The organism is Mycobacterium sp. NGS69 (genome assembly GCF_059812165.1).
The window spans coordinates 1-57,671 of the sequence record NZ_JCALCD010000017.1 but is presented as its reverse complement, the minus strand read 5'-3'; the positions used below and the strand labels follow the sequence as shown (position 1 = coordinate 57,671).

The 57,671-nt window shown below is 68.3% G+C and carries 45 protein-coding genes and 4 pseudogenes (1 of these 49 running past the window's edge); 26 read left to right on the top strand and 23 right to left on the bottom strand.

All coding sequences use genetic code 11. From position 1 onward, the window contains the following. Nucleotides 1-449, top strand: partial view of a dephospho-CoA kinase gene (gene coaE, locus AC5Y2S_RS28765; RefSeq protein WP_499960013.1) — the 3' end only. It extends 730 nt beyond the left edge of the window; only the last 449 of its 1,179 coding nucleotides appear in the window; its start codon lies off the left edge, out of view; the stop codon is at nucleotides 447-449. A 163-nt stretch (nucleotides 450-612) separates the two neighbouring features. Here the strand turns inward: coaE and AC5Y2S_RS28760 are convergent, their stop codons facing one another. The 6 genes and pseudogenes from AC5Y2S_RS28760 to AC5Y2S_RS28735 all read right to left on the bottom strand — a co-directional run bounded on the left by AC5Y2S_RS28760 (nucleotide 613) and on the right by AC5Y2S_RS28735 (nucleotide 4,182). Next, nucleotides 613-1,029 carry a hypothetical protein gene (locus tag AC5Y2S_RS28760; RefSeq protein ID WP_499960019.1) on the bottom strand — a complete coding sequence of 139 codons (417 nt, stop codon included), beginning with the start codon at nucleotides 1,027-1,029 and terminating at the stop codon, nucleotides 613-615. A 33-nt stretch (nucleotides 1,030-1,062) separates the two neighbouring features. Further along, nucleotides 1,063-1,389: pseudogene (locus tag AC5Y2S_RS28755) on the bottom strand (DNA-formamidopyrimidine glycosylase family protein); the annotation flags it as partial. Then, nucleotides 1,382-2,272, bottom strand: a complete 891-nt coding sequence (ligD, locus tag AC5Y2S_RS28750; protein ID WP_499960011.1) for a non-homologous end-joining DNA ligase — start codon at nucleotides 2,270-2,272, stop codon at nucleotides 1,382-1,384. The pseudogene AC5Y2S_RS28755 and the gene ligD (AC5Y2S_RS28750), both read right to left, overlap by 8 nt. Continuing rightward, on the bottom strand, nucleotides 2,272-3,270 hold the full coding sequence (gene ligD, locus AC5Y2S_RS28745; RefSeq protein ID WP_499960009.1) for a non-homologous end-joining DNA ligase: 999 nt from the start codon (nucleotides 3,268-3,270) through the stop codon (nucleotides 2,272-2,274). The genes ligD (AC5Y2S_RS28750) and ligD (AC5Y2S_RS28745) overlap by 1 nt, the downstream gene beginning before the upstream one ends. Beyond that, nucleotides 3,267-3,704, bottom strand: coding sequence for a DNA polymerase ligase N-terminal domain-containing protein (locus AC5Y2S_RS28740; RefSeq protein WP_499960007.1), 438 nt, complete (start codon nucleotides 3,702-3,704; stop codon nucleotides 3,267-3,269). Before AC5Y2S_RS28740 ends, ligD (AC5Y2S_RS28745) begins: the two co-directional genes overlap by 4 nt. A gap of 37 nt (nucleotides 3,705-3,741) precedes the next feature. Then, entirely contained in the window at nucleotides 3,742-4,182 is a 441-nt protein-coding gene (locus tag AC5Y2S_RS28735) for a ribonuclease FAU-1 family protein (protein ID WP_499960006.1), read from the bottom strand. 150 nt (nucleotides 4,183-4,332) lie between these two features. Between AC5Y2S_RS28735 and AC5Y2S_RS28730 the strand changes: the two genes are divergently transcribed. Then, on the top strand, nucleotides 4,333-5,079 hold the full coding sequence (locus AC5Y2S_RS28730; protein WP_499960004.1) for an SDR family oxidoreductase: 747 nt from the start codon (nucleotides 4,333-4,335) through the stop codon (nucleotides 5,077-5,079). Between the two features lie 12 nt (nucleotides 5,080-5,091). On the opposite strand, the gene AC5Y2S_RS28725 is transcribed toward AC5Y2S_RS28730, so the two are convergent. Then, nucleotides 5,092-7,776 (bottom strand): ATP-binding cassette domain-containing protein, encoded by a 2,685-nt coding sequence (locus tag AC5Y2S_RS28725; protein ID WP_499960002.1) that lies wholly within the window; start codon nucleotides 7,774-7,776, stop codon nucleotides 5,092-5,094. Nucleotides 7,777-7,949: 173 nt separating this feature from the next. On the opposite strand from AC5Y2S_RS28725, the gene AC5Y2S_RS28720 reads away from it, so the two are divergent. From AC5Y2S_RS28720 to AC5Y2S_RS28710, 3 genes are all read left to right on the top strand, one after another. Then, nucleotides 7,950-9,980, top strand: coding sequence for a serine/threonine-protein kinase (locus tag AC5Y2S_RS28720; protein WP_499960001.1), 2,031 nt, complete (start codon nucleotides 7,950-7,952; stop codon nucleotides 9,978-9,980). Between the two features lie 119 nt (nucleotides 9,981-10,099). Further along, nucleotides 10,100-12,268, top strand: a complete 2,169-nt coding sequence (gene uvrB, locus AC5Y2S_RS28715; protein WP_499959999.1) for an excinuclease ABC subunit UvrB — start codon at nucleotides 10,100-10,102, stop codon at nucleotides 12,266-12,268. Further along, nucleotides 12,265-13,662 (top strand): MFS transporter, encoded by a 1,398-nt coding sequence (locus tag AC5Y2S_RS28710; RefSeq protein WP_499959997.1) that lies wholly within the window; start codon nucleotides 12,265-12,267, stop codon nucleotides 13,660-13,662. The genes uvrB and AC5Y2S_RS28710 overlap by 4 nt, the downstream gene beginning before the upstream one ends. 1 nt (nucleotide 13,663) lies before the next feature. On the opposite strand, the gene AC5Y2S_RS28705 is transcribed toward AC5Y2S_RS28710, so the two are convergent. Further along, nucleotides 13,664-14,383 carry an MgtC/SapB family protein gene (locus AC5Y2S_RS28705; RefSeq protein WP_499959996.1) on the bottom strand — a complete coding sequence of 240 codons (720 nt, stop codon included), beginning with the start codon at nucleotides 14,381-14,383 and terminating at the stop codon, nucleotides 13,664-13,666. 39 nt (nucleotides 14,384-14,422) lie between these two features. Continuing rightward, nucleotides 14,423-16,006, bottom strand: a complete 1,584-nt coding sequence (locus AC5Y2S_RS28700) for a mannosyltransferase (protein WP_499959994.1) — start codon at nucleotides 16,004-16,006, stop codon at nucleotides 14,423-14,425. Nucleotides 16,007-16,313: 307 nt separating this feature from the next. On the opposite strand from AC5Y2S_RS28700, the gene AC5Y2S_RS28695 reads away from it, so the two are divergent. After that, on the top strand, nucleotides 16,314-16,754 hold the full coding sequence (locus AC5Y2S_RS28695; RefSeq protein ID WP_068107190.1) for a universal stress protein: 441 nt from the start codon (nucleotides 16,314-16,316) through the stop codon (nucleotides 16,752-16,754). Nucleotides 16,755-16,776: 22 nt separating this feature from the next. On the opposite strand, the pseudogene AC5Y2S_RS28690 reads toward AC5Y2S_RS28695, so the two are convergent. The 3 genes and pseudogenes from AC5Y2S_RS28690 to AC5Y2S_RS28680 form a co-directional block, all read right to left on the bottom strand. Beyond that, nucleotides 16,777-16,923 (bottom strand): annotated as a pseudogene (locus tag AC5Y2S_RS28690) (hydrolase); the annotation flags it as partial. A gap of 23 nt (nucleotides 16,924-16,946) precedes the next feature. Next, nucleotides 16,947-18,437: pseudogene (locus AC5Y2S_RS28685) on the bottom strand (PE family protein); the annotation flags it as partial. A gap of 142 nt (nucleotides 18,438-18,579) precedes the next feature. Continuing rightward, nucleotides 18,580-19,266: an MBL fold metallo-hydrolase gene (locus AC5Y2S_RS28680; protein ID WP_499959992.1), complete on the bottom strand. Its 687-nt coding sequence runs from the start codon at nucleotides 19,264-19,266 to the stop codon at nucleotides 18,580-18,582. A gap of 120 nt (nucleotides 19,267-19,386) precedes the next feature. On the opposite strand from AC5Y2S_RS28680, the gene uvrA reads away from it, so the two are divergent. Further along, entirely contained in the window at nucleotides 19,387-22,290 is a 2,904-nt protein-coding gene (gene uvrA / locus AC5Y2S_RS28675; protein ID WP_499959990.1) for an excinuclease ABC subunit UvrA, read from the top strand. A 54-nt stretch (nucleotides 22,291-22,344) separates the two neighbouring features. Here uvrA and AC5Y2S_RS28670 read toward each other — a convergent pair whose 3' ends face one another. The 3 genes from AC5Y2S_RS28670 to AC5Y2S_RS28660 are packed head-to-tail and all read right to left on the bottom strand — an operon-like array spanning nucleotide 22,345 to nucleotide 24,214. Beyond that, nucleotides 22,345-23,535, bottom strand: coding sequence for a winged helix DNA-binding domain-containing protein (locus AC5Y2S_RS28670; RefSeq protein WP_499959988.1), 1,191 nt, complete (start codon nucleotides 23,533-23,535; stop codon nucleotides 22,345-22,347). 1 nt (nucleotide 23,536) lies between these two features. Beyond that, on the bottom strand, nucleotides 23,537-23,776 hold the full coding sequence (locus AC5Y2S_RS28665; protein WP_499959986.1) for a PspA/IM30 family protein: 240 nt from the start codon (nucleotides 23,774-23,776) through the stop codon (nucleotides 23,537-23,539). A 9-nt stretch (nucleotides 23,777-23,785) separates the two neighbouring features. Next, the gene (locus tag AC5Y2S_RS28660) at nucleotides 23,786-24,214 is read right to left on the bottom strand and encodes a DUF6653 family protein (protein ID WP_499959984.1); all 429 of its coding nucleotides are present in this window, start codon (nucleotides 24,212-24,214) and stop codon (nucleotides 23,786-23,788) included. Nucleotides 24,215-24,833: 619 nt separating this feature from the next. Between AC5Y2S_RS28660 and AC5Y2S_RS28655 the strand changes: the two genes are divergently transcribed. The 3 genes from AC5Y2S_RS28655 (at nucleotide 24,834) to AC5Y2S_RS28645 (ending at nucleotide 27,754) form a co-directional block, all read left to right on the top strand. Then, nucleotides 24,834-25,550 (top strand): hypothetical protein, encoded by a 717-nt coding sequence (locus tag AC5Y2S_RS28655; protein WP_499959982.1) that lies wholly within the window; start codon nucleotides 24,834-24,836, stop codon nucleotides 25,548-25,550. Nucleotides 25,551-25,715: 165 nt separating this feature from the next. Next, entirely contained in the window at nucleotides 25,716-27,089 is a 1,374-nt protein-coding gene (locus AC5Y2S_RS28650; RefSeq protein WP_499959980.1) for a cytochrome P450, read from the top strand. Between the two features lie 65 nt (nucleotides 27,090-27,154). Beyond that, complete coding sequence (locus AC5Y2S_RS28645; protein WP_499959978.1) at nucleotides 27,155-27,754, top strand: class I SAM-dependent methyltransferase; 600 nt, start codon at nucleotides 27,155-27,157, stop codon at nucleotides 27,752-27,754. Here the strand turns inward: AC5Y2S_RS28645 and AC5Y2S_RS28640 are convergent. From AC5Y2S_RS28640 to lysX, 5 genes are all read right to left on the bottom strand, one after another. Next, a complete protein-coding gene (locus tag AC5Y2S_RS28640) occupies nucleotides 27,751-29,613 on the bottom strand; it encodes a putative bifunctional diguanylate cyclase/phosphodiesterase (protein ID WP_499959975.1) in 1,863 nt (620 codons plus the stop codon). The genes AC5Y2S_RS28645 and AC5Y2S_RS28640 overlap by 4 nt on opposite strands. Nucleotides 29,614-29,680: 67 nt before the next feature. Further along, nucleotides 29,681-31,807 (bottom strand): Rv1355c family protein, encoded by a 2,127-nt coding sequence (locus tag AC5Y2S_RS28635; RefSeq protein WP_499959972.1) that lies wholly within the window; start codon nucleotides 31,805-31,807, stop codon nucleotides 29,681-29,683. Between the two features lie 102 nt (nucleotides 31,808-31,909). Next, nucleotides 31,910-32,572 (bottom strand): TetR/AcrR family transcriptional regulator, encoded by a 663-nt coding sequence (locus AC5Y2S_RS28630; RefSeq protein ID WP_499959968.1) that lies wholly within the window; start codon nucleotides 32,570-32,572, stop codon nucleotides 31,910-31,912. Between the two features lie 52 nt (nucleotides 32,573-32,624). Next, nucleotides 32,625-34,043: an alpha/beta hydrolase gene (locus tag AC5Y2S_RS28625; protein ID WP_499960018.1), complete on the bottom strand. Its 1,419-nt coding sequence runs from the start codon at nucleotides 34,041-34,043 to the stop codon at nucleotides 32,625-32,627. A gap of 142 nt (nucleotides 34,044-34,185) precedes the next feature. Next, nucleotides 34,186-37,524, bottom strand: coding sequence for a bifunctional lysylphosphatidylglycerol synthetase/lysine--tRNA ligase LysX (gene lysX / locus AC5Y2S_RS28620; protein ID WP_499959967.1), 3,339 nt, complete (start codon nucleotides 37,522-37,524; stop codon nucleotides 34,186-34,188). 414 nt (nucleotides 37,525-37,938) lie between these two features. Between lysX and infC the strand changes: the two genes are divergently transcribed. The 5 genes from infC (at nucleotide 37,939) to AC5Y2S_RS28595 (ending at nucleotide 40,903) form a co-directional block, all read left to right on the top strand. Beyond that, nucleotides 37,939-38,544 carry a translation initiation factor IF-3 gene (gene infC, locus AC5Y2S_RS28615; RefSeq protein ID WP_499960017.1) on the top strand — a complete coding sequence of 202 codons (606 nt, stop codon included), beginning with the start codon at nucleotides 37,939-37,941 and terminating at the stop codon, nucleotides 38,542-38,544. Between the two features lie 73 nt (nucleotides 38,545-38,617). Continuing rightward, nucleotides 38,618-38,812: a 50S ribosomal protein L35 gene (gene rpmI / locus AC5Y2S_RS28610; RefSeq protein WP_067012098.1), complete on the top strand. Its 195-nt coding sequence runs from the start codon at nucleotides 38,618-38,620 to the stop codon at nucleotides 38,810-38,812. A 55-nt stretch (nucleotides 38,813-38,867) separates the two neighbouring features. Next, nucleotides 38,868-39,263: a 50S ribosomal protein L20 gene (gene rplT / locus AC5Y2S_RS28605; RefSeq protein ID WP_067012100.1), complete on the top strand. Its 396-nt coding sequence runs from the start codon at nucleotides 38,868-38,870 to the stop codon at nucleotides 39,261-39,263. Nucleotides 39,264-39,272: 9 nt separating this feature from the next. After that, nucleotides 39,273-40,058: a TrmH family RNA methyltransferase gene (locus AC5Y2S_RS28600; RefSeq protein ID WP_499959966.1), complete on the top strand. Its 786-nt coding sequence runs from the start codon at nucleotides 39,273-39,275 to the stop codon at nucleotides 40,056-40,058. Nucleotides 40,059-40,228: 170 nt separating this feature from the next. Further along, the gene (locus AC5Y2S_RS28595; RefSeq protein WP_499959965.1) at nucleotides 40,229-40,903 is read left to right on the top strand and encodes a PE family protein; all 675 of its coding nucleotides are present in this window, start codon (nucleotides 40,229-40,231) and stop codon (nucleotides 40,901-40,903) included. A 4-nt stretch (nucleotides 40,904-40,907) separates the two neighbouring features. Here the strand turns inward: AC5Y2S_RS28595 and AC5Y2S_RS28590 are convergent, their stop codons facing one another. Beyond that, nucleotides 40,908-41,954 carry an oxygenase MpaB family protein gene (locus AC5Y2S_RS28590; protein WP_499901896.1) on the bottom strand — a complete coding sequence of 349 codons (1,047 nt, stop codon included), beginning with the start codon at nucleotides 41,952-41,954 and terminating at the stop codon, nucleotides 40,908-40,910. A gap of 252 nt (nucleotides 41,955-42,206) precedes the next feature. On the opposite strand from AC5Y2S_RS28590, the gene AC5Y2S_RS28585 reads away from it, so the two are divergent. The 10 genes and pseudogenes from AC5Y2S_RS28585 to AC5Y2S_RS28540 all read left to right on the top strand — a co-directional run. Next, nucleotides 42,207-43,109: a PE family protein gene (locus AC5Y2S_RS28585; protein WP_499959964.1), complete on the top strand. Its 903-nt coding sequence runs from the start codon at nucleotides 42,207-42,209 to the stop codon at nucleotides 43,107-43,109. A 282-nt stretch (nucleotides 43,110-43,391) separates the two neighbouring features. Next, nucleotides 43,392-44,168, top strand: a complete 777-nt coding sequence (locus tag AC5Y2S_RS28580; RefSeq protein WP_499960016.1) for an adenylate/guanylate cyclase domain-containing protein — start codon at nucleotides 43,392-43,394, stop codon at nucleotides 44,166-44,168. An 18-nt stretch (nucleotides 44,169-44,186) separates the two neighbouring features. After that, nucleotides 44,187-44,996 carry a rhomboid-like protein gene (locus tag AC5Y2S_RS28575; RefSeq protein WP_499959963.1) on the top strand — a complete coding sequence of 270 codons (810 nt, stop codon included), beginning with the start codon at nucleotides 44,187-44,189 and terminating at the stop codon, nucleotides 44,994-44,996. 124 nt (nucleotides 44,997-45,120) lie between these two features. Continuing rightward, complete coding sequence (pheS, locus tag AC5Y2S_RS28570; protein ID WP_499959962.1) at nucleotides 45,121-46,164, top strand: phenylalanine--tRNA ligase subunit alpha; 1,044 nt, start codon at nucleotides 45,121-45,123, stop codon at nucleotides 46,162-46,164. Further along, nucleotides 46,164-48,650 (top strand): phenylalanine--tRNA ligase subunit beta, encoded by a 2,487-nt coding sequence (gene pheT / locus AC5Y2S_RS28565; RefSeq protein ID WP_499959961.1) that lies wholly within the window; start codon nucleotides 46,164-46,166, stop codon nucleotides 48,648-48,650. The genes pheS and pheT overlap by 1 nt, the downstream gene beginning before the upstream one ends. A gap of 136 nt (nucleotides 48,651-48,786) precedes the next feature. Next, the gene (locus AC5Y2S_RS28560) at nucleotides 48,787-50,178 is read left to right on the top strand and encodes a PE family protein (protein ID WP_499959960.1); all 1,392 of its coding nucleotides are present in this window, start codon (nucleotides 48,787-48,789) and stop codon (nucleotides 50,176-50,178) included. 295 nt (nucleotides 50,179-50,473) lie between these two features. Beyond that, nucleotides 50,474-51,991, top strand: coding sequence for a PE family protein (locus AC5Y2S_RS28555; RefSeq protein WP_499959958.1), 1,518 nt, complete (start codon nucleotides 50,474-50,476; stop codon nucleotides 51,989-51,991). Between the two features lie 309 nt (nucleotides 51,992-52,300). Next, entirely contained in the window at nucleotides 52,301-53,836 is a 1,536-nt protein-coding gene (locus AC5Y2S_RS28550) for a PE family protein (RefSeq protein WP_499959956.1), read from the top strand. Between the two features lie 276 nt (nucleotides 53,837-54,112). Then, complete coding sequence (locus AC5Y2S_RS28545; protein ID WP_499959954.1) at nucleotides 54,113-55,144, top strand: PE family protein; 1,032 nt, start codon at nucleotides 54,113-54,115, stop codon at nucleotides 55,142-55,144. A 121-nt stretch (nucleotides 55,145-55,265) separates the two neighbouring features. Next, nucleotides 55,266-55,319, top strand: a pseudogene (locus tag AC5Y2S_RS28540) (hypothetical protein); the annotation flags it as partial. Nucleotides 55,320-55,363: 44 nt separating this feature from the next. Here the strand turns inward: AC5Y2S_RS28540 and AC5Y2S_RS28535 are convergent. Both AC5Y2S_RS28535 and AC5Y2S_RS28530 read right to left on the bottom strand, forming a co-directional pair. Further along, nucleotides 55,364-55,597: a hypothetical protein gene (locus AC5Y2S_RS28535; protein WP_499960022.1), complete on the bottom strand. Its 234-nt coding sequence runs from the start codon at nucleotides 55,595-55,597 to the stop codon at nucleotides 55,364-55,366. 152 nt (nucleotides 55,598-55,749) lie between these two features. Further along, the gene (locus tag AC5Y2S_RS28530) at nucleotides 55,750-56,151 is read right to left on the bottom strand and encodes a hypothetical protein (RefSeq protein WP_499960021.1); all 402 of its coding nucleotides are present in this window, start codon (nucleotides 56,149-56,151) and stop codon (nucleotides 55,750-55,752) included. Nucleotides 56,152-56,773: 622 nt separating this feature from the next. Here AC5Y2S_RS28530 and AC5Y2S_RS28525 point away from each other — a divergent pair. Next, nucleotides 56,774-57,671: PE family protein (locus AC5Y2S_RS28525; RefSeq protein ID WP_499959952.1), on the top strand; the 898-nt coding region annotated here is incomplete at its 3' end.

Sequence of the window (57,671 nt, the reverse complement as noted above, 5' to 3'; positions counted from 1 at the left end):
ACATCGGCTCCACCGCGCTGCCCGCCTTGGACGCCAAGGACGTCATCGACATCCAGATCACCGTCGAATCGCTCGCCGTCGCCGACGAGCTCGCCGAGCCGTTATTGTCGGCCGGCTACCCGCGCATCGAGGCCATTACCGAGGACGTAGCCCACACCGACGACACGACCTTGTGGCACAAGCGTATTCACGCCTCCGCCGACCCCGGCCGGCCGACGAACGTGCACCTCCGGGTGAACGGCTGGCCCAACCAGCAATTCGCGCTGCTGTTCGTAGCCTGGCTGCGGGCCGACGTCGGCGCGCGCGCCGACTACCTGGCCGTCAAGCTGAAGGCCGAACAGGCAGCGCGCGGTGACATCTCCACCTACGCCGACGCCAAGGAACCATGGTTTGCCGACGCCTACCGGCGGGCCTGGAAGTGGGCCGACTCAACCGGATGGCGGCCCTAGCACCAACTTTCACAACAGCCCCACGAGCCTCCGGGGGTGGTGGTACTCGTCGTGTCCACCTCATAGCGACAAATCCGCCTGCCGATCCGGTTGTCGCTATGAGGTGGACACAACGGGTAATGGTTCGGCGGAGAGGCTTGTGTGGCGGATGTGATTCCCGCGGTTAGGCGGGCAAGGGCGCGCCGCACTGCAGCATGCCGTTCTTGGGATCGGAATTGCCGGGCGTTGGTCTGACGAACTGATCGAGCTGCGTGAAAACGTTGTCGTCCACGTCGATCTCGCAGTGCACATTCGCCGAATACGGGAAGTGCAGCACAACCCGCAGGCCGGCCTGCTGGGGATCCGGCAGCACCGTGTTGGCCTCGAACGCGTTGCCTGGCATCGACGGGAGGTTGGCCGTGTTCGTCTGGCCGCCGTTGATCACGAAAATGGCCTGGCTGCCGGTGGTCAGCGCATCGATCCGGGCGCGGTAGGTGATGTTGTGCAGGTCCGCCTTCGCGGTTGCCGGGCTTAGCTGGGACCCGGCCGCGATGACGGTCAAGGCGGTGATCGCCATCCACCTGTGGTTGCTGGGGCTCATAACAGCCGAGATTACCCGGGCTGGCAGCGCGGGCACCACAGCGACGTCCTCGTCGTCGTCGGCCGCCACACTCCGCGCAGCTTGCGCAAGTCGGCGTAGCGCGGCTCGCCGCGATCCAGCGCGGTGCCCGGTCATCCCGCTGTGCACCAGCAGCGTCGGGCCGTCCGTCGGCAGCATCAACCACTTGCCGTGCCGGCGTGGGCAATCGAAGCGGCGGCCGTCGAGCCGCCGGCCGAGCGCCGTGGCGGTGACGTTTCGCAGGATGCCCGGATCGCGGACGTGCACGCCCCGGATCCGCCGGCCGGGCAGCGCGTCGGCCAGCTCGCGCCGAAAGCCCTCCACGTCGGGCGGTTCAGGCACGGAGCTTTGCCACCCGCTGCGCCGGCCCCGTCAGCGCGCGGGCGTGCCGGTGCATGCCGGCCCACGGATCGCCCTGTCCGGCAAGCCGTTTGGGAACGTCACGAACGGTGAATCGGTCCGCTCGCAGGCCGCGGGTCTCCAGCTCGTCCCACTCCAGCGGGGTCGCCACCGGCGCACCCACCCGGGCCCGGACAGAATACGGCGCAACCGCGGTCTGCGCGTAGGCATTTCGCATGATGTCCAGATACACCCGGTTGCCGCGCTTGTCCTTGCGGGCTTCGACGGTGCGGTGGGCTTCGTCGTCGGCCACCACCACCTCGGCGACCTCGCGGGCGAATTGGCGGGCGGTGTCGAAATCGGTGTCGGCGCGCAGCGGCACCACGACGTGCAGCCCGCGAGACCCGGTGGTCTGCAGATAGCGGGCCAGCCCGAGGTCGTCTAAAACGCCGGCCACCGCGTGGGCCGTCGCCCGCACCACGGCGAAGTCGGTGTCGGAGGGGTCGAGGTCGAACACCAGCCGGTCGGGCTTGTGCAGCCGGTCCCGCCGCGACTGCCACACGTGCAGCGTCACGCAGTTCTGGTTGGCCAGCCAGCGCAGCGCCTCCGGACGCTCCGCCACGGGATGGACCACGGTGCCGCCTTCTTTGGCGACTTCGACACGGCCCATCCAGTCGGGCAGCGAATCGGCGAAATCCTGCTGCACCCAGCCCTGTTCGCCGATGCCGCGCGGGAACCGCTGCACGGTGAGCGCCCGGTCCCGCAGGTGCGGCAGCATCGTGTCGGCCACCTCGCCGTAGTAGGCGACCAGCTCGCCCTTGGTGATCCCGTCCTTGGGGAACATCACCCGGTCGGGGTGGGTGACCTCCACCTCGACGCGCGGCATCAGCGGGTCTCCCGCACGACATCGCCCGGGTCCTTGTCGGTGCGCAGCCCCTGGTAACGCGGGTGGCGCAGCTTGCCGTCACGGGTCCACTCGGTGAACCCGATCTGGGCGACCAACTCCGGGCGCACCCAGTGGGCGCCGTTCTCGCGCACCAGGCCCCGGGTGAACGGCGGTTTGTCCTGCTCCAGTGGCGACAGCCGCTCGTGCAGGCTGCGCAGCGTGGGTTCGTCGAACCCTGTCCCCACCTTGCCGGCGTAGACCAGGTCGCGGCCGTCGTTATAGCCCAGCAGCAGCGCGCCCAGCTCGATGCGGCTGCCTTTGGGGCTGGTGTAGCCGCCGACGACGAACTCCTGGTCGCGGACGCATTTGAACTTCAACCAGTTCTTCGACCGACCGCCTTCGTACGTGGCGTCGGCCCGCTTGGCGATCACCCCCTCGTCACCGCGCCGACACGCCGCCTCATAGGCGCCGATCCCGTCCTGGACCCGGTGGACCGTGAAACGCAGCGGGTCACCGAACTCAATGGCCTTGCGCAGCAGCTTCTTTCGCCACAACTGCGGTACGCCGGTGGTCGACTTGCCGTCGAGGTGCAGCAGGTCGAACACGTAGTAGAAGACGCGGACGGGTGACGCACGGGCCACCTCCGGGTCGGTGATGCCCAGCCGGCCCTGCAGCCTCGCGAAGCTGGTGCGCCGGCCCACGAACGCCACCACCTCGCCGTCGACGACGAACCGCGTGGTGCGCTGGGCGCCGAGCGCGTCGACGATCTCCGGATAGGTTCCGTTGAGGGGCTGCCGATTCCTCGACAGCAGTCGCACCCGGTCGTCGTCGCGGAAGCCGAGGCAGCGCATCCCGTCGAATTTGCGTTCGAAGATCCACTGCGGATCGGAGAATCGCCGGTCGGTCAGGGTGGCCAGCGTCGGCGCCCGCCAGTCGGGCACCGGCTCGTCGTGCAGCGCCGCGCGCACCGATTCCGGCAGGGCGGCGAAGTCGGTCATGACACGTCGTCCAGCGAGCGGCCGGTCAGCGCCGGCCGGCGCAGCGTGTCGGCGTCCTCGTCGTCTTTGCGCCTGATCAGCAGCCACGTCTCCCGATCGCCGTCCCGGATCCGGGTCAGCGTGTACCAGCCGCGCAGCCATTCGCCGCACAGAAAGAACGAAAGGTGGCCGCGGTCAAGGCAATCGGCCATGTCGTAGGGGGTTGCGTTGACATAGGTGCCGCGGTCGCCGTCGACGTCGCCGTCGAGGTCATCGAGGGGCAGGTCAGCGACGCGGCGGGCTATCCGGCTGTCGTTGGGTATCGCCCAGGAGACCAGCACGCCGTCGATCTCGAGGCCAAGCTCGTAGTGGTCGCTGTCGGGTCCCCGCCGCTGGATGACGAAACGCGGGTCCCGGCCGGGCCGGCGTTTGCGTCGGTTGTCGATCAAACGCATCACGAAGTGATACCCGTGGGTCACGTGAGGAAACGAGTTATGCCTCACGCCAGGTCAGCTCCATGCCGTGGGTGGCCAGCCACCGGGAAAGGTCGTAGTCGTTGCGGGCCAGGCCGTCGATGGCGACCACGGCGCGCCGCACGGCCCGTTCGGCGACCTCCGGGGTCAACAGGCCGTGCCGCACGGCGTCCAGCAGCTCGTCGACGTCGGCCAGCTCCGCCCCGGCGCCGGTCCGGACGACGATGTCGAGGTAGTGGTCTTCCGAATGCCACACCTTCGGGCCCGGCGTGTATTCGCCGACATCGAGGTAGTAATCCTGGTCGCGTTCGTGCCCGGGATTGAAGTGAAAGACGGTGGCGCGCACGCCCAACGACGGCAGCAGCCACGATTCGAGGTAGTGGAACTGCGCTCGACCGGGGGTAGGGCGGGCGAGGTAGAGCCCCCACGGGTGCGCGACGTACTCGTCGACGGCCCGCACGATGCCCTTCGGATCGGTGTTGGTGCGGGCGACCAGGTCGAACGTCTCGTGCTTCGGCGGATGGATTGACCCACTCTAGTTGCCGGGGCCGTTGAGAGGCATCACCATGTCGAAGTGAGTACGGCCAAGCTGGCCATTGGGAGGGGCACAGTGAGCGACCTCAGCGGAAAGACAGCTCTCGTCACCGGTGGGAATTCGGGCATCGGGTTGGCGACCGCGCAGCGGCTGGCCGACGCGGGCGCCCACGTCTTCCTGACCGGTCGCAACCAGGAAACCATCGACGCCGCGGTGGCCTCGATCGGTGACCGGGCGACGGGCATCCGCGCCGACGTGGCCAACCTCGACGACGTGGCGGCGATCGCCGACGCCATCGCATCCCGCGGGGACGGACTCGACGTGCTCTTCGCCAACGCGGGCGGCGGAGAATTCGCGGCACTGGGCGACATTTCGGTCGAACACTTCACGTCCACGTTCATGACGAACGTGGGTGGCACCTTGTTTACCGTGCAAGCCATGCTGCCGCTGCTCAACCGCGGCTCGTCGATCGTGCTGACCGGCTCGACCGCCGCCTACAACGGCACCCCGGCGTTCAGCGTGTACGCGGCGACCAAGGCGGCGATCCGCTCGTTCGGGCGGACCTGGGCGGCCGAACTCATACACCGCGGGATTCGGGTCAACACGATCGTTCCCGGCCCGGTCGAGACTCCGGGGCTGCTGGGACTGGCGCCGGCCGGACGAGAGCACGAGCTGCGCGAAGGCGAGGCGTCCAAGGTCCCGATGGGCCGCCTGGGCAGGCCCGAGGAGGTCGCCGCGGCGGTGCTTTTCCTGGCGTCGGACGAGAGCAGTTTCATGACCGGCAGCGAGTTGTTCGTCGACGGCGGTGCGGAGCAGATCTAGGTTCGACCCGGCCTAACGCCGTAACCGGATTTTCCAGCGCACGAAGGTGCCGTAGAAAACCGACAGCGCGGCCAGCATGCCCATGTCGATCAGCCAGACCTTCGAGCTGTGCTCCCAGAACCGGTCCTGGGAGAGCAGGGAATCGGGCACCAGGTGCCGCAGGTCGACCGTCGAGGCCGCCGCGGCGTAGCCCCAGCGCGCGGGCATCGCGAAGGACATCTGGTCAAGGCCGAGCCGGCCGGTCACCGGGACCATCCCGCCGCAGAGCACCAGCTGCGCCATCACCGTGACCACGAACAGCGGCATGATCTGCTCGCTGGAGCGGACCAGCGACGAAATGGCCAGCCCGAGGACGGCCGAGGCGACGCACGTCCCGGCCACGGTCAGGAACAGCTCGATGGTGGCCCCGGCGGTCGAGTGGCCGAGCAGAACGGCACCACGGGTGGGTGCGCTCTTGCCGATCACCACGATCGCGGTGACGATCGCCGACTGCAGGATCGCGAACCCGCAGAAGACCGCCGTCTTCGCGAGCAGGTAGGCCGTCGTCGACAACCCGACCGCCTGCTCGCGCTGGAAGATGGCGCGCTCGCCGACCAGGTCGCGGATCGTGAGCGCGGTACCCATGAACGCCGCGGCCGGCAGCAGCAGGGCCAGGATCTGCGCGGCTTCGTCGGGGGTCCCGGCGCCCGGGCCCGGCACGTGGAACCCGTGGTTGCCCGGCACGGTCAGCGACAGGGAACCCAGGATGAACGGCAACAGCGCGAGGAAGACGAAATAGGCGCGGTCGGCGACGACCAGCCGGACCTGCCGGCGCGCGACCGTGGAAATCTGGCGCCGCACGCTGGTGTGCACCGGCTCGCCCAGGTCGCCGGGCTCGGTTCCGGCGGGCAGCTGTTTCTGGGGGCGCTTCTGGGCCTCGGCCTGGGCCAGGAACCGGCGGTTGGCCTCCTCGGGGTCGGCGCCCACCTTGGTGAAGATCTTGGCCCAGTTGGTGGTGCCCATGGCGTCGCCGATCTGGTCGGGCGGGCCGAAGTAGGCCGTTTTGCCGCCCGGGGCCACCAACAGCAGCTGGTCGCAGATGTCCAGGTAGGACAGCATGTGCGTCACCACGATCACGACGCGACCGGCGTCGGCGAGCTGGCGCAGCATCGTCATGACCTGGTGGTCCAGCGCCGGGTCGAGGCCCGAGGTCGGCTCGTCGAGGATGAGCAGCGACGGTCCGGTCAGCAGCTCGAGCGCCACCGAGGCGCGTTTGCGCTGGCCGCCCGACAGCTTGTCCACCCGGGTGTCGGCGTGCTTGGTCAGGTCCAGCTCCTTGAGCACCTGGGCGACCACCTTGGCGCGGTCGGCCTTGCTGGTGTCGGGCGGCAGCCGCAGTTCGGCCGCGTAGCCCAGCGCCTGGTTGACCGTCAGCTGGCGGTGTACCACGTCGTCCTGCGGGACCATGCCGATCCTGCTGCGCAGCGACGCGTATTCGGCGTGGATGTCGTGGCCCTCGAAGGTCACCGAACCCGAGGTGGGGCTGGTATAGCCGGCGACTAGCCGGGCCAGCGTGCTCTTGCCGGCGCCCGAGCCCCCGATCACGGCGGTCAGCGTCCCCGGGCGCGCGGTCAGCGAGATGTCGTCGAGCAGTTGCTTGCCGTTGTCGACGACGTACTTAACGTTGCGCACCTCCAGGCCGCCGGTGCGGGCCGCGGCCGCGCCGCCCTCGACCAGGGTGCCGTCCCGGTACACCAGGTCGACGTTGCCGATGGTGACGACGTCGCCGTCGGTCAGGATCGCCGACCCGACCCGGGTGCCGTTGACGAAGGTGCCGTTGATGCTGTTGTCGCGGATCTCGGTGCCGAGCGGAGTCTGCAGCAGCGTGGCGTGATGCCGCGAGGCGAGAACGTCGTAGACGACGATGTCGCTCTCCGCCGCGCGCCCGATCGTCTTGGCGCCCGCCGTGCCCGCGGCCGCCGACATGCGCGGCGACAGCAACTTCACAAACCTGGTCGCGAGGTTGGAGACGTCGGCCGTCCTGGCGTCGACCACCGTGGACTCGGCGGGCGGCGGCGCGTCCGGCCGGACCGCCGGCTCGGCGTTGACGGTGGTCACCTGGTCGGGTGGCGGCGCGTGCAGCGGGCGCGGTGCCGGCGCCATGCCCGACGTCTGGATCCGCGGCGGCGGGGGCGGCTGCCGCGGGGGCTCCGGTTGCCGGGGCGGTGCCTTGGGTGGCATCGGGCGCGGGGGGACGGGCTGCCGGGGCTGGCTTCCGGTCTGGCCGCGTCGGGGGGCGGGCGGTGCGGTGGGGTTCGTCCGTTCCGGCAGCGCGGACCATGCCAGGGTGGGCGGGCCGGAGTCCCGCGACGGCCGGGTCGGCGGCCGTCCGGTGGCGTGGCCCTGCTGCGGCCCGACCGCGAACGTCAGCCGCGGTCCCTGCGGGTTGCCGACGTTGATGCTCTGGCCGTCGTGGATGTCGATGACCGGCATCCGGTAGCCGTTGACGTAGGTGCCGTTCAGCGAGCCGTTGTCGATCGCCAGCCAGCGGCCCTGGTCGAACCGCACGATCAGGTGCGCGCGGGAGATCCGGGGATCGGGAATCCGCAAGTCCGCGTTCGCGTCACGCCCGACGACGACCTCGTGGCCGGCCGCGAACGAGCGTTGGGACCCGTCGTGCCGGATTGTCAGGACAGGCGGGGCGGGTCGATTCACCATTCAAGTATCGGTCCGCGCTTTGAGTGCTCTCCATGGGACTCGCCTGTGATTTGGCTTTGTTTCGATTCGGCCACTCAAAGGTTGCTCATAGCTTCCTGAGATCAATCGCCCACCGAGATCCGGCATCATTCGGACGTGCGGGGAGTGAAAGCAGAGCAACGAGGGGGCAGCGATTGACGGACGAACACAAGGGCACGACCCGGCGCATCGACGCCGGGAGACGGCTGCTGAGCAACCCGCGTTCGGCCCGTGAGGCCCTGCGGGCGGGTTTGCATTCGGTTCCCTCGGCCACCGTCGCGCACCTGTTTCGCCGCATCCCGCCCGTCAACTCGACCCCCAACGCCGAGCCGCCCGTCGTGGAGTCCCACCCTGAGGCCGGCGGATCGCGCCTCGCGCTGAGCAGCGGTGCGGCGTTCGCCGGCTACACGATCCTGCGGCAGCTCGGCGCCGGCGGCATGGCGGAGGTCTACCTGGCGCTGCATCCCCGGCTGCCGCGCCGCGACGTGATCAAGGTGCTCGCCGAGGCGGTCACCGCCGATCCGGAGTTCCGCGAGCGGTTCAACCGGGAGGCCGACCTGGCGGCGACGCTCTGGCACCCGCACATCGTCGGCGTCCACGACCGCGGCGAATTCGACGGTCAGCTCTGGATTTCCATGGACTACGTCGAGGGCACCGACGCCGCCCGGCTGGTCAAGGAGCGCTACCCGGACGGGATGCCCATCGACGAGGTGTGCGCGATCCTGCAGGCGGTCGCCGGGGCGCTTGACTACGCACACGATCGCGGCCTGCTGCACCGTGACGTCAAACCCGCCAACATCCTGCTCACCCATCCCGACGACGGGGAACGCCGAATCCTGTTGGCGGACTTCGGTGTAGCGCGCCACCTCGCCAACATCAGCGGCATCACCGAGACCAACGTCGCGGTCGGCACGGTGGCTTACGCCGCCCCCGAACAACTGACCGGCTCCAACATCGACGGCCGCGCGGACCAATACGCGTTGGCCGCCACGGCATTTCACCTGCTCACCGGCGCCCCGCCGTTCCAGCACTCCAACCCGATCGCGGTGATCAGCCAGCACCTGCACGAGGATCCGCCCCGGCTCAGCGATTACCGCCCCGACTTGGCGTATCTCGACGACGTGTTCTTCACTGCCCTCGCCAAGCGTCCCGAGGAGCGCTTCGAGCGGTGCCGCGCGTTCGCCGCCGCGGTCAGCGAGCTGGTCTCCGACGAGGAGGATGACGACCAGGCCGGTGCCGCGTTGCCGCCGCGGCGGCTGTATCACCGGTTCTCGTCCCGGGCCCGGTGGGCGACCGCGTTGCTGTGCGCGGTGCTGATCGCCATCGCGGCGACCTGGTCGACGCTGTACTCGTTCCAGCCGGAGAGCCCGCCGGCGAATGTCCCGGCGTTGGCGTCGAAACCGTCCGTCCCGGCGCCCGCGAGATCCGGCGGGCCGGTGCTCAACGGCACCTACAAGTTGACCTATGACCGCAGCAAGCAGACCACCAACGGCATCCCGATCCGTCACGACGGCCCGGCCGCCAGCTGGTGGGCGTTCCGCTCGGTGTGCACCGCCAACGGGTGCGCGGCGACCGGGACCCAGCTCGACGACACCAATCATCAGGTGGCCAGCACGGTTGATGGCGGTCACACCTACTCGCTGCGCTTTATCGGTGGCTATTGGCAGGGCGGGTTCCAGCAGGAGCGGTCGGGCTGCACGCAGCCGAATGGGCAGGTCACGGCCACCCAGCAGGAAAGCGTCGCCGGGTCGTTGGCGCCGCAGGCCGACGGCACGCTGCGCGGCACGGTGACGCAAACCGCGCTGTCCGACGAATGCGGTGCTCAGGGGGCGGTGGTGCGGGTGCCGGTGGTGGCCACCCGCGTCGGCGACGCCCCGCCGTCCGTACCCGTGGCCGATCCCGCCCAGGTGATCAGCGCCTCGACCACGCCGGCCCACCCGGGAGCGCCGGTCCTGGGCGGGTCGTGCGGCGACGTCGACAAGCTCGCCTACGACCCGACCAACAGCGAGCAGGTCGTCTGCGAGGGCAACACGTGGGCCAAGGCGCCGATCACGATGGGGGTGCACGCCACCGGTAGCTCGTGCAACCGCCCGAACACCTCGGTGTTCGCCATGTCCACCTCGAGCGATGGCTACCTGCTGCAGTGCGATCCGGTCACCCGCACGTGGACGCGCCCGGGGGCCTAGCGTCTTCGGCCGCGAGCGTGCGTGTCTGTACGCCGACACGCCGCGCAGGATGTCATTCTGCGCACGCTCGCGGGAGAAGCACCAGCACACTTGTCGGTACACCGCTCTACCCTGGTGCCATGGCCTTCGCCACTGAACACCCTGTCGTCGCGCACTCGGAATACCGCCCCGCCGCCGAGGACGTGGAGGGGCTGCTGCGCGCCGGCGGCCATTTCGAGGTGGTCAGCCCGCACGCACCGGCCGGGGACCAGCCCGCGGCCATCGAGGAGCTGGAGCGCCGCATCCGGGCGGGGGAGCGCGACGTGGTCCTGCTCGGCGCCACCGGCACCGGAAAGTCGGCGACGACGGCCTGGCTCATCGAACGGCTGCAGCGCCCCACGCTGGTGATGGCGCCGAACAAGACGCTGGCGGCCCAGCTGGCCAACGAGCTGCGAGAGATGTTGCCGCACAACGCCGTCGAGTACTTCGTGTCGTACTACGACTACTACCAGCCGGAGGCGTACATCGCGCAGACCGACACCTACATCGAGAAGGACAGCTCCATCAACGACGACGTGGAGCGGCTGCGGCACTCCGCGACGTCGTCGCTGCTGTCGCGGCGCGACGTGGTGGTGGTCGCGTCGGTGTCGTGCATCTACGGCCTGGGCACGCCGCAGTCCTACCTGGACCGCTCCGTCGAACTGCAGGTCGGGACCGAGGTGCCCCGCGACGGCCTGCTGCGGCTGCTGGTCGACGTCCAGTACACCCGCAACGACCTGTCCTTCACCCGCGGATCGTTCCGGGTGCGCGGCGACACCGTGGAGATCATCCCGTCCTACGAGGAGCTGGCGGTCCGCATCGAGTTCTTCGGAGACGAGATCGAGGCGCTGTACTACCTGCACCCGCTGACCGGCGAGGTGGTCCGCCAGGTCGACTCGCTGCGGATCTTCCCCGCCACCCACTACGTGGCCGGCCCGGAGCGGATGGCCCACGCGATCTCCACCATCGAGGAGGAGCTCGCCGAGCGGCTCGCCGAGTTCGAGGCCCAGGGCAAGCTGCTGGAAGCCCAGCGCCTGCGGATGCGCACCAACTACGACATCGAGATGATGCGCCAGGTCGGGTTCTGCTCGGGCATCGAGAACTACTCCCGCCACATCGACGGGCGGGGGCCGGGCTCGCCGCCGGCGACGCTGCTCGACTACTTCCCCGAGGACTTCCTGCTCGTCATCGACGAGTCGCACGTCACCGTGCCGCAGATCGGCGGGATGTACGAGGGCGACATGTCCCGCAAGCGCAACCTGGTGGAGTACGGGTTCCGGCTGCCGTCGGCCTGCGACAACCGGCCGCTGACCTGGGAGGAGTTCGCCGACCGGATCGGGCAGACGGTGTATCTGTCGGCCACACCCGGGCCGTACGAGCTGAGCCAGACCGGCGGCGAGTTCGTCGAGCAGGTGATCCGGCCGACCGGACTGGTGGATCCCAAGGTCCTGGTCAAACCGACCAAGGGCCAGATCGACGACCTGATCGGGGAGATCCGCAAGCGCGCCGCGGCCGACGAGCGGGTGCTGGTCACGACGCTGACCAAGAAGATGGCCGAGGACCTCACCGACTACCTGCTCGAAATGGGCATCCGGGTGCGCTACCTGCACTCCGAGGTCGACACGCTGCGCCGGGTGGAGCTACTGCGCCAGCTGCGCCTCGGCGACTACGACGTGCTGGTCGGCATCAACCTGCTGCGCGAGGGCCTCGACCTGCCCGAGGTGTCGCTGGTGGCCATCCTCGACGCCGACAAGGAAGGCTTCCTGCGCTCGACGCGCAGCCTGATCCAGACGATCGGCCGTGCCGCCCGCAACGTGTCCGGCGAGGTGCACCTGTACGCCGACACCATGACCGACTCGATGAAGGAAGCCATCGACGAGACCGAACGGCGACGCGCCAAGCAGACCGCCTACAACGAGGCGAACGGCATCGACCCGCAGCCGCTGCGCAAGAAGATCGCCGACATCCTCGACCGGGTCTACGCCGAAGCCGACGACAGCGAGACCGTCGAAATCGGGTCCGGGCGCAGCATGTCCCGCGGCCGGCGCGCCCAGGGCGAGCCGGGTCGCGCGGTCAGCGCCGGTGTCTTCGAGGGCCGCGACACGTCGAACATGCCGCGCGCCGAACTGGCCGACCTGATCAAGGACCTCACCGCGCAGATGATGGCCGCCGCCCGCGATCTGCAGTTCGAGCTGGCGGCCCGGTTCCGCGACGAAATCGCCGACCTCAAAAAGGAACTGCGCGGGATGGACGCCGCCGGCCTGAAGTGACGCACCCCGACACCATCACCGGCAGCTGGCGCGAACTGCTGGGCGCCAAGTACCTGGGAACCTCGGTGGTGCTGGCCGGTGGCGTCGCGCTGTACGCCACCAACGAGTTCCTGACCATCAGCCTGCTGCCGAACACCGTCGCAGAGATCGGCGGCAGCCGCCTCTATGCGTGGGTCACCACCCTGTACCTCGTCGGGTCGGTGGTCGCGGCGACCACAGTCAATCCGATGCTGGTGCGCATCGGGGCGCGCTCGTCATTCCTGTTGGGGCTGGCCGTGTTCGGCCTGTCCAGCCTGGCGTGCGGCGCCGCCCCCAACATGGAGGTCCTGATCGCGGCGCGGACCCTGCAGGGCGTGGCCGGGGGCCTGCTGGCCGGCCTCGGCTATGCGGTCATCAACGCGGCGCTGCCCCGCTCGCTGTGGACCCGGGCCTCGGCGCTGGTGTCGGCAATGTGGGGGGTTGCGACGGTGGTCGGGCCCGCGACCGGTGGCCTGTTCGCCCAGTTCGGGTTGTGGCGGTGGGCGTTCGTCGCGATGGCCATCCTGACGGCGCTGATGGCCACGCTGGTGCCGATCGCGCTGCCCGCCGGCCACGCCGGCGCGAGCGCCGAGACACCGACGCTGCGGGTCCCGGTGTGGTCGCTGCTGCTGATCGGCGCGGCGGCCCTGGCGGTCAGCGTCGCGCAGATCCCGCACAACGTCGCCGCGACGGCCGGACTGCTCGCCGCCGCCGTCGTGCTGATGGCACTGTTCGCGGTCGTCGACCGGCGGATGGACGCGGCGGTGTTGCCGCCCAGCGTGTTCGGGCGCGGACCTCTGAAGTGGATCTACCTGGCCATGGGCCTGCTGATGGTCGGGGCGATGGTGGACACCTACGTGCCGCTGTTCGGTCAGCGGTTGGCCCATATGACGCCGCTTGCGGCCGGATTCCTGGGGGCGGCACTGGCGGTCGGCTGGACGGTCTCGGAGATCCTCAGCGCGTCGCTGGAGAGCCCGCGGGCGATCGGACGGGTGATCGCGGCCGCGCCGGTGGTGGTGGCGTCGGGCCTGGCCCTGTGTGCGCTCACCCAGTACGACAACGCGCCAGCCGGGACCGTCGCCGCCTGGACCTTGGGGTTGCTCGTCGCGGGCGTCGGGATCGGGATGGCCTGGCCCCATTTGTCCGTGCGCGCAATGGATTCCGTCGACGACCCGGCCGAAGGCGTCGCGGCGGCCGCGGCGATCAACACCGTGCAGCTGATCTCGGGGGCGTTCGGGGCCGGGGTGGCCGGCGTCGTGGTCAACGCGGCCCAGGGCGGCGACGCGATGGCGGCCCGCTGGTTGTTCGCCGTGTTCACCGCGTTGACCGGGGCCGGTGTCGTGGCCTCGTACCGCGCGGTCCGCGCCGGTCGCTGACTCAGTCCGGTTCTTCCCCGCCGCGCAGCACGGCGACCACCCCGTCCACGCCGGCGAAAACCTCTGAGGCGTTGCCCATCTTGGCGCCCGACAGCGTCATCGTCACCCTGACCTCGCCGTCGTCGATGTCGTGGGCGTCCGCGTCGAGCTCGGTGAGCTGCCAGGCGCGCTGGCCGCAGATCCGCAGCAACTCCCGAAGCACGCCGCGGCCGTTCTCGTAGATGATGGTCAGCCGGCGGGTCCCGCGAAGCCGAGCGCTGAGCTGACGCTCCACGGCGCTGAACGCGAGCGCGCTGACGAAGTGCAGCGCCACGACGGCGATGGCCAGCAGCAGCAGGCCGGCACCCACCGCCATGCCGATCGCGGCCGATTCCCAGACCGCCGCCGCGGTGGTGAGTCCGTGCACCGCGCCGCGGCGCGTGATGATGATGCCGGCGCCCAAAAACCCCACCCCGGAGACGATTTGGGCGGCGACGCGGGACGGGTCGAGCGAGACTGTCCCTTCGTGCACGATATCGAAAAACCCGAATTTACTGACCAACATGATCAACGCCGCCGACGTGCCCACTATGGTCTGCGTCCGCAGCCCCGCGCTTTTTCCCTGGATGGTTCTTTCCAGGCCGATGAACGCGGTCAACCCGAACGCCGCCAACAGTTCGATGAGGTGACGCGCGCCCTGCGCGTCACCGCCGAGCAGTGGGCCGCCCAGCAGAATCTGCATGCCCGTCAACTACCCACGGACGGCGCTTCTACGCGCCCGTCACCGGGTTGACTTCACGACCTGCGAGTAATGGAACTGCCAACGTTCGACGATGTGGAACCCGAGGTAGCTCGGGAATCGGTACGCGGGGGAGCGCCCGAAGGCGTTTCCCGGCGACAGCGACTGTCCGGCTTGGTGATCCGGCAGCGAGCCGTCCTTGTTGGTGATCGTCCAGATGGCCGGGCACTTGTTGATCTTGGCCGTCGTGAGCCACACGGCGACGTGGCCGTCCCACAGCCAGCCGACCTTGGGCCCGTAGGCGCCCCGTTCGACGTCGATCAGCGAGCGGAAGGCCGCCGGCCGGGTGGCCAACAGGGCGCGGATCGGCCCGGGCCGCCAGGGCACGGTGTTGTCCACCATCAGGCAGTCCCCGGGCGCGGCGTGCGAGCTGATCAGGTCGGCCACCTGGCTGTAGTCCCAGCCCTCCTTCGCGTAGGGCCAGCGCTGGATGAACAGGTAATTCGGCACCGCGGCCGCGGCGAACGCCAGGACCACCGCGGCGATGGGCCACGGTTTGCGGGCGAGCGTGACGATGCAGACGGCCAGGACGACGGCCACCGCCGGCGTGGTGAGGATCAGGTAGCGCGGGAAATATATCGGTTCGACGACGGCCGAGTAGACGACGACGAGCGCGGTGGGCAGGACGATCCACGCCGCGCATACGACCAGCAGGGCGCGCAGGTCGCCGGCCGGACCCCGCGCGCCCTTCAGCCACGCGACCACCGCCGCGACGACCAGCACCGCCGTGAGAATCGCGAACGGAACGCTGTGGTCGAAGTACTGCCGCAGGAAGATGTCGAAGGCGTAGTGCCAGCTGACGGGAAAGATCCAGTTCACCTGGTACACCTGGCCGTGGGCGAAAACGAGGAACGGCGTCATGGCGCCGACGGCGACGGCCGTGGCCGCCGCCCACCACATGACCGGGGACCTGCGGGACTTCCGCGGTGCCAGCAACGGCACCATCACCGCGTACACCAGCACCAACAGGATCAGGTTGAGGCTGAGCAGGATCGACAGCATCAGCGCCAGCGCGTAGCCAACCCACAATCGCGGCCGGTTGCGCCGCACGCCGGCGACCAGCAACACCGTCAGCCAGATGGCCGCGGCGGCCGCGAAGGCATACGAGCGCGCTTCCATCCCCGCCCAGGTGGTGCGCGGCAAAATGGCGAAGACCACACCCGCGCACAGCGCCGTCGCGCGCCCGGGGACGAACTGCCTGGTGAACACCGTGACGCCGGCCGCGGCCGCCCCGACCGCCAGGGCGCTGGGCGCCCGCGACCAGAACTCCGTCGGCGGAAATATCGCGAACCAACCGTGCATGAGCAGGTAATACAGCCCGTGAACAGCGTCGATGTGGCCCAGCAGCTTCCACAGCTCGGGCAAGGTCCTGCTCGCCGAGGCCGAAATGGTGGCCCCCTCGTCGAACCACAACGACGGCCTGCTGGCCCAGGACGCGCTGACGACCGCGGCGAAGGCGGCGATCGCCCACGGATCGAGCAACCGGCCGCGCGGGCGCGCCGGCACGCCCTCCTCAGCGACGCCTGAAGCGTCGGAGGCGCGCTGCTCAGCGGCGGATATGGCCATGATGATTGTCACTGTAAGGGGCGCCAAGTGAACTGGCTCGCGGCCAGCCTGACGGGTGCGGGTAGGGTGCTTGCCCGAAGTTGCGGCGCGCGCCCGCATTCCGCCAAAAGCGGGGCCAGCCAAGGCTTTCGGCGTCAGTCCTGCTCAATCGGGCTTTTGATGGTCGGGCAAATCGGTCGTCGCCGCCACCGGCCTCGGCAAATGCGGCTAACGCCACGCCACGCTGAGTCGGAAATCTTTTCTCCTTTCCATCCGGCAAACGCGATACTGTCTTGGGTTGGCTGACCAACCGAAACTGGGAGGGTAAATGAGCGCCTATCGAACCGTGGTGGTCGGGACCGACGGCTCGGATTCGTCGTTCCGCGCGGTGGACCGGGCAGCGCAGATCGCGGGGGACGACGCAAAGCTGATCATCGCGTCGGCGTACCTGCCCCAACACGAGGACACCCGGGCCGCCGACGCACTGCGGGACGAGAGCTACAAGGTGTCCGGGACCGCGCCGATTTACGCGATCCTGCAGGACGCCAAGGAGCGGGCGCATAACGCCGGCGCCAAGAACGTGGAAGACCGATCGATCGTCGGCGCGCCGGTCGACGCGCTGGTCAAGCTGGCCGAGGACGAAAAAGCCGACCTGTTGGTCGTAGGCAACGTCGGCCTGAGCACGATCGCGGGACGGCTGCTGGGCTCGGTGCCGGCCAACGTCTCGCGTCGCGCCAAGGTCGACGTGCTGATCGTGCACACGACGTAGTCCGAGGCATACCAGCCGGGAACTACCAGGCGCGCTCGCGCCATTCGCGCAGGTGCGGGCGCTCCGCTCCCAACACGGTGTCGTCGCCGTGGCAGGGGTAGATGACGGTGGGGTCGTCGTACACGTCGAACACCCGGGTGGTGACGTCGTCGAGCAGCTGAGTGAAGTCCGCGAGGGTGGCTACGGCGACCCGTTCATCCCGTTCAGGCCGAGCAGCAGCCCGCCGGCGCCGCCAGTGCCGGAGGCGCCGATAGACCCGCCCGGGCCGAGCCCGCCGTTGCCGCCGTTACCGCCGTTGCCGATCAACACGGCGTCGCCGCCATGACCGCCTTTACCGCCGCTCGTCCCAGGGGCGTCGCCGCCGGTGCCGCCGTCGCCGCCGTTGCCGATCAGTCCGGCCTTGCCTCCGGTGCCGCCGTCGCCGCCAAACACGTTGGCGCCCCCGCCGATGCCGCCCGCGCCACCGTTGCCCGCGAGGAGGCCGGCGATGCCGCCGGTCCCACCGGCCCCGCCGCTGGTGCCTCCGAACCCGCCGGTGCCCCCGCCCCCGCCGGCGCCGAAGAGCAAGCCGGCGTGGCCCCCGGTCCCACCCGAACCGCCGCCGGTGCCGCCCACCCCACCGGTGCCGCCTGCGCCGCCGTCACCGAAGAGCCCGACGGCGTTGCCGCCGGCACCGCCGGGTCCCCCGCTGGTGTTCCCGGCGCCGCCGGTGCCGCCGGTGCCGGCTGCACCGTAGAGGAACCCGGCGTCGCCGCCCTTTCCGCCGAACCCGCCGGCAGTGCCGCCTTGCCCGCCGCTGCCCCCGGCGCCGGCCGAGCCGCCGAGCAGGCCGCCGGCGCCTCCGGCGCCACCGTCGCCGCCGCTGGTGCCGCCGGTTTTGCCGCCGTCCCCGCCCGCGCCGCCGTTTCCGAACAGCCCGCCGGAACCACCGTTGCCGCCATGTCCACCGGAGATGCCCGTCGCCGAGTTGCCGCCCGTGCCGCCGGCCCCGCCGGTGCCGAACAGCCCGGCGACGCCCCCCGTCCCGCCGGCCCCGCCCGCGCCGTTGAGGAGTGAGTTCCCGCCCGTGCCGCCGGCGCCGCCGGCGCCGAATAACAGCCCGCCGGCCCCGCCGGTCCCGCCGGTCCCGCCAGTGTTATTGGACGAAAACCCGCCGACGCCGCCGGCTCCGCCGGTGCCGAACAGCCCCGCCGCCCCACCGTTGCCGCCGTTTTGCCCCGGCAGGGCGCCCCCGGCAGCACCCGACCCGCCGGCTCCGCCGTTACCGAGCAACCACCCGCCGGGTGCGCCATTTTGGCCGGTTCCGGCGACCCCGTTCGCGCCGTTGCCGATCAGCGGCCGCCCGGTCAGCGTCAGGAACGGCGCATTGATTGCGTTGAGCAGGTCCTGCAGGGGCGTCGTGGCGGCGGCCTCAGCACTCGCATACGAGCCCGCACCCGAGGTCAGGGCGCCCACAAATCCGTCATAAAACGCCGCCGCTTGCGCACTGAGCGCCTGATATTCCTGGCCTTGTGCCGAAAACAGCGCCGCGATGGTCGCCGACACCTCATCGCCGGCCGCGGCCGCCACCCCCGTCGTCTGGGTCGCCGCCGCGGCGTGGGCGGCGCTGAGCGCCGATTCGATACCGGCCAAATCCGTTGCCGCCGCAGTCATCATCTGGGGCGCCGCGATCACGAATGACATCCCGCACCTCCAAGCAAACGAGGACAACCCAAGCCGGGTTGCGGGCGACCGTGATCGGATCGTATACCCAAATCGTCCAGCATCAACATGCTTCTACGGCTGACCCTTCCGGCAGTGGTTACCGGGTTGGTAGCCCGACGGATTACCAGCCGCGTTCGCGCCATTCGCGCAGGTGGGGCCGCTCGGCGCCCAACACCGTGTCGTCCCCGTGGCCCGGGTAGATGACGGTGGAGTCGTCGTACACGTCGAACACCCGGGTGGTGACGTCGTCGAGCAGCTGGGCGAAATCTCCGGGCTGCCACGTCTTGCCGACGCCGCCGGGGAAAAGGCAGTCCCCGGTGAACAATTGGGTGACCCCGCCGGTCGCGGGCCCGTCGAGGGCCAGCGCGATCGAGCCGGGAGTGTGCCCGCGCAGGTGGATGACGTCGAAGCTCAGCTCGCCGATCCGCACGGTGTCGCCGCCCGCCAGCAAACGGTCCGGCCGGACTGGTAGCGGCTCGGAGTCGATCTCGGTGGCGGCGGTCGGGGCGCCGGTGGCCTTCGCGACGGCCTCGAGCGCCTGCCAGTGATCGAAGTGCTGATGGCTGGTCACGATCAGCGACACCTTCGGCGCGTACCGGCGGATGAGGGTGATCAGGACGTCGGCGTCGTTGGCCGCGTCGATCAGCAGGGTTTCGCCGGTCGCGGAACACGTCACCAGATACGCGTTGTTGTCCGTCGGGCCGACCGACGCCTTTAGAATCGTGGCGCCGGGTAGGGTCCGGCGGGCCGCGGTACCAGGGTCGACGTGTCCGGTGTAGTTGTCGCTTGGCTCAACCGAGACGGTCATAGCGGCCACGTTACTGGTCATACGTTGCTTGTCGGCACCGGCACATAGCATGGAATGCGCCGTGCGCATCAACGGCTACAGCACGTGAAGATTCGTTGATAGTTCCTGAAAGAAGGCAGCGTGGCTGACCGACTGATCGTCAAGGGCGCCCGCGAACACAACCTGCGTGGCGTCGACCTCGACCTGCCGCGCGACTCGTTGATCGTGTTCACCGGGCTGTCCGGGTCGGGCAAGTCGTCGCTGGCGTTCGACACCATCTTCGCCGAGGGCCAGCGCCGCTACGTCGAGTCGCTGTCGGCCTATGCCCGCCAGTTCCTTGGGCAGATGGACAAGCCGGACGTCGACTTCATCGAGGGTCTGTCCCCGGCGGTGTCCATCGACCAGAAGTCGACCAACCGCAACCCGCGGTCGACCGTCGGAACCATCACCGAGGTCTATGACTACCTGCGGCTGCTCTACGCCCGCGCGGGCACGCCGCACTGCCCGGTCTGCGGTGAGCGCATCGCCCGCCAGACGCCCCAGCAAATCGTCGACCAGGTGCTGGTGATGCCGGAGGGCACCCGGTTCCAGGTACTCGCGCCCGTGGTGCGCACCCGCAAGGGCGAGTTCGCCGACCTGTTCGAGAAGCTCAACGCGCAGGGGTACAGCCGGGTTCGGGTCGACGGCGTGGTGCATTCGCTGACCGATCCGCCGAAGCTGAAGAAGCAGGAAAAGCACGACATCGAGGTCGTGGTCGACCGGCTGACGGTCAAGGCCAGCGCCAAGCAGCGGCTCACCGACTCGGTGGAAACCGCGCTGAACCTGGCCGACGGCATCGTGGTGCTGGAATTCGTCGACCACGAGCACGACGCGCACAACCGCGAACAGCGGTTCTCCGAGAAGCTGGCCTGCCCCAACGGGCACGCGCTGGCCGTTGACGACCTGGAACCGCGGTCGTTCTCGTTCAACTCGCCCTACGGCGCCTGCCCCGAGTGCACCGGCCTGGGTATCCGCAAGGAGGTCGACCCCGACCTGGTGGTGCCCGACCCGGAGCGCACGCTGGCCGAGGGCGCGGTAGCGCCCTGGTCGACGGGGCACACCGCGGAGTACTTCACCCGGATGATGGCAGGGCTCGGCGAGGAGCTGGGCTTCGACGTCGACACGCCGTGGCGCAGGCTGCCGGCCAAGGCGCGAAAGGCCATCCTCGAGGGATCCGACCACCAGGTGCACGTGCGGTACCGCAACCGGTACGGGCGCACCCGCTCTTACTACGCCGATTTCGAGGGCGTGCTGGCATTCCTGCAACGCAAGATGGCGCAGACCGAATCCGAGCAGATGAAGGAGCGCTACGAGGGCTTCATGCGTGACGTGCCCTGCCCGGTCTGCGAGGGCACCCGGCTCAAGCCGGAGATCCTGGCCGTCACGCTGGCCGCCGGACGGCACGGCAAGAAGTCCATCGCCGAGGTGTCCGAGCTGTCGATCTCGGACTGCTCGGACTTCCTGAACGCGCTCACCCTCGGGGCGCGCGAACAGGCGATCGCCGGGCAGGTGCTCAAGGAAATCCAGTCGCGCCTCGGGTTTTTGCTCGACGTCGGGCTGGACTACCTGTCGCTGTCGCGCGCGGCGGCCACGCTGTCCGGCGGTGAGGCCCAGCGCATCCGGCTCGCCACCCAGATCGGGTCCGGCCTGGTCGGCGTGCTCTACGTGCTCGACGAGCCGTCCATCGGGCTGCACCAGCGCGACAACCGCCGGCTCATCGAAACCCTCACCCGCCTAAGGGATTTGGGCAATACGCTGATCGTCGTCGAGCACGACGAGGACACCATCGCGCACGCCGACTGGATCGTCGACATCGGCCCGAGGGCCGGCGAGCATGGCGGCCAGATCGTGCACAGCGGCACCTACAGCGAGCTGCTCGCCAACAAGGACTCGATCACCGGCGCCTACCTGTCCGGCAAGGAAAAGATCGAGATCCCCGCCATCCGGCGGCCCGTCAATCACAAGCGCCAGCTCACGGTCGTCGGCGCGCGCGAACACAACCTGCGCGGCATCGACGTGTCGTTCCCGCTCGGCGTGCTGACCGCGGTGACGGGCGTGTCGGGCTCGGGCAAGTCGACCTTGGTGAACGACATCCTGGCCGCGGTGCTGGCCAACCGGCTCAACGGCGCCCGGCAGGTCCCGGGTCGCCACACCCGGGTCACCGGGCTGGACCACCTGGACAAGCTGGTGCGGGTGGACCAGTCGCCGATCGGCCGCACGCCGCGGTCCAATCCGGCCACCTACACCGGGGTGTTCGACAAGATTCGCACCCTGTTCGCGGCCACCACGGAGGCCAAGGTCCGTGGCTATCAGCCCGGCCGATTCTCGTTCAACGTCAAGGGCGGTCGCTGCGAGGCGTGCACCGGCGACGGCACCATCAAGATCGAGATGAACTTCCTGCCCGACGTGTACGTGCCGTGCGAGGTCTGCCACGGCGCCCGCTACAACCGGGAGACCCTGGAGGTGCACTACAAGGGCAAGACGATCTCCGAAGTGCTGGACATGTCGATCGAGGAAGCCGCCGAGTTCTTCGAACCGATCAGCGGCATCCACCGGTATCTGCGCACGCTCGTCGACGTCGGGCTGGGCTATGTCCGGCTCGGCCAGCCCGCGCCGACGCTGTCCGGTGGCGAGGCGCAGCGCGTCAAGCTGGCCGCGGAATTGCAGAAGCGCTCGACCGGCCGGACCATCTACATCCTCGACGAGCCCACGACCGGGCTGCATTTCGACGACATCCGCAAGCTGCTGAGCGTCATCAACGGCCTTGTGGACAAGGGCAATACGGTCATCGTCATCGAACACAACCTGGACGTCATCAAGACGTCGGACTGGATCGTCGACATGGGCCCCGAGGGTGGCGCCGAGGGCGGAACCGTTGTCGCCGAAGGCGCCCCGGAGGACATCGCCGCGGTGCCGGAAAGCTACACGGGCAAGTTCCTGGCCGACGTCGTCGGCAGCCCCGCCCCGCCGCGGCGCTCGAGCGGGCGCCGCAAGGTCACCGCCTGAGCCGTCGCGACACTTAAACGTCGCACGCGACACGCCGAAAAGCATCGCTGCCGTTTAAGTTTCGCGGAGACCGGCGGCACCGGCCTTCGACAGCGGTGACGGGAAGCGGGGGCTGATCCGCACGCCGTCCAGCCACGCGGTCAGCGCGTCGGCGCGGCGCTGCAGGGCACGCCGCCCGTCGCGGCCGGGGTCCTCGAGGAGCTGCAGCCGCACGCGGGCGCCGTCGTCCTGATACCACCCGCCCACTACGCGGCCGTTCCACCACGCCGTGGGGCCGGCGTTGCCGTTGCGGTCGAAAACCTGGGCGCGGTGCTCGCCGAGGTACCAATCGCGCTGAAACCAGCCCATTGTGGTGACGTCCAGGCCGGGCAGCAGCGCACCCCACGGCGGCGCGTCGGGCTCCGGATCCAGGTCGTCGGGCAGCAGCCAGCCCGCACCGCCGCCGTGCAGGTCGACTTCCACCGCACCGACGTCGGCCAGGGCCTGTCGCGCCGCGGTCAGCGTGCTGCCGAACCACCACTTGATGTCGGCGACGGTCGCCGGCCCGAAGGTCGCCAGCCAGCGGCGGGTCAGCTCCGCCCGGGATTGCCGGTCCGGTGTCGGGTCGCCCAGGCCGCCGAGCCAGTGCGCGGCGGTGGCCCAGCGCGGCCGCGACGTGGTCCAGGCGCCGTCGTTCGGCCCGCGCACGATCTCGCCGCCCGCCGACAGCACCGTCAGCACGCGCGGACCCAGCGGAACCTCGCCGCCCCAACGCTTTCCGGGCGCCGGGTCGTATGTTCCGGCCAGCTCGGGTAGCGCGGCCCGCAATTCGGTGCTGCTGGCCGGGCCGTGGTCACCGAGGTGGCGCACCACCGCGGAGCATGCGGCGTCGAGCCAGCGGTCGCCGTCGGCGGCCACCCCGGCCTTGCGCACATCGGCGGCCAGCCCGCGACGTTCGTTGTCGGCGACCCGGTCGCTGGCGGCCGCCTGAATCGTCGTCAGGTCCTCGCTCATCACCAGCCACAGCGTGCGGCGCATCGCGAGATGCCTGACAGCGGAGCGCTTCTCGTACAGCTGTGCCTCGAGGTCGGCGGTCGCGAAACCCGGCGAGCGCGCCCACAGCGACAGGTAGGGCGTGGCGGGATCGGTCGCGTGCAGGCCGACCAGCCCACCGATCACCCGGGTTATCGGCGGTGTGTCGTTCGCCGCAAGGAAATGCCTGCGCGCCAGGCGGTTACGCCGCTCGTCGACGGTGAGCGCATGCACCTCAACGCTCGTCGGAGCGCATCGACTCCCGGATCTGCGCCAGCCGCTCGGCGGCGGCGCGCTGGCGCTCGTCGTATTGCTCCTCGACCGAGCGGCCCTCGGCCGTGTCGGCGTCGAGTTCCGCCGCGCCCTCTGCCGTCGCGTACCGGGATTCGATCTTTTCGCGAACGGATTCGAAAGTCGGCACGCCGGCGCTGTCGTACCCGGGGTCGGGTTGGGAGACTGTCGGTTCGTCGGGCATGCCGCAACGCTACTGCGCCTGGCGGTCCAAATAGCGCACCATCTGCTCCCAATACACCAGCGTCAGGGCCATCTGCACCGCGGTGGCGATCGCGGCGGGTCTCGCCCGACGGCGGCGGGCGGCGACGACGGCGCCCACCGCGGACGCGGACGTCACGGCGCTGACGAGCATCGCCGCGTCCCGGGGCCGACGGCTGATCCACAGTTCCTCGCCCAGCATCGCGCGGGTCGACCAGGCGCTTTCGTCCGCCGGCTTGCCGAAGACGACCGGGTTGACGGCGAACCACAGCGCGACCCACGCCGCGTGGCTCCAGCGCCGCGTCCACACGGGCAGGAACGTCAGCGGAGTGGTCGCCCAGCGCGTCCAGGCGCTCCACGGGTTGCAGTGTCGGGCGAAAATGGCACGCCGCACCCGCGCCACGGTCGGCTGGCCGGTCACCACATCGAGTCTGCCGGACGGCCGGGTTTTCGCGGCGAACCACCCGCAGTTGCTTGCTTAAAAGCGGTCAGTTACCGAGGAATCGGCTGGCGAAGGAAAGCGTCTCGTCGCTGAAATTCGGCGTCTTCGGTGCCGCCGCGCGCGGAGCCCAAATCAACGAATCCCACGAAAGCCGGCGCAAAGCGCAGGCGATTCCCACGGATGGCGGCAGCAAACCCGCGACCTCGCGGCCGTGGCCGCGCAGGGAATCCACAGGTAGAAGCCCTCACGGCCGTCCGGTTGAATCATCTGCGTGTGGAGGGGCCGGGATGCGTTAAGCGAAGGTCACCGCCGCTCGGGAAGCGGCCAGGGCCGGGGGGTGGGGCCACGATTGGCTCGCCGTGGGCCGGCGAACCGATCGCCGGGGCGCCCACCAACGAGGCCACACCGCGTCTTCGAGCGCAAACTCTCGGCTCGTTGCCGATTACTGATCGGTAACGCTAATGGTTTGGCCACGACAAACGATGCTCAAGAGAAGAAATACCGTTGGTTATTTGTCGTGCGCAATTTTTAGGAAATAATTCGAGGCGCGCCGACGAAAATAGTCCGGTTGTCATGGTTAAGAAGCGAAGGGATACCAATGGAAGCGGCTCAGCTCACCAGTGAGGCGACTGACGGCTCGTGGTTGGAACGTGGGGCGGGCTGGCGCGATCAGGCGACCGGCTGTTGGATCGCCGCGTCGACGCCGGAGGCGGAGCCCGAACTCTGGGACCAATACCTGGACGGTGCGCTTCGCAGCTATCGCCGGCATGGGCTGGAATGGGTGCTTGATCTGGACGCGGTTCGCGCCGGCGCCGACACGACGCTATTTTTCGCCGCGGTGGATCCGGCGGGTCGGGTGGTCGGCGGTACGCGCGTCGTGGGACCCCTGCGTGAGCCGGAGGACTCCCACGCGCTTGAGGAGTGGAGCGGCAGCCCAGGGCGGCCCGTGCTGCGCCATATGATCGCCAACCGGATCCCCTTCGGCGTGGTGGAGGTCAAAAGCGCCTGGACGGACTCCCGCGATTACGGCGGTCGCGCGCTGTCCAGGGTGCTGGCGCGCACCGCGCTGCCGATGATGACAATGCTGGGCGTCCAGTTCGTCATGGCAACCGCGGCGGCTCACGTGCTGGAGCAGTGGCGATCCTCCGGGGGCGTCGTGGCCTCCCGGATACCGGCGGCCGCCTATCCCAACGAGGACTACCGCACCAAAGTGATGTGGTGGGACCGGCGCACCATTGCGACGCACGCCGAACCTGAACAATTCAAGCTGATGTGCGCCGAAAACTCCGAAATTCTCGGTCGTATCTCGGCTTAGGAGAAATCGGGTCGATCCGGAGGTGTCATGCGAACCGTCACCGCCGATGGCGATCCCATTGGCGGCAATTACCGTTTGCATAACAGCGGCTCCCCGGCGATGACACGGAAATCGCGAGCGCACCTTTGAACGGCCCCTCGCGGGCCAGCCGATTAGGGTCGAGCCGTGTCTACCACTGAGCGTCCCGTGCGTGACGTCGCCGCGTTGCCGCTGGCCCCCAAAAACCCGCTTCCGTATCGCGAACGTCTCAGGGCCATCAGGGAATTTCATGTCGGCACGAACAGGCTTCGTGATGCCGGCGGACCCGTGACCCGCGTCACTCTGGGACCGAGTTGGCTGATCCCGCCGATCGTGTTGGCGACGTCCCCGCAAGGCATCCGCGACATCGTCAGCGTGCGAGACGGCTCCATCGACAAGACCAGCACGGTGGCCACCGAGCTTCGCAGGCTGCTCGGCGGGAACCTGTTCGTGTTGCCCCACAGCGAATGGTTGCCGCGCCGACGCACGCTGCAGCCGGTGTTCACCCGTCAGCGTGTCCGCCAGTTCGGCGGACACATGGCCGAGGCCGCGGAGACGGTGTGTGCCACGTGGCGGGAGGGCGCCGAGATCGACCTGGACGCGCAGTGCCGCACCCTGACCTTGCGGGCGCTGGGCCGCTCGGTTCTGGGTCTCGATCTCGACGAGCGATCCGATGCGATCGCCGAGCCACTGCGGGTGGCGACGAGCTACGCCGTGCGGCGTGCCCTGCGACCGCTGCGCGCACCGGAGTGGATGCCCACGCCGGCGCGCCGCCGCGCCCGGGCGGCGGCCCGTGCGATTCGGGAGCTTGCAGACGAGATCCTGCAACAGTGCCGCGCCGACGCGGGAAGGGAGGCGCCGCTGGTGCATGCGCTTATCGCCGCCACCGATCCGGAAACGGGTCAGTCGTTGTCGGACAACGAGATCCGCGACGAAATGATCATCTTCCTGTTCGCCGGCCACGACACGACGGCGACGACGCTGACCTACGCGCTGTGGGCGCTGGGTCGCCATCCCGACCTGCAGGGGCGCGTCGCGGCGGAAGTCGCCGGGCTTCCAGACCGCCGGCTCACCCCCGATGACGTTGCGCGGCTTGGTTTCACGGTCCAGGTTCTGCAGGAGGCGTTGCGGTTGTGCCCGCCCGGCCCGACCGGAACCCGGATGGCGACACGCGATGTCGAAGTCGCGGGTTACCGCGTAAAAGCGGGCACCATGCTGGCGTTCGGAAGAATGGCGGTACAGACCGATCCGAACCTGTGGGACGACCCGCTGCGATTCGATCCGGACCGATTCAGTCCCGACCGCGACAAGGGCCGCGACCGTTGGCAATACATGCCGTTCGGCGGGGGGCCGCGCTCATGCATCGGAGATCACTTCGCGATGCTGGAGGCCACACTTGCGTTGGCCACCATCGTTCGCCGGGTCGAAATCGAGTCTCTGGCAGATGATTTCCCGCTGGCCGTGCCCTTCACCATGGTTGCGGCGGCTCCGATCATGGCCAGGATAAGACGCCGTCAGTGACCCGCCCCGAGGATGCCGGCCGGGTCGGGTGCCGCCGCTTCCGGGCGAATGGAATCATTGCGGCTATGGCTTCTCGACACACGCGATTTCGGTTCTTCTACCGGGTCGGCTTCACGCCGTGGGAGGGACATGCGATCGGGCAGGGTCTGCGAAACCTGATCGAGGGCACCCCTGACACCCCAGGGCTGGCCCCAGGATCGGCCGTTGACCTCGGATGCGGCACCGGGGATTGCGCGATCTACCTCGCTCAACACGGCTGGAAGGTCACCGGGGTCGACTATGTCGAAAAGCCGCTCGAAAAGGCGCGCGCCAAGGCCGGAGCCGCCGACGTCTCGGTCGACTTCGCCCGCGCCGACGTCACCCAGTTGAGCCAGTCCGGGATCGGCACGGGTTTCCAGTTGATCGTCGACAACGGCTGCATCCACAACATGAGTGGCGCCGATCGTGAGGCATACGTCCGAGAGGTCAGTGCCGTGGCGGCACCCGATGCGCGGCTGTACATCGTCGCGTTCCCGCCCGGCGGGAGGTTCGGCGTGCCCGGCATCGATCACGCCGAGATGGAACGACGATTCGCCGCCGGCTGGACGCTGTTATCCGCCGGTGAGGAGCGGGAGCTCGACGACAAGACCCCGACGTACTACTACCTGTTTCAACGGCGCCCCTAGGCGCCGGCCAGCTTCCCGCGGCCGGCGTCGGAGAAGTCCATCGGAATGACCCGCCTGGCGAGGAGTGACTCCATCGCCGCGCCGTCGAGCGGGCGGGACAGCAGAAAGCCTTGCGCCCGATAGCAACCCAGGTCGAGCAACGTCCTGGCCGCAGCAACCGTCTCTACCCCTTCGGCCACAACCTCAAGCCCGAACGCGTCGGCCAGCGCCAGTGTCGACCGCACGATGGCCAAATCACCGGCGTTGGTATCGACATTGCGGACGAACCCCTTGTCGATCTTGAGCGCATCGACGGGAAGGGATTTCAGATAGGTCAGCACACTGTAACCGGTGCCGAAGTCGTCGATGGCGATCTGTACGCCGATGTCCTTCAATCCGAACAGGGTTTTGCGGGTGGCGTCGATGTCCTCGACCACGACGCTTTCCGTGATCTCCAGGCACACCATGCTGGGATCGAGGCCGAACTCCTCGAGTGTCGTCGCGACCGTGTGCACGATGCCGTCCGTGACGAGCTGCACTGGCGACACGTTGATCCGGAGCACCGCGCCGTGCCCGACGCCGCGGGATTGCCAGAGCCCAAACTGCCTGCACGCCGAACGGATCACGAGCCGGCCGAGTTTTGCGCCGAGGTTGATCGATTCCACCACCTGGATGAACGAATCGGGCATCAACAGTCCAAGAGTTGGGTGTTGCCAACGGATTAGCGCCTCGGTCCCGAGGATCTCGCCGGTGCGCATGTCGAACTCCGGCAGGTAATGGAGCACCAGGGGATCGCTGTCGCTGTCGATCATCCCTTCCAGGTGCAGCTCGATGTCATTGCGGATCGTGTCCGTCCTGGACATGTCCGGATTGAAGGTTGCCACCTTGTTGCCGCCGGAACTTTTGGCCGACCGGGTGGCCTGATCGACTCGGCGGAGCAGATCGGAAGTGGTTTCGGATCCGGGCACGCCCGCGGCGACGCCGATACTCGCGGTGCGACTGAGCAACTCGCCGTCGATTACGACGCGCTGATGAAGTCGAGTATGTAGCGATTGAGCGAACGCTTCGGCCGCTTCGACGTCCATCGATGCGGTCGGCACGACGACGAACTCGTCACCGCCGAAGCGGGCGATGACCGAGGGAACGTCGGCAGCCTCGCGCAGTAGCTCGGCGAAGGCCACGATGAACCGGTCGCCGGCCTGTTGACCGAGACGTTCGTTGATGACCTTGAAGCGGTCCAGGGCGAGGAAGATCACCGAGACCGCGCCGCCGTTTTTCTCGGCCAGCCGCTTGTCGAGGTACGCGATCAGCGCCCTGCGGTTCAGCAGTCCGGTGAGGTCGTCGTGCTCGGCAAGGTAATGGATTTGCTCTTCGGCGACGATGCGGGCCTGCAGCTGAGCGAAAAGCGCGGCGATCGCCTGCAGCGCGTTGAGCTCTTCCGGCAGCCACTCGCGGTCGCCCACCTTGCCGAAGGCGAGGGTGCCCGTCGTGACATCGCCGGACAGCAGCGGCACGGCGGCTAGGGAGACGGCACCCCACCCGGTGCCCTCGTCGATGTTGCGCTGGTAGTCCTGGTTTGCGGCCTCGGGACGCACCACCTCGGGAACCTTGAGGTTTTCGGCCCTGGTGAAGACCGAATCGGCATCGGCGAAATACACCACGCCGATCGGGTCCGGGTCGGCGTTGCGTGCCGGCCACTCGGCGACGAGGACCGTGGCACGGATCGTGTGATCGTTGTGGCGCAGGAAGCTGAAGTCCACGCCCAGGTCGCTGACCAAATTTTTGAGCACCCGTTGGCTGATCGCGGCGGAGTCCCCCCCGGTGGCTGCCATCAACTCGGCGGCCGCAGCGGTGACCAGATGGTCCAATGTGCCGGACATTGCCCCTACCGTAGCTGCATCGGGTGCGCGGGGACGGCATTGCATAGCGTGTCTATCAATGATTCGCTCAACTCAGCACCCGAGCCCGGTCAATGCTGCGGCGGCTCGGCACCGATGCCTTGGGCGCGGCCCCAAGCCGGAGCACCAGCACGATGGATTCGTCGGCGGGTATTTCGACCAGGCCTCGGAACTCGTGCTGCAACTCGGTTAGCTCGTCGGCGAACCGGGGTGACAGCTCCTCGAAGTCGGCTCTGCCGTTGGCGTACAGGAACACCGGCGACACCGGCTGAACGCACAGCCCGTGCTGCTGGGCGGTGATCCAGATCAGCTCGACGGCCGCGCCACCCTTGGCGTAGTCGCGAAGGGCGTGTCCGGGCACACTGACGACGGCCAGTGCCGAACTCGCCATTATCCGGTCGCGGGTGTCCTCGCCCAGCGCGCTGCCCGCGTCCCATTGCGCCAGGTGCGCCATGACATCCGGGCGGCGCAGGATTTCGAGGACCGCCAGGTCGCCGGCATCGAGTTCGAGGCTGCGCACCTCGATGCCGGTGTCCGGGTCGGGGTCGCCGGGCCAGCGCAGTTCGGAGATCATCTCTCGGTGCAGGTGCGGGGTCAGGTAGCGGGTGCGGTCGGACGTCGCGAGAATCCTTGCCGCATCGGTGATGTCGCCCCTGTCGGTGATCAGGGTCAGCCGCGCGCCTTCGCTGCCCGCCGCGGCGGTGAGCGCCTCGATGGTGGCGGTACCCAACGGCTGGGGGCTGCCATGGTGTCGATTGGTGGAGCGTTCGAACATGGGTTGATAGAGGGCGGCCAGGCGGGGATCGCTTCCATCGGTCAACGTCAGGGTGGCGCGCAACGGCGATCCGTCAACGTCTTCGGTGAGGGTGACCGGCCCAAGGACATGGTGTGCCGCCGCGGCGATTCTGGCGTTGAAGAGGGCTGCGCCGAGCGCGACGGCGCTGCCGCGAAATCCGACGTCCATGGTCGAAGTGTGTTGGACGGCAATGTCGATCGTGACTTCGGCGGGTCCGGCTTGGACAAGCCAGGGCTGCACGTTTCCCCCGGAAGGCGCGCGGATCGCGGCGGCGGCGATGACGCCGGGTATGCCGGGCAGTTCCGGCACGTCGTGATGTTCCGCCGGTGCGGGTCTGTGCCGGGCCATGTCGGGCTCGTCGAGTTGATTGAGCGCCCAGCTGATATCGATGCGAGTGCGGCCCGAGCGAAGTTCCTCGCCGAGCCCGATTCTGCGCACGGCCTCCGCCAACGCCGACGCACCCAGCACGACATCCGACGCCAGTTGCGGCCACGTCGACACCGTGCGGTCGATCTCGACCAGCGAGGCGGCAGTCCGAGGCGAAAGCTGTTCTGCCTCAAGGTGACGCAAGATATGCGGAACCTTTTCGCGGCTGCTCATGCCGGGCAGCAACGCGATGTCGAGGTCCCCGAGCAGACCGTGCAGAATCGGGCGCTCGGGCTCTCGATCGAAACGCTCCACATCGACCAGGCCGCGATCACTGGTAGCCATCAACACCGGGATGCGGCGGGCGCGGGCGCCTTCACGCAGAACGGCCTTCATGTCGAGCGAATCGCATTCTTCGACCACAATGTCGAGGCCCTCCACGAAGGCGTCGACGGTATCGAACGTGAGTCCCGCGCTAACGACCTCTACCGGCAGGTAGGGGTCGAGCTCGGCGATCCTGCGCGCGGCCACACACGCTTTGTGGACGCCGATGTCGAACACGGTGGCGGGCACCCGGTTCAGGTTCGACAGTTCCAGGTGGTCGAAGTCGGCCAGCCGCAGGCCGCCGCACAAGCCCTGCGCGGCCAGGGTGTGCGCGATCACGTGGCCGACGCTGAGGCCGGCCACGCCGATCCGCAGCCGACCGAGCTTTTCCTGTTCGGTTGGGGTGATGTTGTTGCGGTTGCGGTCCAGGCGTACGGCGCGGTACCCGCGCGGGCCGAGCACCGCCACGACCGCGCGCCGCCAGGGGTAGTAAGCCCATCGGACTCGTTCGGACAGGAGCTCGGCAGGCGGGGGCGGCCGAAGCGCGCGCAGGTTGGCCAGCTGGGTATCGCGCTGGTCGATGAACTCCACGGTGGCGTCTGCTCTGAGCCGCTCTAACACCAAACTGTCGTCGGGGTCCTCGGGATCGAGAATCTGCGCGGTATAAGCGGTTACGTCGAGCTCATCCATGGTGTTTCGTGTATAGCACCTGGCCGACGGCTCGGCCGCCCAGACGTTGCGCTAACGCGAAAATGTGACGTCCCCGATAGGGCGGTTCAGGACCGGCGCTCGCTACCAAGCGACGATGTTCCCGTCTCGGGGGTCGGGTTCCTCGACGAACAGGCCGTGCCGGATCAGGCTGGTTACCGAGGCGTCCCAGCGTCGCAGCTCGGTCTCACCGAAGAACGATCTGCCTAGGTAGAGCTCGATGTACGGATGCAGAATGACGGCGCCGACGCGCAGGATAACGACGTTGATCGCCGCCCAATCCGGGTCGAGGTCTGGTTGTGTGTTGCCGTGCGCCATGAAATGTTCGCGCTGGGCCTCACTGATACCGAGAAGACCGGCGAAGATGACCGACCCGAACGCGCCGCCCTCGGCGAGCGCGCGTCCGAGGTAGGTCATTACATCGGAACGTTCGGCCATGAATGCGGTCAGTCGGCGTCCGGCTTCATGCAGCGCGTCGGGCGACTCGGGTAGGGCTGTCGACTCCAGTGCCTGATTGAGCACCTGCAGCACGTACTGATCGACGGCAGCGGTCAGCGCGGCCTTGGTGTGGAAGTGGTGCTGCACCAGCCCGATCGAGACCTCCGCGGTCTCGGCGACCGCGCGCAGCGACGTGGAGGCGATCCCGCGAACCGCAAAACAGCTCAGCGCGGCGTCGCGAATCCGCTCCTTGGCCGATGGCTCGGGCGGATGGGGCGGGTTAACGGAAAACAGTCGGGGAGGTCCCACGGCCGGACAATATACCGATATGGCACGGCGATACGGCGTTATCGGATTGCCTCTATTTGCCGACGCCGCTGGAACGCTGAGCCGGAACCACCACCTGAGCGGGCAATGACGACGGCGGGGACGCGGGGGGCAGGGCCGTGAGTGGGGCCCTCGGGGCGCCCAGCCGGCCGGCCAGCCACGGCAGCGCGGCGGCGAAGGCCCGGCCCGCGAACGGCCAGTCGTGCCTGCCCGGCTGGGGGAGGACCGCGCAGTCGATGCCGTTGGCGCGGCCGAGCGCGCACAGCGAGTAGGCGGCCGCCGCCTGATTACCAGGATTGGCCGCGGCGTCGCGACTCACGAGACGCATTGCGCCGGAGTCGGTTACGGTCACGTCCTGGCGTGGCGCCGGCGGGCCGTCCGAGGAGATCACGAACCGGCCGGCCACGTCACGGTAGCGGCCGTGGCGGCTGATCACGGTGCTCGGGTCGAAAGCCGCCCAGGCCTCGGCATTTCCGCCGAACAGCCGCGCGATGCTCTGCGCCTTGTTGCCGGCGTTCGGGAAGAAATCACCCGCGACGTCGACGAACGCGCTGAACATCTCGGGATGCATCACGGCCAGGTCCACCGCGCACGTCCCGCCCATCGACCAGCCGGTGATGCCCCAGTTGGACCGGTCGGGACTCACGCCGAACTTCGAAATAATATATGGGACAACGTCTTTGGTCAGGTGATCGGCGGCGTTGCCGCGGGCTCCGTTGACGCATTCGGTGTCGTTGTTGAAGGCCCCTCCGGAGTCGACGAACACCAACACCGGCGCCTTCCCGCCGTGGGCCGCCGCGAAGTCGTCGATCGTCCTGACCGCGTTGCCCGCGCGCGTCCAGTCCGCGGGCGTGTTGAACTGTCCGCCGATCATCATCACCGTCGGCAGCGCGGGCGGCGGGCTACTGGTAAACCACTCGGGCGGCAGGTACACGAGTTCGCCGCGGTGCTTGAAATGCGAGGCGTCCGAAGGGATCACCACCGGCACCACGCTGCCGTGCGGTGGACGGGCCCGTTTGGCGGCCATCGCGGTGACGGTGGCCGGATCGGTCTGGTCGGGCAGCGGACCGGCGGTGAGCTGGCTCCACGCCGCCTGCACGGTCGGGAAGTAGCCAACCCACGCGTTGAGCACCAGCGCCGCGCAGAGCAGGCACGACGGCACCGCAAGTAGCGTCGCCCCACGCCGCCACGGCCGCGCGCTGCGCCAGCCCACAACCAGCACTGCCGTAGCCGCGCCGGCCAACGCGATCCAGACCCACAGCGCCGACGGCGCCGGCTCGTCGGACAGGCCTCGGTCGACGATGTACCAGTGCGTCAGATACGCCGCGGCACCGCCGACCGCGCCCGCCACTGGCAGCCACACCGCCCGCCAGCGACGCGATCGCCAGCCCACCGCCAGCGTGAGCACGACGGCGGTGCCGATCTGGATCGTCGCGGGTATCCAGCCGTGCATCAGGGAGGTGAAATTACCGGCCAGCTGCGCCGTGGCGAGGGGCGTCGGGGCGGTCACGTGCTTCAGTGTGAGCCATCGTTAACACCTCCGGAACATTTTCACCGGATGTTCGCCACGCGCTCGAATGGAGTGACGGGCCGGTCTAATGCGGCTTGGCCAGCGGGAATGGCAGGGTTTCGCGGATGCTCCGGCCGGTTATGAGCATGACGAGCCGATCGATACCCATACCGAGTCCGCCGGTGGGCGGCATCGCGTACTCCATGGCTTGCAGGAAGTCCTCGTCGAGCTCCATCGCCTCGGGATCGCCGCCGGCGGCCAGCAACGACTGCTCCTGCAGCCGGCGGCGCTGCTCCACCGGGTCGGTCAACTCGCTGTAGGCGGTTCCCAGCTCCACGCCCCACGCCACCAGGTCCCACCGCTCGGCCACGCCGCGCTGACTGCGGTGCGGCCGGGTCAGCGGCGACACGGACGTGGGGAAGTCGATGTAGAACGTCGGTTGCTCGGTCCTGTCCTCCACCAGGTGCTCGTAGAGCTCCAGCACCACCGCGCCGGAGTCCCAATGCGCCCGATACGGAATGTGCACCGCGTCGGACATCCTGCGCAGCGTGGCGAGGGAGGTGTCGGGGTCGACGTGCTCGCCCAGCGCTTCCGATACCGCGTCGTACACGGTCTTCACCGGCCAGGCGCCCGAGATGTCGACCGGCTCGAGGCGGCCGTCCGTACCCCCGCCGCGGGGGCGCAGCACCGTCTGCTCGCCGTTGGCGGCCTGCGCCGCGTTCTGGATGAGCTCCCGGCAGCCGTCGATCCACACCTTGTAGTCCGCGTGCGCCTGGTAGGCCTCCAGCAAGGTGAACTCCGGGTTGTGGCTGAAGTCGACGCCCTCGTTGCGGAAGGCCCGCCCCAGCTCGAATACCCGCTCCACGCCGCCGACGCACAACCGCTTCAGATAGAGCTCCGGCGCGATGCGCAGGAACAGGTCCATGTCGTAGGTGTTGATGTGGGTGACGAACGGCCGCGCGCTGGCCCCACCGTGGATCTGCTGCAGGATCGGCGTCTCGACCTCGATGAACCCCTTTGCGAAAAGCGTTTCCCGGACCGATCGCAACACGTTGCTGCGGGCCCGGATCAGCTCGCGGGACTCGGGGTTGACCGCCAGGTCGACGTAGCGGGTCCGCACCCGCGCCTCGGGGTCGGTCAGCCCCTTCCACTTATTCGGCAAGGGCCGCAGGCACTTACCGATCATCCGCCAGTCGCGCACGATCAATGAGCGCGCGCCCTTTTTGGAAAAGCCCATTTGGCCGGTCATCTCGACCAGGTCGCCAAGGTCGATGGCCGCGGTGAAATCGGCGGTGCGGCCCTGCCCGAGATGCGAATTGTCCAGCAGCACTTGCATTTCGCCCGACCAGTCACGCATCTGGGCGAACAGCACGCCGCCATAGTCGCGGATCCGCAGGATGCGCCCGGCCACCGACACGTCTTCCTGGTCATCGGCCTCCAGCGCGGCGGCGACCGAGTGGCTGGGCGGGCACCCGACCGGGTACGCGTCAACGCCGTTGCGCTGCAAGATCTTCAGCTTGGCCAGGCGCACCCGCACCTGCTCGGGCAGGCGTGATCGCGACTCCTCGGCCTCGGCCGCCTTCACCCGGCCTTGCAGGTCGCTCACGTCGGGCGTCGACCCGTCGTGGTGCAGCAGCCCGGACTCCGCCAGCCGGGCCGGCACCGCGGGATGGTGCCCGGTGTGCACCTTCTCGCGCCGGCTGAACGGCAGGACCAGGAAACCCTCGGCGATCACCGAGGCGACGCCCACCCGCGGAATCAGCCGGGCGTCTTCGTAACACGCGTACCGGGGAACCCACTCGGGCTGGTACTTCATGTTCGAGCGGTACAGCGTCTCGAGCTGCCACCACCGCGAGAAGAACAGCAGGAATCCGCGCCACAGCCGGGCGACCGGCCCGGCGCCGAGCTGGGCCCCTTGTTCGAACGCGGAGCGGAACATCGCGAAGTTCAGCGAAATGCGAATGATGCCAAGGGCTTCGGCGTTCAGCGCGAGCTCGCTGACCATGAGCTCGATGGTGCCGTTGGGGGATTGCGGGGAACGACGCATGAGGTCGAGGGAAACCCCGGTGCTTCCCCATGGGACCAGCGACAGCATCGCGACCACGTGACCCTCACGGTCGATGGCTTCGACCAGCAGGCAGTCGCCGTCGGCCGGATCGCCGAGCCGGCCCAGCGCCATCGAAAAGCCGCGCTCGGTCTGGGTGTCGCGCCAGGCGTCGGCGCGCGAAATCGTTTCGGCCATCTCGTCGGCCGAGATGTCGCGGTGCCGCCGGATGCGCACGGTCAGCCCGGCCCTGCGGGCCCGCGTCACCGCCTGGCGTACCCCGCGCATGTCGGGGCCGGACAGCTTGTAGTCGGAGGTCCGCAGGATCGCCTCGTCGCCCAGCTCGAGGGCGTTGAGCCCGGCCTCCCGGAACGCCTGGGCACCTTGCGAACTGGCGCCCATGACGCCGGGCGCCCAGCCGTAGGTCTGGCACAGTCCTAACCAGGCGTCGACGGCCTGCGGCCACGCCCTCGGGTCGCCGATCGGGTCGCCGCTGGCCAGGCAGACCCCGATCTCGACGCGGTAGGTGATGGCCGCGCGTCCGCTCGGGGCGAACACCACCGACTTGTCGCGGCGGGTAGCGAAATACCCCAGGGAATCCTGTTTGCCGTACAGCTCGAGCAGCCCGCGGATCGCGGATTCGTCCTCACCCGTCAGCGCGTTGTCGGCGCGCTGGGACTGGAACAAAACGATCGTCGCCGCGATCAGCGCGAGCGCGCCGAACAGCCCGAAGATCGCGTTGAGCAGGACGTGCGGTCGGCCGGTGAACGCATCGGGATCGACGATGGAGAACCCGACCACCCGGTTGACCACGTACCAGAAGCGGGAATCGGGCGCCAGCGTGCCCGGCCACATCTCGACCAGCCCCCAGGACGCCAGGATTCCGATCACGAGCCCGGTGACCAGGACCGCAGCGGCCTTGAACAGCGCGGCCTTGCGCACCTTGGCCCAGAACTGCCGATAGGACAGGACCAGCAGGACGATCGCGACGATGTGTACGGCGAAGCCGAGGTTCTCCCCGAACGACTCGGCCGCGGTGTTGTCGCCCGCGGCGATGTCGGCGGCGTTCAGCGCGGCGGCCAGGACCATGTTCCCGAGCAGCAGCACCCAGGCGATGCGCTTGCGCGCCGTGAGCGCCGCGGCCAGCAGGGCCAACACGAACGACCACGCGATGCTGGTGTCGGGGAAGTTGAACAGGTAGTCGTTGATGAATTCGCGCGGGACCTTGATCAGCCACCGGATCAGCGGGGACACGCTCGCGATCAGTGACAGCGTGGCGATGACGCCGACGGTCCAGCCCGCCGCCGCCGGTACCCAGCGATACCGGGAGTTCGGCTGGCTGCCCGAACGCGGGCCGAAGCGGGACGTAGCGAGTGTCACAGACCGCGAGGATATGCCGTCAAGCCGTGAAAATCCTGGCGAAGCGCCAGGGGAGGCGGGGAGCAGTTGGCCGGCCTTGTCGAGCGGGTGCGACGCACGCCGGACGCCCGTCCGGCCGCAGACGTGCAGGAAGACGCGTCATGGCTGCTAAACTATCGACTGCGACCATCCCGGTGAACGCCGGGAACAGTTAAGTGGAGTCCCACTCCCACCGCTCGCCACGAGGTTTTTCAAGGTGCAGCGGTCCGGTCACAGGCATCGTGAATGCCTGTTTCGCGTGCAGCGCGGGCGGCTGGAGTTCCAGCCGTGATCGGTCGGCATTGGGCCCTGCTTGTGCAGGGCTTTTTTGCTGATGGTGTGGTTTTCCACCGCTGCGGCCGCCACTCGACAAAGAAGCCCAACAAGGGAGGCCCCATCAGCACTGAGACCCGCGTCAACGAGCGCATCCGCGTACCTGAAGTCCGATTGATCGGCCCAGGGGGAGAGCAGGTAGGCATAGTGCGCATCGAGGACGCACTGCGCGTCGCCGCGGACGCCGATCTCGACCTCGTCGAAGTTGCCCCGAACGCCAGACCTCCGGTCTGCAAGATCATGGATTACGGCAAGTTCAAATACGAGGCGGCGCAAAAGGCGCGCGAATCCCGCCGGAACCAGCAGCAGACCGTCGTCAAAGAACAGAAGCTGCGACCAAAAATCGACGATCACGATTACGAGACCAAGAAGGGCCACGTAATCCGCTTCCTGGAAGCGGGATCGAAGGTCAAGGTCACCATCATGTTTCGCGGACGCGAGCAGTCGCGGCCCGAGCTGGGCTACCGATTGCTGCAGCGCCTGGGCGCGGACGTCGCCGACTACGGATTCGTCGAAACGTCCGCCAAGCAGGACGGCCGCAACATGACGATGGTGCTGGCACCGCACCGCGGCGCGAAGACCCGCGCCCGGGCGCGGCACCCAGAAGGACCCGGGGGAGGCGCGGCAGACTCCGATGCGGAGGCCGACGCCAGCCCTTCGCCCAACTGATCCGACACGAACGAGTACCAGCCAGTACCGAAGGTACTGAAAAGTACTGAGAAGTACTGAAAGTAGAGGAAACATGCCCAAGGCCAAGACCCACAGCGGGTCGTCGAAGCGGTTCCGGCGCACCGGCACCGGGAAGATCCTGCGCCAGAAAGCCAACCGCCGACACCTGCTGGAGCACAAACCGTCGACCCGGACGCGGCGGTTGGACGGCCGCACCACTGTGTCGGCCAACGACACGAAGCGCGTCAACAAGCTGCTGAACGGCTAATCGGCCGGCGCTAGACCTAGAACCATTTACTGCCAGAACGAGAGTAGGAACATCCATGGCACGCGTGAAGCGGGCGGTCAACGCCCACAAGAAGAGGCGCAGCGTCTTAAAGGCCTCGAAGGGCTATCGCGGCCAGCGGTCCCGGCTCTACCGCAAAGCCAAAGAGCAGCAGCTGCATTCGCTGAACTACGCCTACCGCGACCGTCGTGCGCGTAAAGGCGAGTTCCGCAAGTTGTGGATCTCGCGGATCAACGCGGCCGCACGCGCCAACGACATCACCTACAACCGGCTGATCCAGGGCCTGAAGGCCGCCGGCGTCGAGGTGGACCGCAAGAACCTCGCCGACATCGCGATCACCGATCCGGCGGCGTTCACCGCGCTGGTCGACGTCGCCCGGGCGGCACTGCCCGAGGACGTCAACGCCCCGTCGGATTCCGGAGAGGCCGCCTAACTGCCGGCGATGCCGGCGCCGCTCACCGAACGCTCGGCCAGGGTGGCCGCGGCGGTCAAATTGCACCGGCACGTCGGGCGCCGCCGGGCGGGACGGTTCCTGGTCGAGGGCCCCAACCTGGTCGGCGCCGCGGCCGCCCGCGGGTTGATCCGCGACGTGTTCGTCACCGAACCGGCGGCGCAGCGGCACGCGGCATTGCTCGCCACCCAGCGGTGTCCGGTTCACCTGGTCACGGAGCGCGCCGCAAAAGCGCTCTCGGACACGGTCACCCCGACAGGACTGGTGGCGGTCTGCGACATGCCGGCGACCACGCTCGAGGACGCGTTGGCGGGCTCGCCCCGGCTGGTCGCCGTTCCAGTCGAGATCGGCGAGCCGGGAAACGCGGGCACGCTGATTCGCATCGCCGACGCGATGGGCGCGGGGGCGGTGGTGCTCGCTGGGCACAGCGTCGACCCGTACAACGGCAAGTGCCTGCGCGCGTCGGCCGGCAGCATCTTCTCGATCCCGGTCGTTGCCGCTCCCGACGCCGCCGGGGCTGTCGCCGCGCTGCGCGCCGCCGGGTTGCAGGTGCTGGCCACGACGGTGGACGGGGAGACGCGCCTCGACGAAGCGGACTTCGCCGCGCCGACGGCCTGGCTGTTCGGGGCCGAATCACACGGCTTGTCGGCCGAGCTGGCGGCCGCGGCGGACCGGCGCGTGCGCATCCCGATGTCCGGCGGTGCCGAAAGCCTCAACGTGGCCGCCGCGGCGGCGATCTGCCTGTACCAGAGCGCGTGGGCGCTCGGCCGCGTTTAGGGGTCTCTCAGCAAACTGCGATAGTGCATGCGGGGATTCGCCGCGAAAAGTTTGCCAATACCACTTTCCGGTGCTCGCAGGCTGTTAGGCTTTGCGTCTCGTCGCTACTCCGGCGGTCTTCGTCGTGAGCGGTTCGATGACAAGGAGGCGCGACAATGTCATTGCTGAGCGTGGCGCCCGACATCGTGTCGGAGGCAAGCGGAAACCTACAGAATTTGGGCTCTGCGCTGCGTGAAGCGACCGCCGCAGCGGCGAGCCAGACGACCTCGGTGGCCGCACCCGCCGCCGACGAGGTGTCGGCGGCGATCACGGCGCTGCTTGGTTCGCACGCTCAGGAATTTCAGGCGATCAACGCGCAGGCGACGGCCTTTCGCGAGGACTTCGTCAGTGGTTTGAGTGGCGCCGCCATTCAGTATGCGAGCACTGAGCTGAATAACGCTCAGCAAACCTTGGCGAACGCCGTGAACGCCCCGGCCGCCGCCACCACCCCGGTTATCGCCCACACTTTCAACGTCGGCCCCTTCGACATATCGCTGAGCGGGACGGCCCTTTCCTTCGGCACCGGCGGGGCGTTGGGACTGGCGAATGGCAGCGTCGCCCTGAACACGCCGTTCGGCGTCCTGCCGTTGCTGTCGGCCACGGGGACCGAAGGCATCGCTCCCAACGGGCAGTTCTTCTTGTCGCTGGGTCAAAGCCTTCCGTATTTCTCCTACCGGACATTGGTGACCGGGTCCCTGCTCCCCGCGATCGCGATCACCGGAGTGACCGTCGATATCAGCCATCTACAGCTGTCGTTCCCCGGGACCTACCTCGGCGGCTCGCTTCCCAACGTTTCGATCCGGTAGCTGCTCACGCCGCCCTGGGTCTGCGGCCCCGAGCGGGCCGCAGACCGGTGAGCGAAAGCGTGCCGTGCACCAACGATCCCGCGCGCTCCATCAGGAACTTGGCGGGGTCGAGCGGGGTTCGAGGACGCGGCGGAAAGTAATGCATCGGCAGCCCGCGGCGGTCGCGTGGGGGCGCCACGAACGCCGGCGCCTCCACCAGCGGCGCGTCGCTGGGCAGCCGGCCTTCGGCGCGACGATAGGCGGCCAGCGCGCGCGGGTGCAGCCGGATCTCGTCGGGAACGGCCAGGAAGGCCAGCTCGACGAGTTTGCCGAAGACGCGCAGCAGCACCTCGTCGCCCGGCGTCCAGTGCATGCCCGCCTTCTCGCGGACGGCCGGCTCGAACAGTCCCGCCGCGATCCAGCGTTGACCGGCCACCAGCGGCCTGAACAACTGGTCCCAGACCGGCGTCGGCATCAGCACGAACTTGGGCTTGGGAATGCGGATCTTGAAGATGTCCAGCGTCGCCTGGTTGATTTCCAGCTCGTCGCGGCACACCCGATCCCAGTACTCCTGGAACTCCTCCCACGACCTGGGCACCGGGCGCATGCTCATGCCGTACATGCGGTACCACTGCACGTGTTCGTCGAACAGCTGCCGCTTCTCCGCCTCGGTCAGGCCCCCGCAGAAGTACTCGGCCACCTTGATGATGAGCATGAAGAACGTGGCGTGCGCCCAATAGAACGTCTCGGGGTTGAGCGCGTGGTAACGGCGGCCCGCGCCGTCCACGCCCTTGATTGTGCGGTGGTAGCTCGTGATCTGCTGACCGGTCTGGGCGGCGCGGTCGCCGTCGTAGACCACGCCCATGATCGGATACACCGAGCGTGCAACCCGCTGCAGCGGCTCGCGCAGCAGGATGGAGTGCTCCTCGACGCCCGCGCCCAACTCCGGATACATGTTCTGGATCGCGCCGATCCAGACGCCCATCATTCCGGTGCGGAGGTCGCCGAAGTACTTCCAGGTGAGGGAGTCGGGTCCGAGGGGATCCGCGGATGTCGTTGGTATGGCAGTCATCTCGGCCTCCTGCTCCTAACTCCGCTCACGATAACTTTGACAACGCACGTTGTCTACGATTCGGCACGCCGGCGGCGCCCTTGTTATGCAGTTTCCGCGTCGGCGTGGCATCGTCGTGACAAGGAAGTTTGCCGGGGTGCGCTTGCGGGTGGGTGCTCGCACGTCGACCGGAGGAGGCCAGCGTCGGCCCCGCGTCCGTACACTCAGTGCTCGATTTCGTGACCGTAGTCGCGAGCCCAAGGGGGACCGACAATGTCTTTTCTCAGCGTGGTACCGGATGCCGTCGCGGCGGCGGCCAGGGATTTGGACGGTATTGGCTCCGTGCTGAATTCCGCCACCGCGGTGGCAGCAGGGCCCACCACCGTGATCGCGCCCGCGGCTCAGGACGAGCTGTCGATCGCGATCGCGGGACTGTTCGGCGACGTTGGCCAGGAATTTCAGGCGCTCAGCACTGAATCGCGCGCGTTTTATAACCAGTTCGTGGGCGCGTTGACCACCACCGCGGGCATGTATGTCGAAGCCGAGGCCGCGAATGCTCAGCAGAACTTGCTCAACGCGGTGGATGGACCCATCGAGGCCCTGTCCGCCGGCGGCGGCATGGGCGCCCTGACCAGTGCCCTGGAATCCAGCGGCACGGGCCTGCTCAACGGCTTGCTCGATCCACAGGTCGCCATACCCGTCATCAACACGCTCACCCCGCTCGGTCCCGTGGTGCTGACGCTGTACGGCAACGAATCGATACAGGGAGTCACCATCACGTCAGGATCCCTCCAAGTGGGCGCGCCGCTCGCGCTGGCCGTTGACGCGATAGGGGCGCCGATCAACGGGCTGGCCGCACTCAACGCCAGTGGTGCGGCATTTGTCGGCGCGGTGCAGACGGGGAACCCGGTGGCGGCCGTCACCGCACTTGCCAGTGCTCCTGCGAATGTGGGCAGCGGTTTCCTCTTCGGCCAGCAATCCGTGACGATCACCGAGCCGGCGCCTTCGGGTTCGGGATACACGACGGGGTCCTTGAGCATTCCCTTTGGCGGGCTTTTAGCCCCTCTCCAGCCCGTCACGTGCAGCCTCACCGCGTCTGACGGGACGGTGACTTCCTTCCCGTTGAGCGGCACTGAGTTCGGTGGCTTCCTCGCCGGCATCATGAGCGCCGTCTAACGGTCAGTTTCACATCGCGCTGGCGGTGGTGGATTCGTGGACGACCACGTAGCAGCGCGTTTCTTGCGAGATGTGACACAGCTGCGCCGGCTGTCATTGCCCGCTTCTCCCGGCAGCACATAACCTGACCAAGTGGAACTCGCGCCGCGCGATCCGGATCCGGGCGAGGCCTCGGAGACGGACCCGAAGTCCAACCACGCAGCGGTGGCGACGGCGGCGTCCCCGGCTTCGGAACGGCGCTCGCCGGCGCGGTGGCTGCACTCGACCAATCACAGCCCCGCCATGGTGTCGTTTCTCCGGCGGGCGCGACGGCTGTTACCCGGGGACCCCGAGTTCGGCGACCCCCTGTCCACCGCCGGCGAGGGCGGTCCGCGCGCGGCGGCGCGAGCCGCCGACCGGCTGCTGGGGGACCGGGACGCGGCGTCGCGGGAGCTCAGCCTCGGCGTGTTGCAGGTGTGGCAGGCGCTGACCGAGACGGTTTCCCGTCGGCCGGCGAACCCGGAGGTCACGCTGGTATTCACCGACCTGGTCGGCTTCTCCACCTGGTCGTTGCAAGCGGGCGACGAGGCGGCGCTCACCCTGCTGCGACGGGTGGCGCGGGCGGTCGAGCCGCCGCTGCTGGACGCGGGCGGGCACATCGTCAAGCGCATGGGTGACGGGCTGATGGCCGTATTCCGCGACCCGACGGTCGCCCTGCGCGCAGTGCTGGCCGCCAACGAGGCGCTGAAATCGGTCGAGGTGGCGGGCTATACGCCGCGGATGCGGGTCGGGATCCACACCGGTCGGCCGCAGCGAATGGCCGCCGACTGGCTGGGCGTCGACGTGAATGTCGCCGCTCGAGTTATGGAACGCGCCACCAAAGGTGGAATCATGGTGTCGAGCTCGACGTTGGATCAGATACCGCAAACCGAGCTGGACGCGTTGGGCATCGTCGCCAAGCGTGCACGTAGGCCCGTATTTGCGGGTAAACCCGCCGGCGTCCCCGCTGACCTGGGGATATATCGCCTAAAGACTCTTAAGGAGTTAACAGCTTTTGATCACACTTCCGAAACAAATTAGTTCGCATAATGGATGGCAATGATTGGGGGCATCTTCTCCCGGCTTGCCCGGGTCCGATTCACCGTGGGGTACGTGGCGGCGCTGCTTGCCATCAGTTGCGCCCTCCTGGCGCTGGGCCCGCACGCGCATGACGTGCTCGTCCAGCGCGCCAGCACCAACCTGCACAACCTGGCGCACGGCCACGTGGGCACCCTCTTGGGCAGCGCGCTGGTCGTCGACGCCGGACCGCTGTACTTCTGGTTGCCGTTCCTGACCTGCCTGCTCGCGCTCGCGGAGCTCCACCTGCGCACCATCCGGTTGGTGGTGGCGTTCCTGGTGGGCCACATTGGCGCGACGCTGGTGGTGGCCGCGGCCCTGGCCGCCGCGGTCGAGTTCGGCTGGATGCCGATGTCGATCACCCGGGCCAGCGATGTGGGGATGAGCTACGGCGCCCTGGCGGTGCTGGGGGCGATGACGGCGGTAATTCCCGCGCGCTGGCGGGCCGCGTGGGTCGGCTGGTGGGTCGCCGCGGGGCTGGCCTCCGCAATCATCGGGGGCGATTTCACCGACGCGGGTCACACCGTCGCCGTGGTCCTGGGCGTGCTGGTGTCCGCGCGCTTCCGGCAGCCGATTCACTGGACGCCGCTGCGTTTCCTGATGCTGGCGGCTTCGTCGGGGTTCGGTTTCCTCATGCTGGCGCACCACTGGGGGACGATGGCCGCCGCGCCGGCGTTCGGCCTCCTGGGCGCGCTGGTGGCCCACAAGAGCTATCGATTCATCACGGCCCGCCGTGCGGTGCCGGTTTTGCCGGTGGTGGATGCCGCTCCGCAGCCGGTCGCGGCCGGCTAGTCACTCGCCGGCCGACACCACGGTACGCGCCGAGCGCCGGGCGCCGAATCACCTATGATCGGCACTTGCGCTGGGCACATCCCGGCGCGTCCAACAGCCACGTCAGCAAGGAGAGTGCCGCCGCGTGGGCGATCAACCCGTCGACCTGTCGCCGGAAGCGTTGGCCGAGGCGGTCTCGGCCGCCATCCGGGCCATCGAGGGCGCCGACGACCTGGACGCGCTGGCGCGGGTCAAGACCGAGTACCTCGGTGATCGCTCGCCGCTGGCTCTGGCGCGCCAGGCGCTGGGCGGTGTTGCTAAGGACGAGCGCGCCGACGCTGGCAAGCGCGTCAACACCGCCCGCGGCGAGGCCCAGCGCAGCTACGACGAACGGCTGGCGGCGCTGCGCGCCGAGCGCGACGCCGCGGTCCTGGTCGCCGAGGGCATCGACGTCACGTTGCCGTCGACCCGACAGCCGCCCGGCGCCCGGCACCCGATCACGATCCTGGCGGAGCACATCGCCGATACCTTCATCTCGATGGGATGGGAGCTGGCGGAGGGACCCGAGGTCGAAACCGAGCAGTTCAATTTCGATGCCCTGAACTTCCCTGCCGACCACCCCGCCCGCAGCGAGCAGGACACCTTCTACATCGCGCCCGAGGATTCCCGTCAGCTGCTGCGCACCCACACCTCCCCGGTGCAGGTCCGCACGCTCCTGGAGCGCGAGCTGCCGGTCTACATCATCTCGATCGGCCGCACGTTCCGCACCGACGAACTGGACGCCACCCACACGCCCGTCTTCCACCAGGTCGAGGGCCTGGCCGTCGACCGCGGCCTGTCGATGGCGCACCTGCGCGGGACGCTGGACGCGTTCGCGCGCGCCGAGTTTGGGCCGACCGCGCGCACCCGGATCCGGCCCCACTTCTTTCCGTTCACCGAACCGTCCGCCGAGGTCGACGTGTGGTTCGCCGACAAGAAGGGCGGCGCCGACTGGGTCGAATGGGGTGGGTGCGGGATGGTGCATCCAAACGTGTTGCGCGCCGCGGGAATTGACCCCGAAATCTACTCCGGCTTCGCGTTCGGCATGGGCCTGGAACGCACGCTGCAATTCCGCAACGGGATCCCGGACATGCGCGACATGGTCGAGGGCGACATCCGGTTCTCGCTGCCGTTCGGGGTGGGTGCCTGATGCGCATTCCCTACAGCTGGCTGCGCGAGGTCGTCACGGCCGGCGCCCCGGGCTGGGATGCGGCGCCCGGCGACATCGAGCAGACACTGGTGCGCATCGGTCACGAGGTCGAAGAGGTCGTCACCCTCGGCCCGGTCGACGGCCCCCTGACGGTCGGGCGCGTCACCTCCATCGAAGAGCTCACCGAATTCAAGAAGCCCATCCGCGCCTGCCTGGTGGACGTCGGCGAGGAGAAGCCGCGCGAGATCGTCTGCGGGGCAACCAACTTCGTGGTCGGCGACCTGGTCGTGGTGGCGTTGCCGGGCGCCACGCTGCCTGGCGGCTTTGCCATCACGGCCCGCAAGACCTACGGCCGCAGCTCCGACGGCATGATCTGCTCCGCCGCCGAACTCGGTTTGGGCGCAGACCATTCCGGGATCCTGGTGCTGCCGCCCGAAACCGCAGAACCCGGAGCCTCGGGTGCCGACGTGCTCGGTCTCGACGACGTCGTCTTCCACCTGGCGATCACCCCGGACCGCGGCTACTGCATGTCGGTGCGGGGCCTGGCCCGCGAGATCGCCTGCGCCTACGACCTCAACTTCGTCGACCCGGCCGACATCAAGCCGCTGCCGGTCGAGGGGGAGGCGTGGCCGCTGACGGTGGACGCCGAGACGGGCGTGCGCCGCTTCGCGCTGCGCCCGGTCACCGGGATCGACCCCGCCGCCGTGTCGCCGTGGTGGCTGCAGCGCCGGCTGCTGCTGGCCGGGATCCGCGCGACCTCCCCCGCGGTCGACGTCACCAACTACGTGATGCTCGAGCTCGGCCACCCCATGCACGCGCACGACCGCAATCGCATCACCGGGGGCCTCGCCGTGCGATTCGCCCGGCCCGGCGAAACCGTTGTCACACTGGACGACATCGAGCGCCGGCTCGATCCGGCCGACGTCCTCATCGTCGATGGCAAGGCGACCGCGGCGATCGGCGGCGTCATGGGTGCGGCCACCACCGAGGTGCGCGACGACTCCACCGATGTGCTGCTGGAGGCGGCGGTGTGGGACCCGGCCGGGGTGTCGCGCACCCAGCGACGGCTGCACCTGCCCAGCGAGGCGGCCCGCCGCTACGAGCGCTCCGTCGACCCGGCCATCTCGGTGGCCGCGCTGGACCGGTGTGCCGCCCTGCTCGCCGAGATCGCCGGGGGATCGGTGTCGCCGACCCTGACCGATTGGCGGGGCGATCCGCCGCGCGAAAACTGGTCGCAGCCCCCGATCCGGATCAGCGTCGACCTGCCGGACCGCGTCGCCGGCGTGGCGTATGGCCCGGGCACGACGGCCCGGCGGCTCACCCAAATCGGCGCGGCGGTAGCCGAAAACGACGACATCCTGATCGTCACGCCGCCGAGTTGGCGCCCCGATCTGTTGCAGCCCGCCGACCTCGTCGAGGAGGTCATGCGGCTGGAGGGGCTGGAGGTGATCCCGTCCGTGCTGCCGGCGGCCCCCGCCGGCCGCGGTCTCACGGCGGTGCAGAAGCGGCGCCGCGCGATCGGCAAGTCGCTGGCCCAGTCGGGCTACGTAGAGATCCTGCCGACGCCCTTCCTGCCCCCCGGTGTCTTCGACCTCTGGGGGCTGCCGTCCGACGACCCGCGGCGCGCGGCGACGCATGTGCTCAACCCGCTGGAGGCCGACCGCCCCGCGCTGGCCACCACGCTGCTGCCGGCACTGCTGGAAGCGTTGGGGCGCAACGTATCCCGCGGCCTTGTCGACGCCGCGCTATTCGCCCTGGCGCAGGTGGTTCAGCCGACCGACGAGACCCGCGCCGTCGAGCTCATCCCGGTCCACCGCCGGCCCACCGACACCGAGATCGCGATGCTGGACGCGTCCCTGCCGCGACAGCCGCAGCACGTCGCCGCGGTGCTGACCGGCCTGCGCGAACCGCGCGGCTCGTGGGGTTCCGGCCGCCGCGTCGAAGCCGCCGACGCGTTCGAGGCGGTGCGAATCGTGGCACGCGCCAGCGGGATTGACGTTCGTCTGCGGGCGGCCCAGCACCTGCCCTGGCACCCGGGCCGGTGCGCCGAGGTGCTCATAGGCCAGACGTGCGTCGGTTATGCCGGGCAGCTGCATCCCGCGGTTGTCGAGCGCTCCGGGCTGCCCAAAGGCACCTGCGCGATGGAGCTCAACCTCGATGCGATCCCGATCGTCGACGTGCTGCCGGCGCCGCGGGTGTCGCCGTTTCCGGCCGTGTTCCAGGACCTCAGCCTCGTGGTGGCCGCGGACGTGCCGGCCCAGGCCGTGGCGGACGCCGTTCGCGAGGGAGCCGGGGAACTGCTGGAAGATCTGCAGCTGTTCGACGTGTTCACCGGCCCCCAAATCGGCGAGGACCGCAAATCCCTGACGTTCGCCCTGCGCTTCCGGGCGCCCGACCGCACGCTGACCGAGGACGACGCGAGCGCGGCCCGCGACGCCGCCGTGCGGCGCGCCGCCGAGGTGGTCGGCGCCGAACTGCGCGCCTGAGACCGGCGCCCGCCGATCTACGACCCCCTCGCGCGGATTTCTACGCCATTTGACCGATGGTCTTCGGCGACGCCGCCGAAAAGATCTTACTTGTAAGTAAGAACTGGCCACCGGGCAAACAGTCGAGGAGATCGGGATGTCGTTTGTGAGCGTGGCGCCGGAGCTGCTCCAGGGTGCCGCACAGCAGTTGGCGGGTATTGGTTCGTCGCTGGCCGAAGCCGCCGCGACCGCAACGGGTCCCACGACCGGGATCGTGGCGGCCGCCGAGGATGAGGTATCGGTCGCGATCGCCGCGATGTTCGGCGACGTCGGGCAGCAATTTCAGGCAATTAGCGCCCAAGCGCAGGTATTTCACTCGGAGTTCGTCTCGCTGATGGACGCCGGCGCGGGCGCCTACGTGAGCGCCGAGGCGTCCAACGTCGGGCAAGTATTGCTGGACTTCGGCGCCACCGTCGCCACCCCATATCAGGCGTTGGTCTCCAATACCGTGAACAACCTGCAAAGCCTGGGCGGCGCCATCGGCGCGAACCCCACGCCGCTTCTCAACCAGTTGCTCAGCAACCAACTCGGGTACGGTGAGGCCGTCGCGACGGGATTTCAGAACGCGGTGGCCAACCTCCCCGCCGAGCTCGCCAACCTGCCGGCGAGCATCTCGGGATCCTCGGCGTTCAACCCGGTGTCCATCGCACAGCTGGTCGTCGACCAACAGATCGGCTACGAGCAGCTGATCGCCACCTCGCTGCAGAACGCCGGCAACGATTTCCTGGCCGGTTTGACCGCCTTCCCGGCGAACCTGCAAACCGGGCTGCAAACCGTTATGTCCGGGGACGTGACCGGCGGGCTGTTGCAAGTCGGCGGCGCCTTCTTGGCCCCGATCTTCACCAACCTCAACGTGACCGTGGACCCCGTCACGGGGCTCCTCGATATTGTGCCCGGCGGCGCCTTGGGCGACCTGTTACCGATCCTCGGCATCCCCGCGCAGATGGCGCAGAACTTTACGAATCTCCTTCCGGCCGGGTCGATTCCGGCAACGGTGGCCCAACACGCGACCAACGTGTTCGCGACGCTGACGGATCTGTCCCAGACGTTGGATCTGAACACCGGCAACCTGCACATCGGGTTGCCCCTGGTGCTCGCGCTCGACGCGCTGGGCCCGCCGATCACCACCGTGCAAGCGGCCGGATCAAGTGCGAGCGCGTTCATCGGCGCCCTGCAAGCCGGGGACGGGCTTGGGGCGGCTGCCGCACTGATCGACGCGCCCGCCGTCATCGCCAACGGCTTCCTCAACGGCCAAGCGACACTATCGCTGCCGGCGTTGCTCGGCGGCCCCGACGGTATCGAAACGTTCACCGGCATCCCGGTCGGCGGGCTGCTGACTCCTCCGCAGTTCGCGTCGCTGAGCATCCCGGCGCTCGGGCCGGGGTCGCTTACGCTCAGCGGCACGACGTTCGGCGGCATCCTGCCCGGCCTGCTGATCTTCCTGCCCGAGACCCTCGCGCAGGCGATCGGCGCACCGCCGATCGCCTAGTCGTTGCGGCATTTCGCGGGGCCGGGCGCCCTCTGACCTGCGGCGTTAGCCGCCCGGGGGCCGAAACTGTTCGCAACCGTAAGGAATTTTCTGAAAACCGACATTTCCGTGTTGACAATGGGCGCTGCCTTATTAGACTCACGTCTGTCTTGGTTACCGACCGGTAAGATTACCGCGCGGTAAGCAGCCGCAAGAAGAGTCGAGGGGGGCCTCGCGCACGCCTGTGCGCGGGGCCTTGTTCGACTGCGTCCATGTGGGTGACCACCGGTCATCGTGGCCCGAGGAGAGGTTGGATATGTCGTTTGTGATCGCAACGCCGGACCTGGTCGAGAGCGCGGCTACGGATTTGGCGGGCATTCGCTCGTCACTGGCCGAGGCGGCGACGTCCGCGGCGGCCCCCACGACCGGGATCGCCACAGCGGCGTCCGACGAGGTATCGATCGCGATCGCATCGATGTTCGGCAACTTCGGCCAGCAGTTCCAGGCAGTCACGGCGCAGGCGCAGGCGTTTCATCAGCAGTTCGTCTCCTTGCTGAACGCGGGCGCCGGCGCCTACGCGAGTGCGGAGGCCGCCAACGCCGCGCAGGCGGTGCTCGGTGGCGAGATCCAGGCTGGCGCGCAAGCGATGTCGAACGCGATCGCCAGCTCGCCCATTGGGCTCGGGTCGCTTCCGACGGGCGGGGCGGCCGCGCTGTTCAGCGGGATCAACTCGTTCGGCGCCACGGTGGCCGCGCCCTACCAGGCGCTGGTCTCGAACACCGCCACCAACCTGCAGGCCATTGGAGGCACGTTCAGCGCCAACCCGTTCCCGCTCCTGCACCAGCTCGTCAACAACCAGATCTTCTACGGGCAGACGATCGCGACCGGCATCCAGAATCTGCCCGCCGAATTGGCCAGTCTGCCGGCGACCATTCAGGCCGGCATCCAGGGCCTGGCCGGCGTCAACCCGGGCGCCGTGCTGCAGCAGTTGATCACCAGCCAGATCGCCGACGCCCAGGTGGCCGCCACGGCGCTGCAAAACGCCGCCCATGACCTCGTCACCGGAGTTCAGACCCTGCCGGGAGGCTTCCTGGAGGCCGCCCAGGATCTCTTGGCGGGCGACAACGGTGCCGCATACGGCGCCATCAACCGGACGCTGATCAATGCCTTCCTCCCTGGCTTCAATGGCGTACAGGCGCCGTCGGACGGATCGACGCTCGTTACCGATATCGTGCCGATAGGTCCGCTGGGGGATCTGGCGCCCATCGTGGCCATCCCCGGACAGATGGCGCAGAACGTCGCGAACCTGTTCCCGGCCGGCACCATCCCGGCGCAGGTCGCACAGCACGCGACGAATCTGATCAGCGCCTTCACCAACCTGGGGACGACGCTGACCATCTCGAATACGGCCGAGCTGAGTTTCGGGATCCCGCTGCAGCTGATCTTGGACGGGATCGGCGGGCCGGCGAATGCGCTCAGCGCGCTCAACTCGACCGGCGCCGCGCTGGTCAGCGCGGCGCAGGCGGGTAACGCGTCGACGTTTGCCGCCACCTTCCTGGATGCCCCAGCCGTCGTCGCCGACGCCTTCCTGAACGGGACGACCGTCGTGACGTTGCCCCCGGCGACCGTCTCGCTGCTCGGCCTTTCTCTGCCGTCAACGACCTACTTGACCCTCGGCGGGGTTCTCGCTCCGCTCACTACCCCCGAGGTCTTCGTTGATCTGGATGGATTCCAGTTGCAGCTCCAACTCACGGGTGGAACCCCGATCGGTGGGCTGATTTCCGGGCTGCTTAGCTTCCCTGCTCAGTTGGCGGCGGACATCGCCGCTACGTAGTCGGCCGCTACTCAGTGCGTGAGGGGAGGGCGTCGGCGCAGGCCGGCGTCCTCCCTAGCTGTGCGTTTGGCGGCGGGTTCCTTCCGCTGAAGAACGGCTGTGAAAACGCAAATTGTCATTTTCTTTGGGCCAGGCGGCTTATTAGGCTCGTGACTGTCTTGGTTACCGCTGGGTAAGTTCCCGGTCGGTAACCGGTAGCGAAAGAGCCGGGGGGCCTCGACGCACGCGTGTGCACGGGGTCCCCGTTGGTTTCTTGCTGGATAACGAGTGACCACCGGTCACTGCTTGATGAGCCAAGGAGAGACTCAGATGTCGTTTGTGATCGCAACGCCGGACCTGGTCGAGAGTGCGGCCCAGGACCTGGCGGGTATCCGGTCGTCGCTGGCGGAGGCCACAGCGTCCGCAGCCGGTCCCACGACCGGGCTGGCGACGGCGGCCCAGGACGAGGTGTCGATCGCGATTGCGTCGCTGTTCGGCAACTTCGGCCAGGAGTTCCAGGCTGTCACCGCGCAGGCGCAGGCGTTTCATCAGCAGTTCGTCTCCTTGATGAATGCGGGGGCGGGCGCCTATGCGAGCGCGGAGGCCGCCAACGCCGCGCAGGCCGTCCTCGGTGGCGAGATTCAGTCCGGCGCGCAAGCGATGTCGAATGCGATCGCCAGCTCGCCCATCGTGCTGGGTTCGCTCCCGACGGGCGGCGCGTCCGCGGCGATCACCGGCCTGAACTCGTTCGGCGCCGCCGTGGCCGCGCCGTATCAGGCGCTGGTCTCGAACACCGTCACCAACGTGCAGGCCATCGGGGGCACTTTCACCGCCAACCCGTTCCCGTTCCTGCACCAACTAGCCAACAACCAGATCGGTTATGCGCAGACGATCGCTTCTTCGATCGCGACCGGCGCCCAGAACCTGCCTGCCGAGCTCGCCAGCTTGCCCGCGACCATTCAGGCTGGGCTGCAAGGCCTTTCGACGCTCAACCCGGGGGCGTTGCTGCAGCAGTTCGTCAGTAACCAGATCGGTTACGCCCAGACCGTCGTCACGAGCCTGCAGAATGCCGGCAACGACCTCGTCACGGGGTTGAGCGGATTGCCCGCCAGCTTCCAGGCGGCCGGTCAGGCCCTCGCGGCGGGCGACGTCCAGGGCGCGGTGAACGCCATCGGGCAGGGCCTGGAAAATGTCGTCCTGCCCGGTTTCGCGCCGCTCAGCTTTGACATCAGCCAACTGGGGTCGCCCACGGCGACTCCGCTGCCCATCACGCCGCTCGGCCCACTCGGAGACCTGGCGCCGATCCTTGCGATCCCGGGACAGATGGCGCAGAATTTCACCAACCTGTTGCCGGCGGGCTCCATCCCCGCGCAGATGGCGCAGAACTTCACCAACGTGGTCGAAACGCTCACCAACTTCGGGGCGACCTTTAATCCCGGGAACCTCGGCATCACCTTCGGCCTGCCTCTGCAGTTCCTGTTGGACGCGATCGGTGCGCCGGCCAACGGACTGAGCGCACTGAATTCCAGCGCGCTCGCGTTTGTCACCGCGGTGCAGACCGGGGATCCGTTGGGGGCCGCGGCGGCGCTCATCGATGCTCCAGCCGCCATCGCGAACGGCTTCCTCAATGGCCAAACGTTCATCAGCCTGCCGACGCTGCCGGTGACCGTGACGGTGGCCGGCCAGCCGCTGTTGACCCTCAACTCGGTGGCCGAGGTTCCCCTGGGTGGACTTCTCACTCCGCTCAGCCCGCTTGTTCTTGGCGGGGGCGGGGGGCCACTCCCGGGCACGCAAATCGGTGGCCTCATCCCGGGCTTGCTGAGCTTCGGGTCTGAGCTCGCGGCGGCGATCACGCCGCCGACCTAGTCAGTCCCGGGCCAGCCCGCCCACACCTCCAATTCGCCACACCAATTCGCGCCGGCAAGAACTCCGACCGGGTAGTCGTCGGGGACGCGGCGTCGAGGGGCGCCGTGTCCCGAGGTCTCGATCAATGCGAATCGCGGGCGCATTAGAGATCGCCCCACAACTACACTCTTGTCACGAAATACACAATTTCCCCCAATTACACACCTGTCCCATTAGCCTCATATTCACCATGGCCACCACCGGTGACCACCGCGTTTAGTCGATGGGAGATGGGCGGTGTCGTTTCTCTTCCTGGCGCCGGAAATGGTGCAGGCGGCGGCCCAAAACCTCGCGGGCATTCGCGCGGTGCTGAGCGAAGCGAGCGCGGCTGCCGCCGCACCGACGACCGGGGTGATGGCGGCGGCCGGGGACGAGGTGTCGGCCGCGGTCGCGGCGCTGTTCGGCAACTTCGGCCAGGAGTACCAAGCCATCAACGCGCAAGCGCAAGCGTTTCATGCGCAATTCGTCAATCTGATGAACGCCGGCGCGGGTGCCTACCTCAGCGCCGAGGCGGCCAACGCGGAGCAGGCCCTGGCGAGCGCGCTGAACGCTCCGATGCAGGGGTTGCTCGGGGGAGCCGCCGCCGCGACGACCAGCACCGCCGGAATCGCCGGACCCTACGAAGGTCTGGTAACCAACACCGTCGGCAACCTGAAATCCATGAGCAATGCGTGGGCCGGCGTCACGGCACCCGCCACGCTCCAGGCGTTCACCACGTATACCAACCCGCAACTTGTGGTGGCCGCGCTACAGACCGGTAACCCGCTGCCGATCCTGTCCATGGGTGGAAAGTTCGCCGTGGGCTCCGTCAACCTATTCGAGGATCTGGCCGTCCCGGCCACGTTGTCCGTAACGTCGGTCAACCCGCCGTCGTTTGCCGTCGGCGTCGGGCTGCCCGAGCTCCTGGCCTTCGATGCTCTGGGCGCACCGGTCAATGCGGGCCTCGCCGCATCATTAAGTGGCGCAGCGTTTCTCGAGGCTGTGGGGACGGGCGACCCCGTGGCGGCGTTCACCGCGTTTGTCGACGCCCCCGCCAACATCGCGAACGCCTTCCTCAACGGCCAGCAGACGTTATCCGTGCCCCTGCCGGTACCGGGCCTGACGGCGAACATTCCCTTTTCCGGGCTTCTCGTTCCCGCGCAACCCTTCGTGACGACGGCGTCGCTGTTCGGGAATCCGGTCACGATCACCGGCCCGCCCGTCGGGGGAATCTTTCCGGCGTTGCTGGAATACACGCCCCAACTGCTTGCGTCAGCATTCGGCGGCTAATTGGGCCCGGCTTGAGGGGGTGTCGGGGCTGAGGCTGGCGTAGCTGCCGGTCGTCTCCAGCTGGGCAGACGACCACCTATTCAACTCGGCCGCCGACGAGGTATCCGCCGCGATAGCGGCGATGTTCGCCAAATTCGGGCAGGAATTTCAGTGGCTCAGCACGAAAGCCCAAGCGTTTCATGGCGAGTTCGTCAACTTGATCAAGCCCGGCGCGGGCGCCTATGCCAGCGCCGAGGTGCCGACACCGAGCTCGCCGCGGGTGACTGCCGTCGACGCGCCCGGCGGGGTGGCCGCCGCTTCGGCTGTAAGTGCCGCCGGCCTGCTCGGTGGGATCCTCGGCGGCGGCACGTCCGGCGGCTCGCCGCTCGGCGGGGCCGGCCCCGGGGGCTCCTTGGCGGGACTCGAGAATTCCTTGACGGGTGTCGGCAACTCGCTGCTGCCGGGCTTAGTCAATGTGCAAGCCGGCGCGGGCCCCGCCTTCACGGGCATCGCCGGGCCATACGACGCGCTCCTCTACAACACGGGGAACAACCTGCAACGCCTCGGGGCCGGTGGGTTGGCGGCCCCTTCCCGTTCCCGCGCCAATTTGCCGCCAACCAGATCGGCTACGGACAGATCATTGCGACGGCGCTGCAAACCGGGGACCTGCAGCCGATCTCGGTCATACCCGGCGATATCGCGCGCAATGCATCCAATCTGCTTGCAACGCTGACCAATACGAGCATGACCCGGGTGTGGGACCTGTCGCTCTTGCTCACCACCTTGACGCTGGACAACATGGTGGGCTTACCGATGGTGGCGAGCGCGAGCTTGATGGGGCCGATCCTCAACACAGTGCAGGCGCCCGGTTCCAGCACAGCGGCCTTCGCTTCATCGATGCTCCAGCTGTCATCGCCAACGGCTTCCTCAACGGCCAGGCGACTTACCCCTACGCGCTCAACTTGTCCTGCCCGCGCCCGCGGCGTGAGCCTAGGGAGTTTGGTGAATGTCAGTGTGGTCGAGAACATTCCCCTGGATGGAGTACTTACCGCTCGTCATCAACGTGGGTGTCGGAGGGACGCCCTTCAGCGGCCCGCTGCCGTTCCTGGTGAACTGCGCGGCCCCAACAGCTCGCCTATGCGATCGGCGCGCGCCCGCATCACCCCCGCCGTTGATTCGATACCCCTCTTCTGACCTTCTAAACACCGGCCCGGGTTGTCGCCATGGCGGTCCGTGGAAACGCCTTGTCATTTCCAAATTTCCGGTACAGTCATACCAATTTCGTCGCTGGATAATTTCCTCTGGCCGGATGTTTAAAACGCGCATCGGTGGAAATACGCTATTGCGCACATGCCAAATGTGTCTGTCCGCAGCGGAACCTACGACGACGAGGCGGCCGGGAACTGAATCATGTTCAATAGCAACCACTTTGTACCTGAAGTATCGCGTCGTTGTGCCCCTGGTGAGCTAAGTCACTCCTGTGTACTCGCTGAAGACCTTTGGCCTGCGGGAATCTTAAGTAGAGGCGCCCAGCCCTCCTGAAAACTTTCATTTTCGAATGTGCCTATGCGGCACGCAATTACGCTCAACTTGCCTCGATCATTCGGGCTCATAAGCGTATATGTCGTTCATTCGCGTGGGGAGATGAACATGTCTTTCGTCGTCGCAGTTCCCGACCTCGTCGAGGTGGCAGCCCAAGACCTTGCTGCCATTCGCTCGGCACTGGACGAGGTCACTCAGGCGATAATCGCCCCCACCACAACGCTGGCGCCCGCGGCGGGCGACGAGGTATCGACCGCGATCGCAGCGCTCTTCGGCAGCTTCGGCCAGGAGTACCAAGCGATCAGCGCTGAAGCGGCCGCCTTCCACAACGCCTTCGTCAACACATTGAGCGGCGGCGCCACGGCCTACGCGGCGACCGAGGTTGCCAACAGCGCCGCGATGCTCTCGGGCGGGGGAGACCTGGCGGCCGAAATCGGCGGCGCGATTTCCGGGTTCGGTGCCGCGCTCAGCGGCTCCCTGGGCGGCGGCTTGAGCAGCAGCCTGGGGGCCGGGCTTGCCGGCTCGGTGGAAACGCTCTTCGGCGCCGGCCTCAGCGGAATCGCTTTCCAGACCGGCGGATTTGTCCTGTCGGGCCTCGGCAATGGGCTGGTCCAGACAGGCAACGCCATCGTCCAGGCCGGGCTCGCCCTAGAAAATGCCGGCGCAGCAATGTCGGCCACGGGTGCCCAGCTGGTCGCTCAGGCCAACGCTGCCCTCCAGGCGCTGCTTAACGCCAACTTCGGTCTTGACCTGAGCGCGGCCCTGTCGGCGAGCCTGAGCGGCAGCCTGAGTGGGTTGGCGGCCAATCTCCAGGCGGGGCTGAGCGGTTTGGGTAACTTGGCCGGCAACCTTGGGGCCGGCTTCAACGCGGCGCTGCAGACGGGTGAGACGTTGGCGGCGAACTTCCTGGCGTCGTTGCCGGGTCTGCCGGCGCTGACGATTCCGAACCTGGGTGCGTTGGGTGTGGAGCTGTCGGCGGCGTTGAATGGGTTGGGCGCCAACCTGA

Coding starts and splice junctions, on each gene's coding strand:
- AC5Y2S_RS28760 (WP_499960019.1), bottom strand. CDS start 1,029: ATGAGCCCCAGCAACCACAGGTGGATGGCGATCACCGCCTTGACCGTC.
- ligD (WP_499960011.1), bottom strand. CDS start 2,272: ATGCCGCGCGTCGAGGTGGAGGTCACCCACCCCGACCGGGTGATGTTC.
- ligD (WP_499960009.1), bottom strand. CDS start 3,270: ATGACCGACTTCGCCGCCCTGCCGGAATCGGTGCGCGCGGCGCTGCAC.
- AC5Y2S_RS28740 (WP_499960007.1), bottom strand. CDS start 3,704: ATGCGTTTGATCGACAACCGACGCAAACGCCGGCCCGGCCGGGACCCG.
- AC5Y2S_RS28725 (WP_499960002.1), bottom strand. CDS start 7,776: ATGGTGAATCGACCCGCCCCGCCTGTCCTGACAATCCGGCACGACGGG.
- uvrB (WP_499959999.1), top strand. CDS start 10,100: ATGGCCTTCGCCACTGAACACCCTGTCGTCGCGCACTCGGAATACCGC.
- AC5Y2S_RS28705 (WP_499959996.1), bottom strand. CDS start 14,383: ATGCAGATTCTGCTGGGCGGCCCACTGCTCGGCGGTGACGCGCAGGGC.
- AC5Y2S_RS28700 (WP_499959994.1), bottom strand. CDS start 16,006: ATGGCCATATCCGCCGCTGAGCAGCGCGCCTCCGACGCTTCAGGCGTC.
- AC5Y2S_RS28695 (WP_068107190.1), top strand. CDS start 16,314: ATGAGCGCCTATCGAACCGTGGTGGTCGGGACCGACGGCTCGGATTCG.
- AC5Y2S_RS28680 (WP_499959992.1), bottom strand. CDS start 19,266: ATGACCGTCTCGGTTGAGCCAAGCGACAACTACACCGGACACGTCGAC.
- AC5Y2S_RS28665 (WP_499959986.1), bottom strand. CDS start 23,776: ATGCCCGACGAACCGACAGTCTCCCAACCCGACCCCGGGTACGACAGC.
- AC5Y2S_RS28655 (WP_499959982.1), top strand. CDS start 24,834: ATGGAAGCGGCTCAGCTCACCAGTGAGGCGACTGACGGCTCGTGGTTG.
- AC5Y2S_RS28645 (WP_499959978.1), top strand. CDS start 27,155: ATGGCTTCTCGACACACGCGATTTCGGTTCTTCTACCGGGTCGGCTTC.
- AC5Y2S_RS28640 (WP_499959975.1), bottom strand. CDS start 29,613: ATGTCCGGCACATTGGACCATCTGGTCACCGCTGCGGCCGCCGAGTTG.
- AC5Y2S_RS28635 (WP_499959972.1), bottom strand. CDS start 31,807: ATGGATGAGCTCGACGTAACCGCTTATACCGCGCAGATTCTCGATCCC.
- AC5Y2S_RS28625 (WP_499960018.1), bottom strand. CDS start 34,043: ATGCACGGCTGGATACCCGCGACGATCCAGATCGGCACCGCCGTCGTG.
- rpmI (WP_067012098.1), top strand. CDS start 38,618: ATGCCCAAGGCCAAGACCCACAGCGGGTCGTCGAAGCGGTTCCGGCGC.
- rplT (WP_067012100.1), top strand. CDS start 38,868: ATGGCACGCGTGAAGCGGGCGGTCAACGCCCACAAGAAGAGGCGCAGC.
- AC5Y2S_RS28600 (WP_499959966.1), top strand. CDS start 39,273: ATGCCGGCGCCGCTCACCGAACGCTCGGCCAGGGTGGCCGCGGCGGTC.
- AC5Y2S_RS28590 (WP_499901896.1), bottom strand. CDS start 41,954: ATGACTGCCATACCAACGACATCCGCGGATCCCCTCGGACCCGACTCC.
- AC5Y2S_RS28585 (WP_499959964.1), top strand. CDS start 42,207: ATGTCTTTTCTCAGCGTGGTACCGGATGCCGTCGCGGCGGCGGCCAGG.
- AC5Y2S_RS28580 (WP_499960016.1), top strand. CDS start 43,392: ATGGTGTCGTTTCTCCGGCGGGCGCGACGGCTGTTACCCGGGGACCCC.
- AC5Y2S_RS28575 (WP_499959963.1), top strand. CDS start 44,187: ATGATTGGGGGCATCTTCTCCCGGCTTGCCCGGGTCCGATTCACCGTG.
- pheT (WP_499959961.1), top strand. CDS start 46,164: ATGCGCATTCCCTACAGCTGGCTGCGCGAGGTCGTCACGGCCGGCGCC.
- AC5Y2S_RS28560 (WP_499959960.1), top strand. CDS start 48,787: ATGTCGTTTGTGAGCGTGGCGCCGGAGCTGCTCCAGGGTGCCGCACAG.
- AC5Y2S_RS28555 (WP_499959958.1), top strand. CDS start 50,474: ATGTCGTTTGTGATCGCAACGCCGGACCTGGTCGAGAGCGCGGCTACG.
- AC5Y2S_RS28550 (WP_499959956.1), top strand. CDS start 52,301: ATGTCGTTTGTGATCGCAACGCCGGACCTGGTCGAGAGTGCGGCCCAG.
- AC5Y2S_RS28530 (WP_499960021.1), bottom strand. CDS start 56,151: ATGTTCTCGACCACACTGACATTCACCAAACTCCCTAGGCTCACGCCG.